46 protein-coding genes, 3 tRNA genes and 1 pseudogene (2 of these 50 running past the window's edge) are annotated in these 57289 nt (G+C 66.3%); 16 read left to right on the top strand and 34 right to left on the bottom strand.

Annotated elements, in window-relative coordinates; genetic code table 11:
* The 4 genes from leuB to ACO1BU_RS06535 form a co-directional block, all read left to right on the top strand.
* A protein-coding gene (gene leuB, locus ACO1BU_RS06550; RefSeq protein WP_424135110.1) for a 3-isopropylmalate dehydrogenase crosses the window boundary here: on the top strand, positions 1–527 show its 3' end. The gene continues 586 nt to the left of window position 1, outside the view; 527 of the gene's 1113 nt are visible here — the last part of the coding sequence; its start codon lies beyond the left edge, outside the window; the stop codon is at positions 525–527.
* A 48-nt stretch (positions 528–575) separates the two neighbouring features.
* A tRNA-Arg gene (locus tag ACO1BU_RS06545) sits at positions 576–649 on the top strand.
* 38 nt (positions 650–687) lie between these two features.
* Positions 688–764: transfer RNA gene (locus tag ACO1BU_RS06540), tRNA-Arg, on the top strand.
* Between the two features lie 799 nt (positions 765–1563).
* On the top strand, positions 1564–5841 hold the full coding sequence (locus ACO1BU_RS06535) for a sensor domain-containing protein (RefSeq protein WP_424135109.1): 4278 nt from the start codon (positions 1564–1566) through the stop codon (positions 5839–5841).
* A gap of 710 nt (positions 5842–6551) precedes the next feature.
* On the opposite strand, the gene ACO1BU_RS06530 is transcribed toward ACO1BU_RS06535, so the two are convergent.
* From ACO1BU_RS06530 to ACO1BU_RS06515, 4 genes are all read right to left on the bottom strand, one after another.
* A complete protein-coding gene (locus tag ACO1BU_RS06530) occupies positions 6552–6683 on the bottom strand; it encodes a hypothetical protein (RefSeq protein ID WP_424135108.1) in 132 nt (43 codons plus the stop codon).
* A gap of 841 nt (positions 6684–7524) precedes the next feature.
* Positions 7525–8835 carry a citrate synthase gene (gene gltA / locus ACO1BU_RS06525; RefSeq protein ID WP_424135107.1) on the bottom strand — a complete coding sequence of 437 codons (1311 nt, stop codon included), beginning with the start codon at positions 8833–8835 and terminating at the stop codon, positions 7525–7527.
* Between the two features lie 198 nt (positions 8836–9033).
* Positions 9034–9531 carry a thermonuclease family protein gene (locus tag ACO1BU_RS06520; protein ID WP_424135106.1) on the bottom strand — a complete coding sequence of 166 codons (498 nt, stop codon included), beginning with the start codon at positions 9529–9531 and terminating at the stop codon, positions 9034–9036.
* A 736-nt stretch (positions 9532–10267) separates the two neighbouring features.
* On the bottom strand, positions 10268–10840 hold the full coding sequence (locus ACO1BU_RS06515; RefSeq protein ID WP_424135105.1) for a SixA phosphatase family protein: 573 nt from the start codon (positions 10838–10840) through the stop codon (positions 10268–10270).
* Positions 10841–11282: 442 nt separating this feature from the next.
* On the opposite strand from ACO1BU_RS06515, the gene ACO1BU_RS06510 reads away from it, so the two are divergent.
* Positions 11283–12851: a pectate lyase family protein gene (locus ACO1BU_RS06510; protein WP_424135104.1), complete on the top strand. Its 1569-nt coding sequence runs from the start codon at positions 11283–11285 to the stop codon at positions 12849–12851.
* A 120-nt stretch (positions 12852–12971) separates the two neighbouring features.
* Here ACO1BU_RS06510 and ACO1BU_RS06505 read toward each other — a convergent pair whose 3' ends face one another.
* Together ACO1BU_RS06505 and ACO1BU_RS06500 are read right to left on the bottom strand one after the other, a co-directional pair.
* Positions 12972–14408, bottom strand: a complete 1437-nt coding sequence (locus tag ACO1BU_RS06505) for a M20 family metallopeptidase (protein ID WP_424135103.1) — start codon at positions 14406–14408, stop codon at positions 12972–12974.
* 26 nt (positions 14409–14434) lie between these two features.
* Entirely contained in the window at positions 14435–15436 is a 1002-nt protein-coding gene (locus tag ACO1BU_RS06500) for an NADP-dependent oxidoreductase (protein WP_424135102.1), read from the bottom strand.
* 168 nt (positions 15437–15604) lie between these two features.
* Between ACO1BU_RS06500 and mobB the strand changes: the two genes are divergently transcribed.
* Complete coding sequence (gene mobB, locus ACO1BU_RS06495) at positions 15605–16105, top strand: molybdopterin-guanine dinucleotide biosynthesis protein B (protein WP_424135101.1); 501 nt, start codon at positions 15605–15607, stop codon at positions 16103–16105.
* 682 nt (positions 16106–16787) lie between these two features.
* On the opposite strand, the gene mobA is transcribed toward mobB, so the two are convergent.
* Genes mobA through gabT form a run of 3 tightly spaced genes read right to left on the bottom strand, consistent with a single transcriptional unit; the run spans position 16788 to position 19145 of the window.
* On the bottom strand, positions 16788–17414 hold the full coding sequence (gene mobA, locus ACO1BU_RS06490; protein WP_424135100.1) for a molybdenum cofactor guanylyltransferase MobA: 627 nt from the start codon (positions 17412–17414) through the stop codon (positions 16788–16790).
* Positions 17401–17799 carry a hypothetical protein gene (locus tag ACO1BU_RS06485; RefSeq protein WP_424135099.1) on the bottom strand — a complete coding sequence of 133 codons (399 nt, stop codon included), beginning with the start codon at positions 17797–17799 and terminating at the stop codon, positions 17401–17403. The genes mobA and ACO1BU_RS06485 overlap by 14 nt, the downstream gene beginning before the upstream one ends.
* Positions 17796–19145 carry a 4-aminobutyrate--2-oxoglutarate transaminase gene (gene gabT / locus ACO1BU_RS06480; RefSeq protein WP_424135098.1) on the bottom strand — a complete coding sequence of 450 codons (1350 nt, stop codon included), beginning with the start codon at positions 19143–19145 and terminating at the stop codon, positions 17796–17798. The genes ACO1BU_RS06485 and gabT overlap by 4 nt, the downstream gene beginning before the upstream one ends.
* A gap of 212 nt (positions 19146–19357) precedes the next feature.
* On the opposite strand from gabT, the gene ACO1BU_RS06475 reads away from it, so the two are divergent.
* Positions 19358–20905, top strand: coding sequence for an acetolactate synthase large subunit (locus ACO1BU_RS06475; protein ID WP_481133213.1), 1548 nt, complete (start codon positions 19358–19360; stop codon positions 20903–20905).
* Between the two features lie 14 nt (positions 20906–20919).
* Positions 20920–22359, top strand: a complete 1440-nt coding sequence (locus ACO1BU_RS06470) for an NAD-dependent succinate-semialdehyde dehydrogenase (RefSeq protein ID WP_424135097.1) — start codon at positions 20920–20922, stop codon at positions 22357–22359.
* 57 nt (positions 22360–22416) lie between these two features.
* On the opposite strand, the gene ACO1BU_RS06465 is transcribed toward ACO1BU_RS06470, so the two are convergent.
* Positions 22417–23898 (bottom strand): glycosyltransferase family 4 protein, encoded by a 1482-nt coding sequence (locus ACO1BU_RS06465; protein ID WP_424135096.1) that lies wholly within the window; start codon positions 23896–23898, stop codon positions 22417–22419.
* Positions 23899–24433: 535 nt separating this feature from the next.
* Here ACO1BU_RS06465 and ACO1BU_RS06460 point away from each other — a divergent pair.
* Both ACO1BU_RS06460 and ACO1BU_RS06455 read left to right on the top strand, forming a co-directional pair.
* Positions 24434–24607: a hypothetical protein gene (locus tag ACO1BU_RS06460; protein WP_424135095.1), complete on the top strand. Its 174-nt coding sequence runs from the start codon at positions 24434–24436 to the stop codon at positions 24605–24607.
* A gap of 291 nt (positions 24608–24898) precedes the next feature.
* A complete protein-coding gene (locus ACO1BU_RS06455; protein ID WP_424135122.1) occupies positions 24899–25033 on the top strand; it encodes a hypothetical protein in 135 nt (44 codons plus the stop codon).
* Here ACO1BU_RS06455 and ACO1BU_RS06450 read toward each other — a convergent pair.
* From ACO1BU_RS06450 to cpaB, 11 genes are all read right to left on the bottom strand, one after another.
* Positions 25013–25468, bottom strand: coding sequence for a prepilin peptidase (locus ACO1BU_RS06450; RefSeq protein WP_424135094.1), 456 nt, complete (start codon positions 25466–25468; stop codon positions 25013–25015). The two genes, ACO1BU_RS06455 and ACO1BU_RS06450, sit on opposite strands and share 21 nt — an antisense overlap.
* Positions 25452–25832 (bottom strand): TadE/TadG family type IV pilus assembly protein, encoded by a 381-nt coding sequence (locus ACO1BU_RS06445; protein ID WP_424135093.1) that lies wholly within the window; start codon positions 25830–25832, stop codon positions 25452–25454. Before ACO1BU_RS06445 ends, ACO1BU_RS06450 begins: the two co-directional genes overlap by 17 nt.
* A 52-nt stretch (positions 25833–25884) precedes the next feature.
* Positions 25885–26103 carry a Flp family type IVb pilin gene (locus ACO1BU_RS06440; protein ID WP_424135092.1) on the bottom strand — a complete coding sequence of 73 codons (219 nt, stop codon included), beginning with the start codon at positions 26101–26103 and terminating at the stop codon, positions 25885–25887.
* A gap of 69 nt (positions 26104–26172) precedes the next feature.
* Positions 26173–27861, bottom strand: coding sequence for a TadG family pilus assembly protein (locus tag ACO1BU_RS06435; protein ID WP_424135091.1), 1689 nt, complete (start codon positions 27859–27861; stop codon positions 26173–26175).
* A 256-nt stretch (positions 27862–28117) separates the two neighbouring features.
* On the bottom strand, positions 28118–28846 hold the full coding sequence (locus tag ACO1BU_RS06430; protein ID WP_424135090.1) for a tetratricopeptide repeat protein: 729 nt from the start codon (positions 28844–28846) through the stop codon (positions 28118–28120).
* Complete coding sequence (locus ACO1BU_RS06425; protein ID WP_424135089.1) at positions 28843–29763, bottom strand: type II secretion system F family protein; 921 nt, start codon at positions 29761–29763, stop codon at positions 28843–28845. The genes ACO1BU_RS06430 and ACO1BU_RS06425 overlap by 4 nt, the downstream gene beginning before the upstream one ends.
* Before the next feature lie 2 nt (positions 29764–29765).
* Positions 29766–30653 carry a type II secretion system F family protein gene (locus tag ACO1BU_RS06420; RefSeq protein WP_424135088.1) on the bottom strand — a complete coding sequence of 296 codons (888 nt, stop codon included), beginning with the start codon at positions 30651–30653 and terminating at the stop codon, positions 29766–29768.
* On the bottom strand, positions 30650–31975 hold the full coding sequence (locus tag ACO1BU_RS06415; RefSeq protein ID WP_424135087.1) for a TadA family conjugal transfer-associated ATPase: 1326 nt from the start codon (positions 31973–31975) through the stop codon (positions 30650–30652). The genes ACO1BU_RS06420 and ACO1BU_RS06415 overlap by 4 nt, the downstream gene beginning before the upstream one ends.
* On the bottom strand, positions 31972–33183 hold the full coding sequence (locus tag ACO1BU_RS06410; protein ID WP_424135086.1) for a P-loop NTPase family protein: 1212 nt from the start codon (positions 33181–33183) through the stop codon (positions 31972–31974). The genes ACO1BU_RS06415 and ACO1BU_RS06410 overlap by 4 nt, the downstream gene beginning before the upstream one ends.
* Positions 33184–33191: 8 nt before the next feature.
* Positions 33192–34595, bottom strand: coding sequence for a type II and III secretion system protein family protein (locus ACO1BU_RS06405; RefSeq protein ID WP_424135085.1), 1404 nt, complete (start codon positions 34593–34595; stop codon positions 33192–33194).
* Entirely contained in the window at positions 34595–35467 is an 873-nt protein-coding gene (gene cpaB / locus ACO1BU_RS06400) for a Flp pilus assembly protein CpaB (protein ID WP_424135084.1), read from the bottom strand. The genes ACO1BU_RS06405 and cpaB overlap by 1 nt, the downstream gene beginning before the upstream one ends.
* 176 nt (positions 35468–35643) lie before the next feature.
* Between cpaB and ACO1BU_RS06395 the strand changes: the two genes are divergently transcribed.
* Positions 35644–36075 (top strand): prepilin peptidase, encoded by a 432-nt coding sequence (locus tag ACO1BU_RS06395; RefSeq protein ID WP_424135120.1) that lies wholly within the window; start codon positions 35644–35646, stop codon positions 36073–36075.
* 105 nt (positions 36076–36180) lie between these two features.
* Here ACO1BU_RS06395 and ACO1BU_RS06390 read toward each other — a convergent pair.
* The 10 genes and pseudogenes from ACO1BU_RS06390 to ACO1BU_RS06345 form a co-directional block, all read right to left on the bottom strand.
* Positions 36181–37686: pseudogene (locus ACO1BU_RS06390) on the bottom strand (EAL domain-containing protein); the annotation flags it as partial.
* Between the two features lie 462 nt (positions 37687–38148).
* Complete coding sequence (locus ACO1BU_RS06385) at positions 38149–38925, bottom strand: response regulator transcription factor (RefSeq protein WP_424135083.1); 777 nt, start codon at positions 38923–38925, stop codon at positions 38149–38151.
* A gap of 3 nt (positions 38926–38928) precedes the next feature.
* The gene (locus ACO1BU_RS06380; protein ID WP_424135082.1) at positions 38929–40770 is read right to left on the bottom strand and encodes a sensor histidine kinase; all 1842 of its coding nucleotides are present in this window, start codon (positions 40768–40770) and stop codon (positions 38929–38931) included.
* A gap of 203 nt (positions 40771–40973) precedes the next feature.
* On the bottom strand, positions 40974–42773 hold the full coding sequence (locus tag ACO1BU_RS06375) for a ShlB/FhaC/HecB family hemolysin secretion/activation protein (protein ID WP_424135081.1): 1800 nt from the start codon (positions 42771–42773) through the stop codon (positions 40974–40976).
* A gap of 231 nt (positions 42774–43004) precedes the next feature.
* The gene (locus ACO1BU_RS06370) at positions 43005–43715 is read right to left on the bottom strand and encodes a hypothetical protein (RefSeq protein WP_424135080.1); all 711 of its coding nucleotides are present in this window, start codon (positions 43713–43715) and stop codon (positions 43005–43007) included.
* Positions 43712–44107 carry a hypothetical protein gene (locus ACO1BU_RS06365; RefSeq protein WP_424135079.1) on the bottom strand — a complete coding sequence of 132 codons (396 nt, stop codon included), beginning with the start codon at positions 44105–44107 and terminating at the stop codon, positions 43712–43714. The genes ACO1BU_RS06370 and ACO1BU_RS06365 overlap by 4 nt, the downstream gene beginning before the upstream one ends.
* A 940-nt stretch (positions 44108–45047) precedes the next feature.
* A tRNA-Ser gene (locus tag ACO1BU_RS06360) sits at positions 45048–45138 on the bottom strand.
* Positions 45139–45185: 47 nt separating this feature from the next.
* Complete coding sequence (locus tag ACO1BU_RS06355) at positions 45186–45749, bottom strand: nucleoside 2-deoxyribosyltransferase (RefSeq protein WP_424135078.1); 564 nt, start codon at positions 45747–45749, stop codon at positions 45186–45188.
* 50 nt (positions 45750–45799) lie between these two features.
* Complete coding sequence (locus ACO1BU_RS06350; protein WP_424135077.1) at positions 45800–46450, bottom strand: flavin reductase family protein; 651 nt, start codon at positions 46448–46450, stop codon at positions 45800–45802.
* Positions 46451–46459: 9 nt separating this feature from the next.
* On the bottom strand, positions 46460–47428 hold the full coding sequence (locus tag ACO1BU_RS06345) for a 2-hydroxyacid dehydrogenase (RefSeq protein WP_424135076.1): 969 nt from the start codon (positions 47426–47428) through the stop codon (positions 46460–46462).
* 165 nt (positions 47429–47593) lie between these two features.
* Here ACO1BU_RS06345 and ACO1BU_RS06340 point away from each other — a divergent pair, with 165 nt between their 5' ends.
* Genes ACO1BU_RS06340 through ACO1BU_RS06325 form a run of 4 tightly spaced genes read left to right on the top strand, consistent with a single transcriptional unit; the run spans position 47594 to position 52577 of the window.
* A complete protein-coding gene (locus ACO1BU_RS06340; RefSeq protein WP_424135075.1) occupies positions 47594–48382 on the top strand; it encodes an SDR family oxidoreductase in 789 nt (262 codons plus the stop codon).
* A gap of 3 nt (positions 48383–48385) precedes the next feature.
* Positions 48386–50470 (top strand): hydantoinase/oxoprolinase family protein, encoded by a 2085-nt coding sequence (locus ACO1BU_RS06335; RefSeq protein ID WP_424135074.1) that lies wholly within the window; start codon positions 48386–48388, stop codon positions 50468–50470.
* The gene (locus ACO1BU_RS06330; protein WP_424135073.1) at positions 50467–52086 is read left to right on the top strand and encodes a hydantoinase B/oxoprolinase family protein; all 1620 of its coding nucleotides are present in this window, start codon (positions 50467–50469) and stop codon (positions 52084–52086) included. The genes ACO1BU_RS06335 and ACO1BU_RS06330 overlap by 4 nt, the downstream gene beginning before the upstream one ends.
* Positions 52087–52103: 17 nt before the next feature.
* The gene (locus ACO1BU_RS06325) at positions 52104–52577 is read left to right on the top strand and encodes a YaiI/YqxD family protein (RefSeq protein WP_424135072.1); all 474 of its coding nucleotides are present in this window, start codon (positions 52104–52106) and stop codon (positions 52575–52577) included.
* A gap of 78 nt (positions 52578–52655) precedes the next feature.
* Here the strand turns inward: ACO1BU_RS06325 and ACO1BU_RS06320 are convergent, their stop codons facing one another.
* Entirely contained in the window at positions 52656–54602 is a 1947-nt protein-coding gene (locus tag ACO1BU_RS06320; protein WP_424135071.1) for an elongation factor G, read from the bottom strand.
* Positions 54603–54972: 370 nt separating this feature from the next.
* Positions 54973–55548, bottom strand: coding sequence for an FUSC family protein (locus tag ACO1BU_RS06315; protein ID WP_424135070.1), 576 nt, complete (start codon positions 55546–55548; stop codon positions 54973–54975).
* Positions 55549–55669: 121 nt separating this feature from the next.
* Between ACO1BU_RS06315 and ACO1BU_RS06310 the strand changes: the two genes are divergently transcribed.
* Positions 55670–57124, top strand: coding sequence for an N-acyl-D-amino-acid deacylase family protein (locus ACO1BU_RS06310; RefSeq protein WP_424135069.1), 1455 nt, complete (start codon positions 55670–55672; stop codon positions 57122–57124).
* Between the two features lie 10 nt (positions 57125–57134).
* On the opposite strand, the gene ACO1BU_RS06305 is transcribed toward ACO1BU_RS06310, so the two are convergent.
* Positions 57135–57289, bottom strand: the end of a protein-coding gene (locus ACO1BU_RS06305; protein WP_424135068.1) for a cytochrome P450. 1177 nt of this gene lie beyond the right edge of the window; the window shows 155 of its 1332 coding nt (coding positions 1178–1332); its start codon lies off the right edge, out of view; it ends in the stop codon at positions 57135–57137.

The raw sequence follows: 57289 nt of genomic DNA, 5'->3' as shown, positions 1-57289 counted from the left end.
ATGTCATGCAGTCCGGCCGATTCTGGCGTGAGATCGTCACGCAGGTCGGCAAGACCGAGTTCGCCGATGTCGAGCTGTCGCACATGTATGCCGACAATTGTGCGATGCAGTTGGCATCCCGGCCCAAGCAGTTCGATGTCGTCCTCGCGAGCAATCTCTTTGGCGATCTGCTCTCGGACCTGGCCGCGGCGGTGACGGGCAGCCTGGGCATGCTGCCTTCCGCCACGCTCGGCGCCCCGGATTCGAGCGGACGCCGCAACGCGCTCTACGAGCCGATCCATGGGTCGGCGCCTGACATCGCAGGGAGGGGCATCGCCAACCCCTGCGCGCAGATCCTCTCCTTCGCCATGCTGCTGCGCTGGTCCTTCGGCATGGAGGAAGACGCAAGGCTGCTGGAGAGTGCAGTGGAGAAGGTGCTCGCTGGCGGCCTGCGCACGGCCGACATCATGGTGCCCGGTGCTGCTCGCGTCGGCACCTCGGTGATGGGCGAGGCCGTTGTGCGCGAACTCGATAAAATGGCAGCCTGAGGGGCTTGCGCGCCTTCGGCCTTAGGGCTATTTCGCGGCCCAAGGCGAGCGCTCGTAGCTCAACTGGATAGAGCACTAGACTACGGATCTGGGGGTTAGGGGTTCGAATCCTCTCGAGCGCGCTAAGCTCCAGGCCGATTGTTCTTTGATCTTTGGTGATGCGCCCGTAGCTCAGCTGGATAGAGCACCAGACTACGAATCTGGGGGTCAGAGGTTCGAATCCTTTCGGGCGCGCCAAAGCTTTCAAAGAATTAGCTCAGTTTCTTGCACAAGTATCGGCTGCCAGCACAGGGCGGCAGGACAGTGCCTCCTCTCCCATACTGAATCCGGTAGTTGCTCACAGGCTAGTGCCTCCAGGGCGATTGGGTTGCCTAGCGCCACTGCGTCGCTCTTCGGGATAGAGTGGCGTCAGGAACTGCTTCACGAAGGCTAGGATGTCCCAGTTGGTCTCGGGTCCGGCTCGGGCTGGCAGGGCGATTATGCCGGACGCGCTTACGAGCTGTGGGTTGGGAGCAGTCCTTCATCATCTTGCTCCCGGCTGGGTATGCTCGTTGCAGGCGCCGAGCCTCCCGCTTGGGCTTAACCGGCATTGCAGCGACATTCCTTGAGTCCCGGCCAGCAGCCTTGGAGGGCGGCCGACCGGTAATCGGGCAGGGCGTCGGTTGTTCTGGCGGGCTGTGTCTGCCCGCCGTACAGCCGAGTCCTGGGAGCTTGATCGCCATCAAGGCTGTCCTCCACCGCATCTGTCGAACGCTGGGTCCTCTCCAGTTTCGGAAGCCGCTAGCGCCGCCTGGGGCATCGAACCCACTCGGCCCTGCTCAAGCGGACTCAATACCGCTGGAGCGATGAATCTCCTGAGCTGACCTGGTTTGGCGATGCAGCAGCCGTCCGGCGCTTGGTCGAACCGGATCTCGACCGCGCAGCACCTCAGGGCTCCTTCCGAACCTCCTTACTCATGAGGTGCAACTGGCTTCTCTCTACAGCCTACAGCGTCTGGCGCGATCCAGGATGCGTTTGAGGCGTGAGAGCTTAGCAAATGCGCACTCTGGCGCTCCAGATGCAGCATGCGCCCAAGCCTGGGCCACCTGCAGTCCACCATATTCTAGGTCCCGCTACTGCCCTCTCCGAGAGGAGTCAGTCGCTCCGAAGATTGCGGAGAAGGAACAAGTATTCTCTTCCTCAGAATTGTATTGATAACTCACAGAATCGTGATTACATTGCTGTTAACCAGCCAGCGATGGGGAAGCTTGCCCCCTTCAGCTCTGATGAGGAACGGCCCAGGATGGACGGCTTTATCTCCCAGGCTCTGCTGCGGGTCGCAGACGCTCAGAAGCGGCCGTTTTCCGCAATTGCTCCTGGCTTCAACCCGGTGCAGTCGCTTGAACGGCTACTCGACGGGGTGCCTTATCCAGTCCTGGTCAAGGATCGAGCGCATCGGTGGTTGCTGATGAATGACGCGTGGTGTGCGCTCATGCGCCGCCCGCGTGAGGAATTGCTGGGCCAGACGGATCATGATCTGGTCCCCGCCGACCAGGCGGACGGGTACACTGCCCTCGATGACGAGGTCTTCACGACCGGGGAGGAGCGGCAGGTTGAGGAAAGCCTCACCCTGCACGATGGCGTTGTTCATATCCTGCAGACGCGCAAGCGCCTGGTGATGCTGGCCGGCCCCGCTGGGGAGGAGCCCTTCATCATCGTCTCCTGCGCCGACATCACAGAGACGAAGAGGACCGAAGCGGCTCTGCGCGAAAGCAAGGAGCGCTATCAGGCGACGGTGGAACTGAGCCCCCTCATCGCCTGGTCGGCCGACCCGCAAGGCATGATCATCGACGTGGCGGAGCGCTGGTACGGGCGAACCGGCCGCACGCCCGAGCAGACCCTGGGAGGCGCCTGGGCCTCGGCGGTCCACCCCGAAGATTTGCCTGAGACCAGCCAGAACTGGGCCTTCTCCGTGCAGACGGGCGAGGCATTCTCGATGGAGTATCGCTACCGTCTGAAGGACGGCACCTTTCGCTGGGTTCATGCCCGCGCGACCGCGCTCCGGGACGATGGGGGGCGGATCCTCCGCTGGTACGGCACGCTCGAGGAGATCCACGACCGCAAGCTCGCCGAGATCACTCTCCGCGAGCGTGAGGAGCGTTACCGCTATACTCTGGATCTGAGTCCCCTGATCCCTTGGACGGCCGATCCGACGGGAGCGGTCCTCGATATCGGCGCGCGCTGGTGCGAGCGCACGGGGATGACGGTGGAGGAGACGCTCGGAACCGGTTTTGCTGCTGCCCTACACTCAGAAGACTTAGCGGCCACGATGGCGGAATGGCAGCGCGCGGTTGAGCGCGGCGAGAGCTTCTCAAAGGAGTGCCGCTACAGGCAGGCCGGTGGCGGCTATCGCTGGGTTCACGTGCGCGCAACCCCCCGACGGGACGCCGGCGGCCGTGTGCTCCGCTGGTACGGAACGCTCGAAGACATCAACGAGCGCAAGCTGGCCGAGCAGGCCCTGCGTGAGAGTGAGCTGCGCTTCCGCGCCATGGCGGACGAAGCCCCGGTCATGATCTGGGTGAGCGACGAGACGGGTGCCTGCACCTTCTCGAACCGCCTCTGGCACGAGACGACCGGACAGAGTGATGCCGATGTTCAGGGCCTTGGCTGGATCGAGGCCATCCACCCCGACGACCGCGGTGCTGTCGAGCAGGCATTCACGGCGGCCAATGCACGGCACGAGTGCTTCCGGACGGAGTATCGTCTGCGCCGCGCCGAGGGAGGCTATGCCTGGGTGATCGATACTGCCGACCCACGCTTCGCGCCGGACGGAACCTTCCTTGGCTATATCGGGTCCGTCCTGGACATTTCAGAGCGGCGAGCCATGGAACTGGCGCTGCGCGAGAGCGAGGATCACTATCGCCACTTCGTCGAACTCAACCCGCAATTTCCCTTCACCACCGATCCGGACGGTATGCTGCTGGAGATCTCTCCCCGTTTTCGGGAGCTCTTTGGGCTGAGTCATGATGCTAGCGTCGGCACCGGCTGGATGCGCCTGATCCATCCGGACGATCTCGCTGACACGCAGCGAAACTGGATGAATGCCCTCGCGACCGGCACGCGCGTCGATCACGAGAAGCGCCTGCGCCTGCCCGATGGAAGCTACCGCTGGTTCCGCGGGCGCGCTGCCGCACGCCGAGACGCAGAGGGCCGGATTGTACGCTGGTATGGCTCCACCGAGGATGTTCATGACCGCAGGGCGGCCGAAGAGGCGTTGCGGGCCAGCGAGGTTTTCAGCCGCAGCATTCTGGAGGCCAATCCGGAATGCATGAAGGTGCTCGACCTGCAGGGCAGGGTGCTCTTCATGAGTAGCCCCGGGCAGCGCCTTCTGGGGGTCGAGGACCTCTCCGCCATCGAAGGTAAGCCGTGGGCCGATGTCTGGCCTGCGGAAAGCAGGGGCTTGGTGGAGAACGCGGTTGAGCGGGCGCAGCGCGGGGAAGCCGTTGAGTTCAGCGCGTCCTGTCTGACGTTCAAGGGTGAGCGTCGCTGCTTCCACAACGTATTGCGTGCCATTCCCGGGCCGGACGACCTTCCCGCGCAACTGCTGGCGATCTCCCGTGACGTCACGGAAATCGAGCATGCACGCATGAGGGCTGAGGCCGCTGCGGCGCGCCTCTCCTCCGTGCTGGAAAGCACGATGGACAGCGTGGTCGTGCTCGATCGAGATTGGCGGGTGACCTACCTCAACGGCAATGCGGAGCGAACGCTGGGTGACCGGAAGCCCCGCCTTGGGCTGAGCTTGTGGGAGATATTCCCGGACGAGGCGGAGGGGATCTTCGCACGTAACTACCAGCGCGCCATGGACCAGCAGATGCCGGTGGCCTTCGAGGAATACCTGCACGCGCTTGGCTGCTGGCTGGAGGTGCATGCCTATTCGAGTGCTGAGGGAATCTCCATCTTCTTTCGCGACGTGACGGAGCGGCGGAAGGCTGAGCAGGAGCGCCTGATCGCGCAGGAACGGATCGCCCATATGGCGCGCCACGACGGGCTGACCAGCCTGCCGAACCGGATCTTCTTCCGCGAGCAACTGGAGCGGGCGTTGCTCGACAGCCGCCATGGCGCCCGGGCCGCGGTCCATTACCTCGACCTGGATGGCTTCAAGGCGGTCAACGACACCCTCGGGCACCCGGCGGGCGACGCCCTGCTGCGGCAAGTGGCCGACCGCCTGCAGCAATGCGTGCGGGGTTCCGACACGGTGGCCCGCTTCGGCGGTGACGAGTTCGCCATCATCCAGACCGCCATCCGGTCCAACGAGGATGCCGACGAGCTCGCCCGGCGCATCGTGGCTGCCCTGTCTGCGCCCTTCGAGTTGGATGGGCAGCAGGTTGCCATCGGCACCAGCATCGGCGTGGCCTTCGTGCCCGAGGATGGCGGCAATCCTGATGAGCTGCTGAAGGCCGCCGACATGGCCCTTTACAGGGCCAAGGGGGATGGCCGCGGCGTTCACCGCTTCTTCGAACCGGGTATGGATGAAAGCATTCGCGCGCGACAGGTGATCAAGCTGGCGCTTCGCGAAGCCCTGGCCAGGGACGAGTTCGAGCTGCACTACCAGCCGCTAATCAATCTCGGCACCGGCGCGATCAGCTGCTTCGAGGCGCTGCTACGCTGGCGCCACCCCGAGCGCGGCATGATCTCCCCCGCCGACTTCATCCCGGTCGCCGAGGAAACCGGCCTCATCATCCAGATCGGTGAATGGGCGCTGCGTGAAGCCTGTCGGCAGGCTGCGACCTGGCCGTCCGATATCAGTGTCGCGGTTAACCTCTCGCCGGTGCAGTTCCGCAGCAGGGTCCTGGTCGATACCGTCCGCGCGGCGCTTACTGCCGCCGGGTTGGAGCCCTGCCGGCTGCAGTTGGAGATCACGGAATCCGTGCTGCTGCAGGACGACAACGGCAACCTGGCTGTGCTTCAGGATCTGCGGCGCCTGGGGATCCGGATTGCGATGGACGACTTCGGAACGGGCTATTCCTCTCTCGGCTATCTGCGCAGCTTCCCCTTCGACAAGATCAAGCTGGACCGCTCCTTCGTCGGCGATCTTCCGCACGGGGCCGAGGCCCGGGCCATCGTGCGTGCGGTTGCTGGCCTTGGTGCCGGGCTTTGCATCACAACCACGGCCGAAGGAATCGAGACGGCGCATCAGCTCGCGGCCTTGCGCAAGGATGGCTACAATGAGGGACAGGGCTTCCTGTTCAGCAGACCCGTCCAAGCCGCGGAAGCTCTGCGGCTGGTCCAGGCTGCGACGCAGGCCGAACGGTTCAGCCCTATTTCAGAAAGCTGAGCGCGAGAAGGGGCTGTTGATCGCCCCATCACGACCTTTCTAGGGAGGAAACAGGCCGCTGGCACCATGTCGCCCGGCGTTGCTTTTGGGGAAACGTTTCCACAGCCACCGAGCGGTATGGAAGCTGCCTCCATTCCGAAGGAGGTTTGAGAAGCCTGCGAATGGTGCGCCCGGTTGCTTGACGTAACAGTCGTCCTGGAGGTCCGCTTGATGGCCAGTCGTGCCGCTCCTCAGCGGGCAGATGCGCAACCCGCATTCATTTGGATGCGGTGAGGTGAGTGCCTGGCTACTGTTAGGCATCCTCATTCCAGACCAAACTCCCCCGGCAGGTCCTCCCGCTGGGTTTTTGGTGCTCTGAGCAATAGAACGCAGAGTATGGGCATTTGCGCGAAGCCCAGACGTGCCTGGTGGCCGGGCTTCCTCGGCTCGCATTGATTGCTGCCACGCGGCGGGCGCTGCAGACGGGCTGTCCGAAAGGGGCAGAAAGGCGGGAGAGAGGCGGCCCGGGATCCAGGGGGGGGGCGGAGCCGTGGCCTCAAGAGGCGCAGCAATGTACCGGTGCCTGTTCCTGGTAGAAGTTCTGGGCTCGTCGGACCTGTCGATCTGATTGGCCGGCCGGCTGATTTGGGCAGGCGCCTTTGATGTATTGGTCCCAGTGCCAGAGCCCATGGGCCGGCCCGGCACCGCCGCACCGACACGTCTGGTTTTCATCAGCCCGGCAGGTGCATGAAGTTCGCTGTGGCACTGGCGCGGGCGAGAAGAGCGCGCATCGCCGGGTTCTCGTCGCCCCGTTCGGCGATCAGCGCCTCCATCGGGCAGAAATACTCGTGGGCCTGCGGCATCTGAGTGCGGGCGAATCCATCGTACTGGCGAGACTTCAACCCGTAGAGCACCCGTACGTCCCGGACCGGCAGCGAGAGAGCTTCGGCCGGTTCCGCCCGAATGAGGCGGATAAGCTTCCAACGTGGAGTTGGGTCATGCGGCTGGCACGGGGCTAGCAGCCAAGCCAGAGGGCAGACCGCCAGGAGTGAGGTGGTGGAGGGGGCGAAACGCGACCGCTTGTCCAAGAGATTCTGCAGGCTCGAGCAGGCCTCGATGCAGAGAATGTCCGCGTAGGGGTCAGCAGGGTCCGGCGAGAAGTGAAGCCAGAGCCCGTCTGGCAGCGTACGGAGGCGGTTGGTGCCCGGGAGCCGTAGAAAGGGCTGACTTGCGGCTTTTGGGTCGCCTGGGCGGGCACGGAGCCAAGTGCCGGGCTGCTTGGCATTCACGGGTGCACCGGGCGGGTGCTGGGGCCAGCGACGCAGCTGTCGGCGGACAAGTTCATCCAGCGACGGGGCACACGCATCCAGTTGGGGTGATGCAATCTTCACGTGAAGAAGACCTTTGGCCTGCAACTGAAAGTAGAAAAGATCAGTCACTATGTCGTTATCAAGAGAACATTAATAGAACATTAAGACATTGTATGGTGGAAGGTTACATTTCTAAGACCTTTTTCGCCCGATGTTCTCAATATTGCGGAAAGACGATCGGAATTTTTCTAGGCGAATACATAAAGGTGGGGGGAAATTTTCGAGCGGATTGTGAAGTTTGTTCCAGCTCAACTCTAGGTACTATAAAACGAAAGAACCCGCCCCCTATCGGAGCGGGTCCCTTCAACTTTGTGGGCAGCGCCGGCTGCAGAGATTAGCTGCGGCTGTCGACGGGAACGTAATCGCGGGTTGTCGCCCCCGTATAGACCTGACGCGGGCGGCCGATGCGCTGCGCCGGGTCCTCGATCATCTCCTTCCACTGGCTCACCCAGCCGACGGTACGCGCCACCGCGAAGAGCACGGTGAACATGCTCGTCGGAATGCCCATCGCCTTCAGGATAATGCCTGAATAGAAGTCCACGTTCGGGTAGAGCTTGCGGGAGACGAAATACTCATCCTCCAGCGCAATCCGCTCCATCTCCATCGCCATGTCGAGCAGCGGCTCGTCCTTGATGCCGAGCTCGGCCAGCACTTCGTGGCAGGTCTCTTTCATGATCTTCGCGCGCGGGTCGAAGTTCTTATAGACCCGGTGGCCGAAGCCCATGAGCTTCACGTGGGAGTTCTTGTCCTTCACCTTGCTGATGAAGTCCGGGATGTTCTCCGGGCGGCCGATCTCGGTCAGCATCTTCAGAACCGCCTCGTTCGCGCCGCCATGTGCGGGGCCCCAAAGCGCCGCGATTCCCGCCGCGATGCAGGCGTAGGGATTCGCGCCGGTGGAGCCGGCGAGGCGTACGGTAGAGGTCGAGGCGTTCTGCTCATGATCCGCATGCAGGACCAGAATGCGGTCCATGGCGCGGGAGAGGATCGGGTTGACCTTGTACTCCTCCGCCGGAACGGCATTGAGCATATACAGGAAGTTCTCCGCGTAGTTCAGGTCATTGCGCGGATACACGAAGGGCTGCCCGATCGAGTACTTGTAGGCCATCGCTGCGATCGTCGGGAGCTTCGCGATCAGGCGGAAGGCCGAGATCTCGCGCTGACGCGGATCATTGATATCGAGAGCGTCGTGGTAGAAGGCCGAGAGGGCGCCGACCACACCGCAGAGGATCGCCATCGGATGGGCGTCGCGGCGGAAGCCGTCGAAGAAGCGGCGGATCTGCTCATGCACCATGGTGTGCATGGTGACGTTGTGGGTGAACTCCTTCAGCTGCTGCTTGCTCGGCAGCTCACCATTCAGCAGCAGGTAGGAGACTTCGGTGAAGTCGGAGTTCTCGGCGAGCTGCTCGATCGGGTAGCCGCGATAGAGCAGGACGCCCTTGTCGCCATCAATATAGGTGATCTTGCTCTCGCAAGCCGCGGTCATGCCGAAGCCGGGATCGAAGGTGAAGATGCCGAGGTCGGCATAGAGCTTCTTGATGTCCGCAACAGCCGGGCCGATGCTCGCCTGCACCAGCGGAGCTCGGCTCGACTTGTTCGTGCCGTCGAGGGTGAGGGTGACGGACCCCTGCGGGGACGTGTCGCTCATGCGTTGATCCTCCAGCCGGTACGACCGGCCGTCTTGGTGGACACCTTATTCCGGGGGCGCGGCGCGCGGGGCGGCCTGGGCCGGTCCGTCACCGATCCTTCGGGATGGTGCGGCGCAAGATAGGCCAGAGCGCGGGCTTGTCCATCCGCGGCACCGGATACGCCGCGGCGCGTCAGCCGCATGTCAGGCCCGAAGGCCCTAGCGGCGGCCCTGCCAGGCCTCGGGCGCCCGTGCCCCGGCGCCCCAAAGGCCGCGGCCCGCCGAACGTGCCGCCTGCTCCAGGGAGGCCAGCGCACTCTCCTCCCCCAGTGCCCAGCCAGAGGAGACGAGGGCGCCGTTCAATTCCACGCCGCCGGCCTCGCACCGGGCCAGACCTCGGCCGTAGCGGTCCCGCCCGCGGACACGGCATTCCACGGCACGCCCAGCCACCAGCCGCGATAGCGCCTCGGCCGATCCCGCGCCGCAATCGAATTCCCGGCCGCCGGGATCACGACAGGTTTCGCCGCGCGCCGGAGCCTTAAGGCCCGAAAGCCGCACGACCCGGTCGGAAAGGCGAAGCGTGTCGCCATCCACCACCCGGACCTCGGAGGGCGTGGCGGTCCAGTCCTGCTCGCGCGGCGAGTCCCCGAAAAGCTGTGTGGGGCCACCCAGCCCGATCAGCATCGCCGCACCGGCTGCCAAGCCGAGCAACAGCAAGGGCCCGCGCCAGGCACGAGGGGATGGGGCAGGACGGAAGATTCGGCGACGGGGAAGCACTGTGGCCTGCCTAGCAAGCCCCGCCGGCCCGGCACAAGCCGGGCCAACTTCGTTCAGCAGCCTGGGGCCGAGCCGATTTCGCTGTCGAGCCTGGCCAGGCTTCGGAATTCCCGCAGCGATCTGAAGAAATCTTCATCAGACAGCTCGTCAGGGATGATTTCGGGAAACTCGCCATCACGCGTCTCCGTAGGCGGGCGGTGTTCAGTGCTGAAGCCAGATCTCTCGCGACGGGCCCCGCGAAGCAGGTGCGCCGCGCGTAGCCAAGCGTTGCACAGCCCGATCCTCAGAAGCTGGCTGGATGACGCCTAGTCGTCAAACGAGCCGGAGGTCATCTGGCTGCCGGATCCGGCGCAAATCTCCTGGCTAAGGATCCGCCGCAAGTAACGTGGCGGCGGTCTTCCCTTGACCGTGCCTCGCCCCGAGGCTGGTCAGGTTAGGCCGGGAACAAAGGTCCTGCCCCAGGTAACGGTCGAGGGCAGCGAATTCGAAAGCCCCGAGTGGAGGAATCGGCCTCTGCGACCCTGTCCTTACCCTGCTTCGGGGGCGGGGCGGTGATCCCGGCCATGTGCAGGGAGGAGGGGCGGCAGCACTCTTTTTCGAAAAGCAGATGCGCTCCAGAGAGACTCGGAAGCTTCATTCATCCAGGATCGCTCGTCTTGGTGCCTCTGTGCCGATGTCAGGCGGCCAGTTCCGGCAGGTCGCGCGGTTGTAGGAAGCGTATGAGTTGCGCCCGTTCGGGCCCGAGCGCACACCAAGGCCCTTCCACTGCGAACTCGGCGAGGGAGGCGGTGGGATAGGCTTCGGCAAGCGCTTGCCCGGAGGGGGCGGAGACCTCGCCGGCCAAATTGAGCGCCAGGTCATGCAGGCCCGGGTTATGGGCTATGAGCAGAACGCTCCGCACAGTGTCTGGCACCTCCCGTACCGCCTCCAGCAGTCGGGGCCAGGGAGCGAGGTAAAGATCGTCCATCGGCTCCACACGCGGCGGACCGTCAAGCGTGCCCAGCACCTCCAGCGTCTGAAGGGTGCGGCGGGAGGAAGAGACCAGAACCAGATCGGGCCGGAGCCCCAGATTCCGCATGGCCCCCGCCATGGCCGCGGCGGCACGGCGGCCCCGGGCGTTCAGCGGGCGGGCATGGTCCGGTAGGGCGGGATCATCCCAGGCCGACTTGGCGTGACGCAGCAGCAGCAACTGACCCATGCGGGCATTCTCGCATATCTGCCGCGTGCTGTCGCGGGAGGGGCCGTTCAACGAAGCGCGGGCTCGTGCCGCGCGGCCGGTTTATCATGCGGCCGGCCGGGGGCGTTCCGGGATTCGAAGTCAGCGGAGGGAGTTGCGCGCCGGCGGCGGGGGAGGAGTTGGTGGAGGTGCCGGGGTGACCACGCCACCCTCCTTTTGGCAAGTCGTTCCAGACCTCGGCACCTACTTTTTTACTTTACGTACATCTCGTGCGTGCAGAAGTGAGGTATCATTCCCGCACACGCCAAAGCACCGGGATAAAGAACATCAGTTGTTGCCTACATGCTGCAACAGCGTGATCTTGAATTGCTTCCTTGTTCCTGGAAGGAATATATCCGTCATGAAAAGGATCTAACGAACTTCATTGCAGAAAATTCAACGTTCCTTCGGTTTGACTCAAACGCACGGATTGCCCCCGTTTCATCTTGGCCGGTAACAAAGCGGCGGCCACCAAATGGCCAATCATAACTTAAGATATTCCGGGGGATGTAGCATGGCTTCCAGTCTAGCGCACGGCTTCGCGTCCCTTAATGGCGGAACTTCTGGTGGAAGTGGCGGAAGCACCGTCACGGTTTCCACCGGCCGGGAGTTGCTCGAGGCCATCAAGGCGGCCGGTTCGGCTCCGCTGACCGTCCGCGTTGATGGGGAGATCACCACCGGCAACACGGGGGCCGAGGTGATCGACATCGCCGACGTCCACAACTTATCGATCATCGGCACAGGTGACGGTGCGGAGTTCGACGGAATCGGCATCCGGATCAAGGACGGCTCGTCGAACATCACCATCCAAAATCTCTCGATCCATGATGTGGGGAGCGGGCCCAAGGACGCGATCGGGATGGAGGGCGGCGCCCATAACATCTGGATCGACCACAACGAGTTCTACAGCTCCATGTCCGTTGGCAAGGACGAGTATGACGGCCTGCTCGATATGAAGCGCGGCGTGGAGTACGTTACTGTCTCCAACAACAACTTCCACGACCACCACAAGGTGTCATTGAACGGCTACAGCGACAGCGATGAGGGTGCCCGCTACGTCACCTACAGTGGCAATATCTTCGAGAATATCGGATCCCGCGCTCCAAGCATCCGCGACGGATATGTCCATGTCTACAACAACTACTATTCTGAGGTGGAGACCTCCGCGATCAACCTGCGCATGGGGGCGGAAGGCCTGATCGAGAACAACGTGTTTGAGAATGTGCGGGATCCGATCGTCAGCCTCGACAGCAAGGAGATCGGATACTGGAACCTGCGGGGAAACGAGCTCGATAATGTCAGCTGGGGCAATGTCGGCGGCGACGAGGCCAGCGCAGCGGATGGAAAATCCACCACACATTACGATGTACCCTATGACTATGAGCTGGCTTCAGCATCCGAGGTAAAGGCGGAAATTCTAAGCCACGCCGGCGTGGGCCGGCTCGGCTCAGGGGCGGGGGCTGGCAAGCCCGCGACCGCCGAAGGCGATATGGATGGCAATGATGGCTCCAGCGATGGCGAGACATCCTCGGAGCCGAGTGACGGCGAGGATCTGAAGGGAGCCGGCAATGCTGATCCTTCGAAGGAAAGCGCGGCAGACGAGGTCCTGAGCACAGTGGGCAGTGCTGGAACGCCGGGCAAGGGGGATGGCAACGGCACGCTATCGCTCGGCACCAGTAGCGATGCCCTGTCCGGCGGAAATAGGGACGACACGCTGGATCGCGAAGCCGGACGCGGCGAATTGGTGTTCACAAGCATCGAGGAGAGCCCAGCCGGAGACGGCCGATCCGTCATTACTGACTTCAACCCGTCGGCCGACCAGATCGACCTGAGCAGGATCGATGCGCGAACTGACCGGAGCGGTGACCAGGACTTTGCCTTCATCGGCGCCGACGACTTTGCCGGAAAAGCCGGCGAGTTGCGCATCGACGAGCAGGAGGCTCTCACGCTGGTGGAGGCCGATGTGGACGGCGATGGGAAGGCGGATTTCCAGATCGCCCTGCCGGTTGATATGGCCCTGAAGGCCGACGACTTCGTGCTGTGATTCCGGTCTGGTCCGGAGGCTGCCTGTGAATGAGAAGGCCGGGGAAAGGCATTTTCCCCGGCCACCTCACGGCTTTCGCGACCCGGAGCGCGCTGGTGATGCTGGCGCGCCCGGTACTTCCTACCGTCCCTGCCGCAGCGGCGGCGCTACCACGTCCGGCGGGATGGGGCAGCTATAGGGCTGCCCGCCCCGGCGCTTCACCAACTCCGCCTTGGCCCGTGCAAGCAGCTCGGGATCGCGGAACCCATCAAGCGCCGTTGCGGCCATGACTTTGGCCGCCTGCACCATGCCCTTGTGGGCGTGGGGTGATTGGCCTTGCGCCACCGCCTGCCAAGTGTGGAACGGCGTGCCCACGGCCCAGCAGGCGCCCCAGGCCTGCACGGTCGGCACGATCTGGGAGACGTCACCCACATCGGTGGAACCGGCCTGGGTGATCGGATTGCCGTCGAAGGGCAGCACGTCCTCATGCAGCGCGACATGGGCGAAGCCAGGATCGGCGCCGAAGCTTGCCACTTCGGAGGCGATGTCCTCCTCCGTGAGGCTGCGCCGGATCTCGCTGGCGAAGCGCTGGTCCGCCTCGTCATAGTGTGGCGCACCCAGGGCCTGGAAGTTGCCGTGCAGCGCCATGTCCAGCGTGCGGTTCTGCAGGGTTTCCGAGCAGGCCTTGTCGATCTCGAACGACCAGCTCGTGCCGGTCATGATCGCGGCGCCCTCCGCGCAGGCCTTCACGCGCTCGAACAGCGCGCGCGCCTCGGCCACACGGGGCGCGCGGATGAGATAGAGCACCTCGGCATTCGCCTGCACGACATTGGGAGAAATGCCGCCGGAATTGGTGATGGCGTAATGAACCCGAGCCTCCTGCGGCATGTGCTCGCGCAGGTAGTTCACGCCGACATTCATCAGCTCCACCGCATCCAGCGCGGAACGGCCGAGATGCGGGGAACCCGCGGCATGGGCCGCCTTGCCCTTGAAGCGGAAATAGACCTGGTAGTTCGCGAGATTGCGGATGGACATGACGCCGTTGAAGGCGCCGGGATGCCAGGTGATGGCGGCGTCCAACTCATCGAACACGCCTTCCCGCGCCATGAAGGTCTTGCCCGATCCGCCTTCCTCGCCGGGGCAGCCATAGTAGCGGACGCGGCCCTTCATCCCGGACTCGCGCAGCGCGTCGCGCGCCGAGACGGCGGCGAGCATGGCGCCGGCGCCGAGCAGGTTATGGCCGCAGCCATGGCCATTGCCCCCGGCCTCCAGCGGCCGCGGCTCGGCGATGCCAGCTTCCTGGGAAAGCCCGGCCAGGGCATCGAACTCCCCGAGGAAGCCGATCAGCGGGCCGTCCTCCCCGTACTCCGCCATGAAAGCGGTAGGGATGCCCGCGACGTTGCGGGTAATGCGGAAGCCCTCGGCCTCCAGTTGCGCGATCTGCGCCTCCACCGAGCGATGCTCGGCGAAGCGCAGTTCGGGCATGGCCCAGATGCGATCGGAAAGCTCAGTATAAGCAGGCGCCTTCGCCTCCACGGCATCGGAGAGGCGGTCGAGCGCGATGGGGTCGTTCTTCATGGCGCCCCTCTACGCCCGGAAGGGCCTCAGGTCACCTCGATGATAAGCTTGCCAAAGTTCTTTCCGGCCAGCAGGCCTATGAAGGCCTGGGGCGCGTTCTCCAGCCCCTTCACGATGTCCTCCCGGTATTTCAGCCTGCCCTCCTTCAGCCAGGCGCCACCGATCCGCTGCCAGTCGGCGAAGGCGCGGGGATGGTCGCGCACGATGAAGCCCTGGAGCTTGAGGCGCTTCCGGACGACGGCGCCGAGATTCGGGCCGGGCAGGGGATGCTCGTCATTGTACTCCGCCACCATCCCGCAGAAGGCGATACGGCCGAACTCATTCATCAGCGGCCAGACGGCCTTCTGCACGACCCCGCCGACATTCTCGAAGTAGCTGTCGATCCCATTGGGGCAGGCCGCCATGAGACGGGCCGGGAAGTCCGGGGCGCGATGATCCACGCATTCCGGAAAGCCCAGCTCGTCCCGGACGAAGGAGCATTTCTCCGGGCCTCCGGCGATGCCCACCACCTTGGCGCCCATCCGCATGGCGATCTGCCCGGCCACGCTGCCCACCGCGCCGGAGGCAGCCGAGACCACGAAGGTTTCCCCGGGGCGGGGAGGGGCGATTTCGGTCGTTCCGACCCAGGCGGTGGTGCCGGGCATGCCGAGCACCCCGAGCGCGGTGGTCACCGGGGCCGCCTCGGGATCGAGTGGGCGGAGGGTGGCGGCCGGCACGGCGGAGAAGCGTTGCCAGCCCATCCCGCCCAACACCCAAGTGCCGGGCTGGAAGCGCCCGGTCGGATCCTCGACCACCTGGGCGACGGACTGGCCTTCCATCACGCCGCCGATCTCCACCGGGGCGGAGTAGGACTTCGCCGCGCTCATCCGGCCGCGCATATAGGGGTCCAGCGAGAGAAAGCGGTTGCGGAGCAAGGCCTCCCCCGAGCGGGGGGTGGGTGGCGCCTCCTCCTTCACCTCGAAATGCTCGGGGCCGACGCGGCCCTCGGGGCGAGCGCGGAGGAGGATGCGAAGGTTGCTTTCGGCCATGCGGAGGCTCCTCTATTCGGCGTGGCTCTAGTTACGCCGAGCCGCCGCGGGAACAAGCCGCGGGGCCGGTGGAGCGTCGCGTCTGGTGCGGGAGCCGAGGCGGCGCTACAGGCCGGGAATGACCAACGGCCGAAGCCGCGCGATGCGCCATTTCCGCACGGATGCCCGATGAGGGTCATCGGGCTGGCGGGCTGGAGCGGGGCGGGGAAGACCACCCTGCTGGCGGCACTCATCCCCTGGCTGAAGGGGCGGGGCCTGTCGGTCTCCACCATCAAGCACGCGCATCATGTCTTCGATGTGGACCGACCGGGCAAGGACAGCCACACCCATCGTCAGGCCGGGGCATCTCAGGTGCTCGTCTCTTCCTCCGTGCGCTGGGCGCTGATGACGGAGCTGCGCGGGGCGCCGGAGCCGGGCCTGCCGGAGCTGTTGGCCCATCTCGACCCCGTGGACCTGGTCATCGTCGAGGGTTTCAAGCGCGACGCCCACCCTAAGATCGAGGTGCACCGCGCGGCCAACGGCAAACCCTGGCTGCATCCGGAGGATCCAGCGATTCGTGCCGTGGCTGCCGATGTGCCGCCGCCCGGGGCGCTGCCATTTGCGGGGCTGGACGACATCCCGGCCGTTGCCGCCCTGGTGCTGGATCTCGCGGCGCCCTGGCCGGGCTGATCGGTCCGGAAATCGCGAACCCGGTGGTGGTATTTCCCTTGGTAGAGAACCCGATCCGGAACCGTCGAGACGGCGTGCCTTTCCGCCGGACCGTCCATCGGTCGAGATGAGCGGGAAACGCCAGAGATGGATGCCCCGGTTGCCTCTGAAGCCGGACCTCGCGCCGCTCAGGGCTTCGGTTCAGGTCGGCCGAGTCAGGAAGGGCTGATCACCGCTTCCTCCTATCCGGCCCAACACTCTGTGGTGTTGCCTCTGGGGCAGGCGGGGCGGCACCGGCGGGCCTGGTTTCCTTGCCCGGATGCCTGTTCTCAGCCAAGGCCCCGCCCTGACAGCCGCCCGGCGTCCGGTTCGCCGTTGCAGGTGTCAGGCCAGCAAAGACCGGATCCAACTCGTGGAGGAAGCAGGCAGGCGAAGCATATTCGCCCTGCTCTTCGTCTTCACGTCCGGCCATCGCCTTTTTCCTCCCTTGGGGCAGTCATGATGGCGGGCACTTGGGCAAGGAAGAGGGTCCCAGAAGCCTGCTGCATGGCGTTCTCCTCGGCCCATAAAGGCCAAGCTAGGCCGGCAGTTTCAGAGCGTGGCCTGGCCGGGCGGTTCGGTCCCATCAGGGGCAGCCCCGGCCGAGGAGGCTGCGGCTGCCCTACTTGTCCGATCCGATGCCGCTTTCGATCCGCTTCTCACCCTAGACCGGCTTGTTCCGACTTGAAGCGAGAGAGTCCGCCAGAGCGACCAGATCCTCAGGCGTGTTCACATTCAAGTAGGGATCGCCTGGCCATTCCACGCGGGCGCAGCCGTGCCGCGCCGCCCAGCGGCTGACCTTGCCTTCCCCGGCGGCTATGGCGGCCCGCAGATCGTCGCGCAGCGCGACTGCCCAGACGGCCACCGGCGGGTGCGCACGCCCCTGGGAGGCCGCGCAGGCGACCGGGGCCCGCGCCGCGTGCAGGCGCACAGCCAGGTCGGGCGGGATCAACGGCGTGTCGCCAGGCACGGAGAGCACCCAGTCCAGCCCCAGCGCAGCCGCGTGATCCATCCCGGCCAGGATGCCGGCCAGCGGGCCAGGATGGCCGGGGATGGTGTCGGGCAACACAGGCAGGCCCGGCGCGACGGAGGTGAAGCGGGCCGGGTCGCCATTTGCGCTCAGCGCCAGTGCCGCCACCTGAGGCGCGAGGCGTTCGAGCAGATGCGCCAGCATCGGGCGCCCCTGCAGCGGCAGCAGGGTCTTGTCGCCACCCCCCATACGCCGCGCCAGCCCGCCGGCCAGCACGACGCCCAGGGTGGGTGGCTCGGTCGGCGGCTTAGCTCCGGCCACGCAGGGCCAGGGGCCGCATCAGGAAAACGGAGCCCCAGCCCCAGCCAGCCCCGATCAGGGGCAGGACCCAGGGCGGCGTTCTCGCCGGCAGGTGCTGCGGCAGCAGATAGGCGGCCACCAGACCCATCACCGCGCCGGTGATGAGGTCCGGCACCGGCAGGAAACGAAGCGCAAGGCCGATGATGAGGCCGCCCAACGCGCCCCATAGGCAGAACCAGGCGAGCCAGGGCAGGCCGTGCGGCCCGGTCGTCTGGATATAGGCCGCCAGCGGCATGACCTTCGCGACGTGGTGCAGCAGGAACAGCGTCGAATCCCGGAACACGATCACCGAAAGAGCTCCGCAGGGCGCGCCGTAGAAGAGCGCCCTGCGGAAATTCTCGATCATGCGCCGGTGCGCTCCGCCACGCATTCGCGCAGCGCCTCGCCCAGCTTGTCCATGCCCTCGTTGACCAGCGCCTCGGAGGTGGTCAGCGGGCAGAGGAAGCGGATGACATTCGCGCGCACGCCGCAGGAGAGCAGGATCAAGCCCTTCTCGGCCGCACGGGCCACCAGGGCGCGCGTCAGGTCTGGATCGGGCTTGTCGGCATCGCCATTGGCCACGAGTTCCATCGCCACCATGCCGCCAACCTGGCGGATATCGCCGATGATGCCGGTCAGCGTGTTGCTGGCCTGCAACTCCTTGATGCGGCTGACGATCAGGTCACCAATGACATTGGCGCGCTCGATCAGGCCCTCCTCCTCAATCACGTCCAGCACCGCGTTCGCCGCCGCGCAGCCGAGAGGGGAGCCCCCATAGGTGCCGCCCAGGCCGCCCACGCCCGGGGCGTCCATGATGGTCGCGGTGCCGGAAACGGCGGAGAGCGGGAAGCCGCCAGCGAGGGACTTCGCCATGGTCACGAGGTCGGCCTTCACCCCCGTATGCTCCATCGCGAACATCTTGCCGGTCCGCGCGAAGCCGGTCTGCACCTCGTCGGCGATCAGCAGGATGCCGTACTTGTCACAGATGGCGCGCAGCCCCTGCATCAGCTCCGGCTGCGCCTGGTAGAAGCCACCCTCGCCCTGGACGGGCTCGATGATGATGGCGGCGATGCGGTTCGGGTCGATGTCGGACTTGAACAGCGTCTCGATCGCGTCGAGCGTGTCCGCCACCTCCTTGCCGTGATAGGCCACGGGGAAGGGCAGGTGGTAGATATCGGCCGGCATCGGGCCGAAGCCGACCTTGTAGGGCACGACTTTGCCGGTCAGCGCCATGCCGAGCAGCGTGCGGCCATGGAAGGCGCCGGAGAAGGCGATCACGCCCGGCCGGCCCGTATGGGCGCGGGCGATCTTCACTGCATTCTCCACCGCTTCGGCGCCGGTGGTCAGGAAGATCGTCTTGGCCGGGCCGCGGACCGGCGCGATGGCGTTCAGGCGCTCGGCGAGGCGGATATAGCTCTCATAGGGGGTCACCTGGATGCAGGTGTGGGAGAAGTTCTCCAACTGCGCCTGCACGGCCGCCTTCACCTTGGGGTGCAGGTGGCCGGTGTTGAGCACGGCGATGCCGCCGCCGAAGTCGATATAGCGCTTGCCCTCGACATCCGTGACCTCGGAGCCCTGGGCCTTGGCGGCGAAGACGGGCAGGGAGATGCCCAGGCCGCGCGGCACCGCCGCCTCGCGGCGCGCCTGCAGGGCGGCATTGGTCGGGCCCTCCTGGATCGGTGCGGTGGTTTCGCCTGAAATGGTGGTGCCCATGGATCCCGATATCCCTCGCGCGGTGAGTGGAAACTGCCCTTGGCGGGCGGGCGGGGCAAGGCTCAAACGAGCGAAACAACACAAGCCAGGGAAAGTCCGCCCGAGGAGGCCTTCCGGCCGCCGCCCGACCCTGTCGCGGCCGCGTGAGGCAGGGGCCGCCTTGCAGGGGGCGCCCCGCGGGCGCAACTTGCGCGCCCTTCAGAAGGGAGTCGATGCCGGTGAACGGTGCGCATAGTCTCGTCCACACGCTGCTGAAATCCGGCGTGGATACCTGCTTCGCCAATCCCGGCACCAGCGAGATGCATTTCGTCGCGGCGCTGGATCAGATCCCGGGCATGCGCTGCGTGCTGGGGCTGCAGGAAAACGTCGTAACCGGCATGGCGGACGGGTATTACCGTCTGGCCGGTAAGCCAGCCTGCACCCTGCTGCATTGCGGCCCCGGCCTGGCGAACGGGTTGGGCAACCTGCACAATGCCCGCCGGGCACGCAGCGGCATCGTCAATATCGTGGGCGACCAGGCCACCTATCACCGGCCCTTCGACGCGCAGCTCACGGCGGACACCGAGGGCTGGGCACGGCCGGTCTCGGCCTGGGTACGGACCTGCGCTTCCTCGGCCGATGTCGGGCGGGACGCGGCAGTGGCGGTGCAGGCGGCCCGCACCTCGCCCGGCCAGATCGCGACGCTGGTGCTGCCTTCCGATACCTCCTGGGACGAAGGTGGGGTGGTGGCAGAGCCGCTCCCGGTACCGACTCCTGCCAGCGTGGACCCTTCCCTGATCCGCAACGCCGCGCGGGTGCTGCGGGAGAAGAAGAACGTCCTGATTCTGGTGGGTGGCCTGGCCCTTCGGGAAGGGGCGCAGGCCCTGGCCTGGCGCATCGCCCAGGCAACGGGGGCGAAGCTGTTGGCTGAGATGTCCAATGCGCGCGTTCCACGGGGCCGTGGGCGGCCGCAGTTGGAGCGGGTTCCCTACGTGACGGACCTGGCGATCAAAACGCTCGCCCAGTACGAGCATTTGATCCTCGTGAATTCCAAGGCACCGGTCGGCTTCTTCGCCTACCCCGGCAAGCCCTCCCGCCATTATGCGCCTGACGCCCAGGTGCATGTGCTGACGCGCTACGACCAGGATGCCGAGGCGGCGCTGGCTGCGCTGGCCGATGAGCTGGGTGCGCCGCAGGTGGCCATCGCTGATCCCGGCCCGCGGCCTGAGCCGGCCCGCGGCGCGCCCACACCTGAGGGGCTGGCACGCACCATCGCCGCGCTGATGCCTGAAAACGCCATCATCTCGGACGAGAGCGTCTCCTACGGCCGAGGCTTTTTCGCCGAGACCCACGCGGCGCCCCCGCATGACTGGCTCCAGCTTACTGGCGGCGCGATCGGCGATGGCATGCCCGTTGCGACTGGCGCGGCGATCGGTTCGGGCGGGCAGCGGCGGGTCATCAACATCCAGGCCGACGGGTCGGCGATGTACACGGTGCAGTCACTCTGGACCCAGGCGCGGGAGAAACTGCCGGTTACGACCATCATCCTGTCGAACCGCAAATATCAGATCCTGATCGGCGAATATGCGGGGGTCGGCGCCAATCCCGGGCCGACGGCAATGAACATGCTCGACCTCGGGAATCCTGACCTCGACTGGGTGAAGATCGCGCAGGGCATGGGGGTGGAGGCCGCGCAGGCGACCACGCTCGAGGCGTGCGGCGACCTTCTCTCGCAAAGTGTGAGCCGGGACGGCCCATTCCTCATCGAACTCGTTATCTGACAAGGGCAACCAGCATGGCCAGTTATCCAAACGTCCAGCTTCATATTGATGGCGAGTGGCGCGATGCACGCTCCGGCAAGGTGCTGGAGGTGATCAACCCCGCGACCGAGGAGGTAATCGGCACCGTCGCCCATGCCGAGAAGGCCGATCTGGACGAGGCGCTTGAGGCCGCGCAGCGCGGCTTCGAACTGTGGCGCAAGACCTCGGTCTTCGACCGGTACAAGCTCATGCGGAAGGCGGCGGACATCCTGCGCAGCCGCGCCGACGCCATCGCCGCCATGATGACGGCCGAGCAGGGCAAGCCGCTGGTCGAGGCGAAGCTGGAAACCCTGGCCGCCGGTGACACGATCGAGTGGATGGCGGAGGAAGGGCGCCGCGCCTATGGCCGCATCGTGCCGGCCCGCGCCGAAGGTGTGTACCAGCTGGTGATCCGCGAGCCTGTTGGCCCCGTCGCGGCCTTCACGCCCTGGAACTTTCCGATCAACCAGGTTGTGCGCAAGCTGTCCGCCGCTTTGGCGACTGGCTGTTCGATCATTGTCAAGGCACCGGAAGAGACGCCGGCATCCCCGGCCGAGCTGATCCGGGCCTTCGTGGATGCCGGTGTGCCGAAGGGCGTGATCGGGTTGGTCTATGGCGTGCCGGCGGAGATCTCCTCCTATCTCATCGCGCATCCCGTGATCCGGAAGGTCACTTTCACCGGCTCTACCCCGGTCGGGAAGATGCTGGCGGGGCTGGCCGGGCAGCATATGAAGCGTGCCACTATGGAACTGGGCGGCCACGCGCCGGCGATTGTCTTCGACGATGCCGATGTGCAGAAGGCAGCGAAGCTGCTGGCGGCTTCCAAGTTCCGCAATGCCGGCCAGGTCTGCATCTCGCCCACGCGCTTCCTGATCCAGGAGCGCTCCTTCGACGAGTTCCTGGAAAGCTTCACCAGCTATGCGAAGGCGCTCAAGGTCGGCAACGGCATGGAGCAGGGCGTGACCATGGGCCCGCTGGCCAATGAGCGCCGCATTCCCGCCATCGAGGGAATGGTTCAGGACGCGGTAACGCGCGGCGCCAAGCTGCAGACTGGCGGCAAGCGGATCGGCAACAAGGGCTACTTCTATGAGCCGACCGTGATTTCCGACGTGCCGCGGGATGCGCGTGCCATGAATGAGGAGCCCTTCGGTCCGCTGGCTCTGGTGAACCGCTTCTCCGATCTGGACGAGGTTGTCGAGGAGGCGAACCGGCTGCCCTTCGGCCTCGCCTCCTACGCCTTCACCAGCTCCACCGCCACGGCACAGGCCCTGGGCGCCCGTGTGGAGACGGGCATGATGACCATCAACCACATCGGCCTTGCCCTGCCGGAGCTTCCGTTCGGCGGCGTAAAGGACAGCGGCTACGGCTCCGAGGGCGGAGCGGAGGCGATCGAGCCCTATCTGGTGACGAAGCTCGTCACCCAGGCCGGGCTGTAGCACGCTTCTCGCAGGGTGGGCCGGGCTTCGCGCCCGGCCCCCTTGGTCCGAGGCCCCTCAGGCCTCGGCGGGGACCTTGTGTTCCAGGGCGCGCAATACAGCCTGCGCGGCCTCGTCCCAGGATACCGGCTTGAACTCACGCGCGACCCGCGCCTGCCAGTTCCGCAGCCCCTCCGGGTCCTCCACCACCTCGCGAATGACCTTGTAGGCCTCGGTGGTGTTCTCAGGGTCGAAGTAGCGCGCAAGCGTTCCGCCGGCCTCGGGCAGGGAGGTGGTGCTGGAGATGATGCAGGGCTTGCCGAAGGCGAGGCTCTCCGTCACCGGCAGTCCCCAGCCCTCGTAGAAGGAGGGAAAGAGTGTGAACTGCGCGCCCTGATAGAGCGTGGTCAGTTCCCCATCTGTCGGGTCCTGGAAGACGATGAGCTTGCCGTCCAGGTAGTTCGCATTCTTGATCTGCTGCATCAGGTCCGCGACCATCCAGCCGACGCGGCCGGCGAAGACGAGAGTGGGCACGCGGTCCCGCGGCATCTCTGCCAACATCCGGCGCCAGACGCGGAAAAGGAGGAGGTGGTTCTTGCGGGCCTCGATGGTGGAAACAATCAGGGCGTAGGTGCCGGGCTCCGGATATTCGCGGCCGGGCAGGCGGGCAGCAGGGGCGGGGGTGCCGAAGCCGGTTCCCATAGGGATCGCGACCGGCGTCATCCGCAGTCTCCAGCCCTTCTCCCTGCCGAAGGCGTCGATATCCTTCGCGCTGGCTTCGGAGATGGCCATCAGAACATCGGCGTGCGGCAGCACCGTGCTAAGCCAGTGATCGAAGATCCCGACTAGGCCAGCATCGCAGAATTCGGGGCGCCGCAGCGGAATGATATCATAGAGCAGTACGCCGAAACGCAAGCCCCTCTCTGCCTTCACCGTCTCGATCAACTCGGCATAGTCTCTGTGGAACCAGGGGGAGCCAAGCACGAGGAGGATGTCGCCCCGCTGGGTGTCGTCGAAGGCGTTCGCGGCGGGCGCGGCCTCTTCCTCCGAAGTTGCGATGGCGGGGGGAAGCGCTTCAGGGGCTGGGAGGGCGGGTGCGGGCCTGCGGGGAAAGAGGCTGTCCCAAGCAATGTGCCCGGCATGCAGCACACTCCGGACCGCACCGATCTGCTGCAGCAAGGCATCGCCTAGGGGCGTCCGGAGATGGGGGGGGAAGCGGCGGGCCACCCAGCTTAGCATGCGCCGGCGAAGGCGGCGTGGCGGCACAATCATGGATTCCGGCACCGCGGGTGTCAGCGTCCCCGCGGCGGGCGTGAAAGCAGCCGCGGCCGCGCTCGCCTTCGGGGCCGTCAGCCCGGCGAAGAGGGCCTCCACCGCCGACCAGGGTACGTCCGAGAAGCCCCTGCCGTCGGCAGTATGCCGGAGGAAGCGCACCTTCTGCCCCGCCACGGCCACCAAGCACCGGCAGATCTCATATTCGACACGCTGAATCCCGCTCGGCCGGGGATTGACCCGGGCATAGTCGAACAGATCCTCCACATCGATCCAGATCGTCGTCATCGTCGTAGGCTCCGGCGAAGGGAGGAGCGGGGTGACGGACCGTAACGAAACCCCGTCTTCCATGTCATGAAGTGGCTGGTCGCCGAAAATCAGCAGAGAGGCAAGCCTCTGGTTTCCGTCTTCGGGTCGGCGGAGCCGCTTCAGCTCACCCGCGCTTGGCTCGATCCTTCCGGTGCGATGCTAGATCGTCGCGGCCGGCACGACCGCGATTTAGGCCATAGCTATGAGCCCGGCCAGGGAAACCGATAACACGATCGTTGACGATCATTCCTGCCGGCCCCGGTGCGTCCGGACCGTGAGAGTCCCCCGGAAGTCATCTGGTCCGGCGGACAGGGAGGGATGGCGCGGCGGGGCAGGTCCGTCGCCGCGGATTCAGAAGCTCGGGCGGTGCCGCCACACCTGTTGCACGGAAGGCACAATGCGTCGGCGGTTCCCGCTCTGACCGCTGCATCCCCGCAAGTTTCCTTGCAGTCCGGCGCATGGCGGGCAAGCTAGGTGGAATAGAGACCCTGAATCCCCTGAGGGAAAAGGAAGCATGTCGCAGTCGATCTCGTCGCCGCTGTCGGATGTGACCATCGAGATCATTCGAAGCCTCGCGAAACATGCGCAGGAGAATGGGCTCGAGATGGCCGACGAGGCGCTCATGGCAATGCTTGAGGTATTGCACGGCGCGCAGGTCGCCGACGCGCCGGAGGGGGCCGGCGCCTGACCCGACGCGCCAGGACACTCGCTGGGCGGAGTTTCGGATGACTGACCATGCTGTGCTTCGGCCCTTGGAGAATTGGCGCGCCCCGCAAGGCGAAGCACTGGCCGAGCCTCGGTGCCGAGCTGGCTACTGCTGAAAGTTTTGGTCGAGAGTGCCCGGGTCCCCGCCGGGCGGACCGGCCGCATCGGATACGCGCGGGTTGCAACGGCGTGCACCACCGGCCACGGCTCGCCATGGAGCGGCATTCGCAGGAGCGTCGCGCGAGCGACGCCGTGCCAGGAGCCCGTGGCGGGAATGGCCGCGTGGAAGATGCCGCGCTTCTGTCTCAGCTGGCGCATCTCACCAGAGCGGAGCAACCTCAATGCAAAGGGGGGCCTGAAGCTGCCGCTCCGCTACCTGGGCGGCAATTCAGTGTGGCAGCAGGTGTAGGAGCATTACCCCGAGAGCACAGCAGGTGCCGAAGGGCAGCGCAGCCCGGCCTGGCCCGCGCAGGAGCAGGCCAGCCACCACCGCGAGCGCACAGCCTAGTGCCAGCGCTGACCAGGCCGAGGACAGACCGAGCCAAGCTCCAAGCCCCGCAGCCAGTCGAACATCTCCCCCGCCCAAGGTCCAAGCGGGCCTGGAGGGCAGCAGGTGCTGCAACGCCAGAAAGGGAAGAGCGGCCAGCAAGGCTGCGCAACCAGCCCAACCCAGGGCGGCCCATCCGCCGTTAACCGCGGCCGACGCCAAGCCTAAGCCGATCAGCGCACGGGTCAGCGGCAGGGGAAGGCGGCGTTCGCGTAGGTCGGTTGCCGCGAGAGTGAGAAGGACACCCCAGGCAGCAAGGCCGAGCGCCGTGCCGAGGGCGTCAGAAGCCGCCGACACGTACGCCCACTGTCGCCTGAGGCTGACTCGAGGGCAGTGGGAGCAGCGAGGCGAGCCCGTCAAACCCGAATGCCGAAAGATCGACACGGACCGTCACCTCCACCCGCTCATCCGTGACAACAGGAGGAAGGACGGTGACCGTTCCAAGAGGGAAGATGGCGCCGTAGCGATTGATGACGGCCCGAGCGGCACTATCCGCCAGATCGCTGCGTTCCTCAGGAGTCAGTCCGGCGACGGCCGCTCGCGCACCCTCGCTCGCCGCCTGGGTGGCGGCGATGCGAGCACCGAACTGCACACCGTAGACGACGATTCCAAACAGCAGCACAAAGAAGAGCAGGGCAACGAGCGCGAACTCGACCGCCACCGCTCCTCCTTCCCGCTGATCCTGTGCGCATGCCACCGGATTTGGCTCAGCTCTAATCGGCGGCGCCACCCCCAGCGCCGGCTGCGGCCTGCAGCGCGGTGCTAATATTCGAGAAGATCGATCCCACACTCGTGCTGATGCTGGTTAGGCTCGTAGCGATCACCAGGGCAACGGCAGCCGCTATGAGTCCGTACTCAATTGCCGATGCGCCACGCTCGTCGTCGCGCAGCTTCTTGATCATTTTGATGCAAAGCTTGATCGCTGAAGGCATGACTCTCTCCTATGTACTATACCGGCGGTAAAACTCCACGGCCTCCGGCGCGGCCGATGGAGGAACGGGTTAGGTCACCAGCCCTGGCGCACCGCAGCGCGCTCCGGTTGGGGTGACCTGAAGGGTTCCGAGCTTGACGCCCACTGCGGCGAGTAGAGCGTCGAGCGCGGTGTCGAGACGCTCCAGCACAGGAGTCAGTCCTTTCACGAGGGCGCTGGTCACTAGGCTGGTCAGGGGAGTCACCGGAACTTCCGCACCGAGCAGCACGGGCGTAACGGTAAGCGACTTAGCCAGCGTCGTGCCTAGGGTGCTGATGATCCCGCTGGCCTGAATGGTCTGCGGCTCTCGTCTGCCGATCTGCTGGGCGGAGAAGGCAAGGTCCTGCGTGACGGAACCGACCTGCGCATCGGCGCGCAGGTGGAAGTCGAAAATCTGGCCAAGAACAGGAACACCGTTGACCTCGGCCGGTGGCAGGGTGGCCGGAACGGTCGGCGCGCCGAGCGTTCCCATTGTCGCTGCACCGATCTGCGCGCGGGCGAGACCTGTTGTGGCTGTTATGGCGACCTCGGTGTCCGTCGCGGGATTGTTGCCGCAGGTGATGCTCTGCAACATGCCTGCACCCTCGGCGACGGTGACCAGAAGCGGCACGGTCACGCCGCTCAGGCCAATGCCGGTATCGAGGAGCGTGATCTCAATCAGTACCCGGACCTGCGCGGTCGAGGCTCGGATCCCGACCGGGCCGAGAACGGCTCGCCCCTCCGCCGGAGGAGCTGGTGCGGCGACTGGTGGTTCCGCCAGTTTGACATAGGCGGTGACGGATCCGACGACCGGAATGTTAAGGCTGACCGGCACCGCTGCTGCGGTGGTGCCGCCGAGTGACGCCACGGCTGAGACAAGATCAAAGGCGTTCGCTGAGAGCGTCGCATAGGGCCCAGTCGCCATGCTGCCGATCGTGCGGTCCCTCGCAAAGCCGAGGTCAAGCAGCTTTCCGAGGCCGATCGAGCCACTGGGCGAAGCCGCAGCGGCGATTTGAATAAGGGCGGAGGAAGCGGCAGCATCACTCCCCGATCCCAGAGCCGACACTGCTGCGTCCAGGATAGCCCGGGCCGAGAGGGTGGTTTCGAGAAGCTGGTCGTAGGTGCCGGCCGAAAGGCCTGTGCTGACCGCGAGCGCATCGAGGAACTTCAACGCGTCGATCTGCGCATGGGCAAGTCCGGTGTAGTCCGCGGCCGTCAGGCTGAGATTGCCGCCGAGGAGGCCGCCCAAAAGGCTATTCACGCCCCCAGGCCCGAGCGAAGCCGTACCACTGCCTAGGGTGAAGCCCGCCACTGGCTGGTACACGGCCGTTGCGCGCGCGCCAACCCGTATTGTGGACACTCCAAAAATGCGCGCGAGACCGAGGGGAACATCGGTTTCCGCCGTCACAAGCACAGCGGGAGCACCGTCCGAACTCGATCCAGGCTGAAAGCGTTCCGAGGAAATCAGGTCCGTCCGCTCCTGATAATGCCCGATGGAAGCGGTTGCGGTCGCCGCCTCGATGCCCTGCGATTCCAGCGCAGAGGCGATAAACTCATTCGCCCGGTCCGGCGCGCGGGCTGCGGCGAGAGCAGCCATGTCCACAGCGGCCTGAAGTGCCCGCTGCCGGTAGTAGACCAGCCCCAGATCGGCGGAGAACGCGCCCAGCCCAATGATCAGGGCAAGCGCCAGGGCCGCCAGAATCCCAAGGGCGCCATCTTCCGAACCGGCTCGCCTGCTCATCGGGTTGATGAGCCCCATGGCGTTGCCGGCTCACCGCTGTGGCCCGTCTCCAGGCCGCGTGCGCCGTTCTCGAGCCGCGCACTGCCGTCCAGGCGCTGCGCTTCTGCACCCGGGATGCCTGGGCCGGCTGGCATGGTCGCGCGGCTGCGGAGTTGCATCTCAAGAACGCTGCGCGGCGTGGCCACGGGCACCTGCTCCTCGGCCCTCGGTGCACAGGCAGCGGTGAGCAAAAGCGTGATCCCGGCAAGCCAACGGTTCACAGGTGGTTCTCCGATTCTGGGCTGTCTGCCGGAACAGAGCGCCGTGCAGGTGGCAGGGCCGCAGCCACCCGTACCGCATCGCGGCGGAGGTTCGCGCGCGCTCCCGCATCGGCGATGCGTGCGAGCCGCGCATCTGCCTCCGTGGACTTGCCATTGGCGAGAAGGACGAGAATGACGTTGCTCCGGATCTCGGCGTTGTCGCGATCCAGTTCCTCCGCCTGAAGCAGGCGGAACTCCGCCTGTTCCCGGTTACCGGCCCGGAGCAGGGCAAAGCCATAGTTGTTCACGTAGCGTGCATTGGTCGGCTCCTTCGCCACGGCCGACCTGAAAGCGTCCGAAGCATCGTCCCACTGCCCGGCTCCGGCATAGATGCGCCCCAGGCCGTTATATGCAGCCGCCTCATCCGCCGTACCGATGAGTTGTTTCCAAGTTGCAACCGCCAGGGAGTCAGGACCGACCACCGTGTAGGCCTCTGCACGCAGGCGCAACGACCGTGCTGTCGGGCGGAAGCGCTTGTCGTATTCGTCGAGATGCGCGAGCGAGGCGCGGTGCAGATCCTTCTCCTGTAACCCGGCAATTAGGTCGAGATAGAGATCACGCTCCTGCGGCCCGGTTGGCCCATCGTTCCGCCCCTCCGAGGAGAGGGACATAGTATCCAGAGACGCAGCCAGTTCGGCGCAACCGCCGAGCAGCGGCAGGATGAGAAGGGAAAGAAAACACTTCATCGGGTGGCATCACCCAGAACGCGCAGAAGCCCGCTGACCGAGGGCGCGCAGATGAGGACGAGGAGGGTTGGAATGAAGCAGACGACCAGCACCACGGTCATCGCCGCTGTCGCACGCCCCACGGCGCCCCGGGCATCCGCCAGCCTCCGTTCCGACAAGTCGTTTGCCAGCGCTCGCAGCGGCGGGATGATCTCGGTGCCATGCCGCAGCGACTGCCGCATCACCTCGACCATCGCGTTCGCCTCATCAGAGGCAAGCCGCTCGCCGATGCGTGCCAGAACCTCGTCATGCGGCATACCGCGCTCGAGATCGGCTACGGCCGCAACCAGAGCCCGCTGGAAGAGGCGTGACGGATGGGCCTGCTGCTCGGCAGAAAAGCGCAGCGCCTGCTCAATTCCTGCGCCGCCCTCCAATGCTACCGTCAGCGTATGGATGGAAGCCGGCATCTCCGCACGCAGGCGGACGGAGCGGGACCGAGCCCGCATGAAGAGGGCGCGTCCGATCAGCACCGCCGTCAGCAGGGCGGCGATGGTCGCATGGCCCATGGCCTGCCCTGGCGTCCCCGCACTCAGGGGATTCATCAGCCAGGCCAGCAGCCCGACAGCGAGCGAGGCGAAGAGCCGCCCGCCAGCGAAGGCGTAGGCCACATCGCCAGATAGACCGGCGAGGCGGAGCTGTTGCGCGAGGTCGGCGCGCGCTGCTTCGGTGCGGATGAGCAGGCGCCCGGTCGCGCTGAGCAGCCGAAGCAGTACCACACCCCGCTCGTCCGGAAGGCCTGCCGATCCGTACCAGGCCAGGGCCGCGTGCAGCCGACGGTCCACCGATCGGGCGGCAACGATGCGGTTCAATGTTGGAACGATCAGCAGCGTGATCCCGGCCAGGATCGCGACGATCTCGAGAAGGAGGGCCGCATCCATGGTCAGAACTTCGGCCGCGCGATGCGGCGCATGAGCAGTGCACCTGTGATATAGGCCCCGAGAAGCCAGGGCACGAGCGGCTGGCCCTCTCCCCCCGGGCCGAAATAGGTCCGGAAAATCGGGGAGATGGCGAACATGGCGAAGGTCACGCCGATCGGCAGAAGTCCGAGGACGAAGGCACTCGCGCGCACCTCCGAGGTGGCGGCCTTCATTTCCTGCTCGATGCGCTGGCGGTCACGAAGGGTGCGCGCCAGATTGCCCACCGCCTCGCTCAGCCGGCCGCCGAAGCGCATGGAGGCAGCCACTGCGGCGGCGAGGGAGCCCAACTCAGCGCTGCGCTCGCGTTCGGCGAGCCAGACCAGGGCGTCATTCAACGTCGTTCCATGGCGCAGCCGCCAGAGGACGGGGGCGAAGACGTCGCGCAGTGCTGCCGGGCTGCCAGCAGTGGCGCGCTCCAACGCCTGGGAGGCTGAGGCCCCGATCGTAAGTTGCTGCCGTAGCCGGTCTAGAAAGCCGGGCAATGCCTGACTGAGCTGCCGCCGCCGGCGCTCCACGCGCACATGCAGCACTCCGAAAAGGAGGGTGAGGGTGACTGCCGGGCCCAGGAACACCCCGTAACCCGGCACGATCAGCACCGCGAAACTGGCACCAAATAGAGCCACCCCTCCCGCGAGCAACGGTAACCGCGCCGGTTGCATGCCTGCGCGTTCCGCCCAAGCCGCCAAAGCAGGCGGAAGACGCCAGCTGCTGCGGGATCCGGTTTCGGTGATGCCCGGCCTTGTCGTCAAGCGCTGCAGGCGGCGGTTTACCTGAAGATACTCCAGCAGTTCACCGCGCGCCGCGTAGGCGATGAGCACCAAGCCGTGCAGGATAAGCAGCAGCGAGATCATCGCGCCACCCCCGGGGTGATGCCTGCCAGGCCTGGAGCCAGCGGGACGGAGCTCCTTGCGCTGGTCGCCACGAAACTGGGCTGGTCCTGCAACCGGTCCGCGAAGAGCGAACTGAGCATCTTTTGCCCGGGGCGTGGAACCTGACCGACGGCCCACACGTCGTGCAGCCGGTATGCCTCGCCCTCCACCCCCGTGATCTCGGAGATCTGCATCACCTGGCGCTGGCCGCTCGGCCCGCGCTGCACCTCAACGATGATGTTGACCGAAGAGGCGATGAAGTGCCGCAACGCGCGCGGCTCCAGCGGCAGACCGCTGAAGGCGAGCAGCATCTCCAGCCGCGCCAGTGCATCGCGCGGCGAATTGGCGTGCAAGGTGCTCATCGAGCCGTCATGGCCGGTGCTCATGGCCTGCAGCATCTCCACCGCCTCCGCACCGCGCACCTCACCCAGAACGATACGATCCGGCCGCATTCGCAACGCGTTTCGCATCAGCTCGCGCGCAGTGACAGCCGCGCGGCCGTCGGGGCTCTCGGGCCGCGTTTCAAGTCGCACCACGTGCTCCTGGCGGAGTTGCAACTCGGCCGCATCCTCGATGCTCACGAGGCGCTCTGATCCGTCGATAAAACCGGACATGACGTTCAGCAGCGTCGTCTTGCCCGATCCAGTGCCGCCAACGACCAGAATGTTCAAGCGCGCCCGCACGGCTCGGGAGAGATAATCCATCGCTTCCGTCGTGATGGCGTTGCGCCGGATCAGATCCTGGGCGGTCAGCGCCACGCGGCGGTTCTTGCGGATGGAGATGGCCGCGCCGTCGATCGCCACAGGCGGTACGACGATGTTGACGCGCGAGCCGTCCGCGAGCCGAGCGTCGCAGTAGGGCAAGGCTTCGTCCACCCTACGGCCGATCGCGCCGACAATACGCTGAATGATCGCCATCAGATGGGCGTCGTCGCGGAAACGGGCCACCACGCGCTGCAACTTGCCGCCGCGCTCGACATATATTCTGCGCGGGCCGTTTACGATGATATCATCCACTGTCGGGTCGGCCAGCAGCGGTTCCAGCGGGCCCAGGCCGGTAACTTCGTCGAGCAGGTCATCGATCAGGCGGGCGCGCTCGGCCCCGTTGAGCGCGGCGCCCACCGTCTCCAAGGCTTCAGCGGCGGCCATCGCTACCGTGTCGCGCAACTCGGGGCGGCCGAGGCTTTCAGCACTCAGTCCACTTGCTTCCAGCCTTTCCAGAACGCGCCGGAAGGCCGCGGCCTGTGCGGCTTGGTAGGTGTCGGAGAGCAGGATCGCCCCGCGGCCGGTACCGACATCGTTCATGCGCGTCTCCGCAGCAGTCTGGCCAGCGGTCCTGCGGGCTTTGCGGCAGTCTCGGTCGCCGGGTCCAGCTGCCGGCCCAGTGCCTCCAGCGCACGCAGATAAGGCCGGCGTGCCGTCACTGCCTCAGGAAATCGGCCACGGTTGGCACCGTTGCGCAGCACCGTGCGGGCTTCGGGCAAGGTGACAATGTTGACCAGCCCGAGCGCGCCGAGAAGCGAACGAGGCGACGGTAGAATGCGTGAATCCGTGTTGGCGACGGCGAGCACGACCCGGCCTTTCGGATCGCCCCCCGCCCCCTCGATCAGCGCAAGGGAACGGCCCGCGGCCTGCGCGCTGGCAAGGGACTGTTCTGTCACCAGGGCGCAGCGGCGCTGTTCTGCCAATAACGGAACCACCGCGGCCGGAACCGGATCGGCGCCCGCATGCAGAACGACCTCATCATAGATGCTGCGTAGCACCGCCAGCAGTGTGCGTAGATCGGCGGCCTCGACGCCTTGCAGGCCGCGATAATCCAGCAGTGGCAGCAGGGAAAGCCCGGTCGCAGCATGGCGGGTCGCGGCCGAACTGAGCAAGGCGGCGTCGAGCCGGTCGAGATCGTTGATCGCTTCGAGCACGCCAAAGCTGCAACGCAGATCCAGCGAGACCTCGATCTCATCTGCTCCGGGCGCGAGATCCATCAGCAGGACGCGGCGCTTCGTCTTGCCACAGCGGGAAATAGCCAGGGCAAGGGCCACCTCGCGCGACGGATCACTGGCCCGGGCACCCAAGAGCGTAAGGCAGGCGGCCTGGCCCTCATTGCCCGAAGCTGGGCCGCCGCGCGCCAAGCGCGGCCGCAGGGCCCGGCGCAGTGTCGTCTCTGCCGCATCACGCCCGATCACGTCCTGCGCCCCGGCACGCATGAGGGCCAGCACCTGGTCTGCGGCGCCTTCATCGCCGAGAACCACCAGGGCAGCCGCGGGAGCGCCGCGGCGGGCGGCGGCCACGATCGCCGCCAGATCAATGCCCGCATCCTCCGCGTCGATGAGAATCAGGGCAGGGCGCTCGACCAGGAGCGTGCTCCCCAGCAAGATCGTATCGGCAGGGCAGCGGTGAAGGGTAGCCAGCCCGGCCAGCGCTGTAAGGCAGCGCTCCACCAGGATCGCGTCCTCACTGGCAATAAGCGCCATCGGTAGAGCCGCGACGGCACGCTGCGGGATGGGATGGTCCACGGTGCCTCCTACCGGATCAAACCAAAGCGCCCTGCGGCGTCGCTCGCGGTGTTGCGCTGCAGGATGATGTCGCCGACATTCGGCAGCTGTGTCTGGTTGTCGCGGCTGCCAGGCAGCGGCGGCACGGCTGAAGCCTGCATTGGCCGCACCAGGCGCGGAGTGGCGATGATCACCAGTTCCTGCGCATCCCGCTGTGCCCGGCTGCGTCCAAACAGCGCGCCGATGACCGGCAACTCACCGATGGCCGGGATGCGCTCGTCCAGCTGACTTGTTGTGGAGAGGGACAGGCCAGCCAGCACGATCGACTGCCCGTCCGCCAGCTCCACCGCCGTACTGGTGGAACGCTTGCGGAAGGCCGGGACACTGAATCCCTGCAGGGTGACGGCGTTGCTATAATCGAGTTCACTGACTTCCGGCGAGACGCGCAGCAGGATGCGGCCGGGGGACATCACAGTAGGGGACACGTCCAGCCGCACGCCGAAGGGCTTGTAATCGATCGTGACCGTGGTGACTCCGAGGGATCCCTGTGGGACCGGCACGGGAATTTCGCCGCCCGCAAGGAAAGAGGCATGCTCGCCCGAGCGGACGATTAAGGTCGGTTCCGCCAGCACTTGCGCGTAGTCCGTCGATGTCAGGACCGAAAGGGCACCGAGAACGCGCCCGCCATCGGTACTGAACAGAAGGTTGAAGGCACCGGCAATTGGGCTTGCGAGCGTGCCGACACCAATGGTGGAGGCGGAGAGGGACGGAACAGCGGTACTCGGCGGAGCGCCGGCAGCGGAGAAATTGCTTCCAAGCGCACGGAAGTTCACACCCAGGGACCGCAGGCGGCTTGCCGAGACGGCGGCGAACTTCACCTCGACGGCCACGACCAGATCGCCGGTGATGCGGGTAAGATCGGTGACCGGGCTATTGCTGCCCGCAGGCCGCGCGATCCCCATCAGCCTACGATGAGCCTCCAGGTCCGGCACCGTGCCGGAAACGACAACACGCCCGTTCTCGCTGCCGATGCGCGCGCCGGCGAGGCTCGGATCGGCGGCGGACATGGCCCGCACGCCGTCCAGATCCGCAGCGACGGAGACGCGGACACGCTGCTGCGTGTTGCCGCGCCAGATCACGATGTCCGTGGCGCCAGGCGCGAGGCCGAGAATGCGGAGCTGGTGCCCGCCGACGAGCGAGACATCCGCCACTCGCGGGTCGCCGATGGCAACGCGGGTGACATTGCCCACCTCCAGGATATTCTGCGCGCCCACACCCAGCCCGATCGCGGGTGGCAGGCTCGAAGGTGTACTAACAGCCCCCGCCGGGCCTGATTGTGCGAATGCCGGGGAAGCCTGCACCTCGGACAGGCAGATCGCCGCCGCTGTGTACAGCAGAAGTTGGAGCGCTCGAGGTCGGAACGAAAACTGCATCAGCGATTGGCTCCGACGGCTCCGCGAATAATCTCGGGACCCGTCCTGACAGAAGCAGGGCGGGGGCTGGGGGCGGTCCGTTCCACAAAGGGCGCGGGTGCAGGAACGGCATCGGGCGCATTGCCGAGCAAGGTGCTGCGTAGCGTCGGTGGCAGCTCGAGCCCCTCCCGATCCTCCGGGTTACGCAGCGCAAACATGTAGCCACCGTCGGCGCGGCTGAGGCCGAGAAGCAGCAGTTCCTCGGGCGAGGCGGCGACGGTCACCGTCCGTTGCGGTTCGCGGCGCGCCCCGGCAGGCGCGTTCGCATCGGCCTCGAGTCCGTCACCTACCGCAAGCACTTGAAGGTCCTGCACGACGAGGCGGGACAAGTCAGGCAGTTGCTGTGACCCTTCGGTGCCGCTGCGGGTGGTTACCATAACGTCCACCCTGTCACCCGGGCGGATAAGGTAGCCGATGCCGGTGTCGTCCGCGACGCGCAGGGTCACAGCGCGCGTACCGGCCGGCACCAAAGGCGCCAGTCCCGCACCGGCTTTGGTCGGCGTCAGCATCCCCGGGAGAAGAATCTGTCCAGCCGCGATCCGTTCCTTCGCCACGCGGCCAAGGAGCGGGGCGGCCGTCGAACTAGTTCCCTCGGCGGGCACTCGTTCCATGGTAACAAAGCTGATCACGCCTGCATCGAGCGAGGTGCCGCGTGGAATGTCGCGGGCAGCCACGGCCACACGTTGTCCCGCAGGACGCTCCGGCACGGCCGGTGCCACAGCCATGATGGGCGCTGCTGGCGCAGGCACGGGGGCGGGGCGCAGGGCGAGCGTGGCGCCTGCGACCAGAAGCGCCGTTCCAAGAATATAGCTGACTTGGCGGACATCCATCATGGATGGGCCTCCTTCGCCGCTTCGGGGCCGCGTGCCGTGCTCGCGGAATGAGCGAGGCTCGTCGCGCGCGCCAGACTTGCGGCCCGACGGAGGCCAGATGATGCTTTCGCGGTGCTGACGCGGAGAAAGGCAGGATCTTGGGGGAGTTCGACCTGACGGGCAGCATCGGACGGGTCATGCCTTGGATCGAGGCGCTCTGGGCGCTCTGTATCGCGCTCGCCGACCTTCGCAACCGGCGTATCAGCAACCGTGCCTTGCTCCTGGGCTGCGCTATGGCGGTTGTGCAGAGCGCGACGCGATCGGGTCACGACCCGGGCGCGATGATCACCAGTGGACTGGCCGGCGGTCTCTCGCTGCTGCCGGCTTGGCGCCTGCGGCTTCTGGGGGGCGGTGACGTCAAGCTTGCGGCCGTTGCCGGCTTGCTGGAGCCGGCCGCCTTCCTCCCCGCCCTCGTCATTGCCCTGCTGAGCGCCGTGCTGATCGGCACCGTGCGCAGACTTCGCAGCACCGGCGAGGGCAAGGCTGTTGGCCCCGATCTCGGGCGCGGCATTCCGTTTGCGCCGCTGCTTCTCGGGCCGCTGCTCGCGGTGGCCATCTTTGCCTCCTGAGCTTCCGGTGAGCGCTGGTCCGATCTCGCTACTCACCGCCGCCCAGGGTGGGGAGCCGCCCGCGGTGAGCTCCGCCCAGGAGCCCACCGGCATCGGGCGGCCGAGCAGATAGCCCTGCAGGATGAAATCACCGACTTCACGCAGATGCTTTACTTGGGCGGTGTTCTCGACTCCCTCCGCGTCCACCTCGATGCCGAGAAGTTGGGCAAGGCCGGCGATCATTTTGACGACGGCAAGCGACTCGTCTGAGTCTCTCCCGCCGGCCGCAATGCTCATGACAAAGGATTTGTCGATCTTGATGCGATCGAAGCGGAAGGTGCGCAGGGTCGAGAGCGAGGCGAAGCCTGTCCCGAAATCGTCCAGCGCCAGCCGGACGCCCAGGGCGCGCACGCGGGCAAGCTTCTGCTGCGTATCCGCGGCATCGCGTAGCAGGGCGCCTTCCGTCAGCTCCAGCTCCAGTCGGCCAGGCGGCAAGCCCGTTTCAGCGAGAACCTGCTCGACCAGTTCAACAAAGTCGGGCTGCTCCACCTGCCGGGCGGAAACATTGACGGAGATCGGGATCGGCGCAGCCCAGCGCACGGCGTTACGGCAGGCCTCCCGCAGCACCCAGTGCCCTAAATCCACGATCGCGCCCCCAGCCTCAGCCACCGGGATGAACTGGTCCGGCGAGATCAGGCCACGAGTAGGATGCTGCCAACGGACCAGTGCTTCGAAGCCACAGGGCGAGAGATCCGAGGCGCGGGCCTGTGGTTGGAAGTACAGGCGCAGCTCGCCCAGCGCCGCGGCGACCTTCACATCATGCTCCAGCGCGCGGAACTGAAGGATGCCAGCCTGCTGTTCATCCCTGGCGACGGCGGAGCCCGAGCGCTCCTGTTCCGCAAGGCGCTTCGCGGCACTCGCGGCCGCGGTGAGCGGCCCCACCGCCGAAGCATCGGCTGGGAAGCGGGCGCCGCCGACGGAGGCAGTGACGCGGATCTCCTGCCCGGGCAATGAATAGGGTTGGGCAAGGGCGGCAGCCGCCTGTGCGGCGACACCGGCGAGATCCATCACTGCGGGAACCCGAATAAAAAACTCGTCGGCACCGGCCCGCCCGACCTGAGCCTCCGGACCTGCCAGTTCCACCAGCCGCTGAGCGGCCTGCCGCAGCACGGCATTCCCTGCTGCTTCACCGAACAGCTCGTTCACCACGCCGAACCTGTCGAGTCCGGCTACCAGAAGTCCGAAGGGGCGATTAGCCCGAATCTCGGCATCGAGCGCCTCCAACATGGCGCTGCGGTTGACGTGCCCACTTACGGGATCATGGGTAAGAGCATGACGTAGCTGAGCGTTAGCCGCGTGGATCTCCGACAAATCACGGCAGGAAAGAGCGAACTGGCCATTGGGCAGGGTCTTGCAGGTAACCTCCACTGGAATCGAACTATCGGGCCTCGCGAGGCGCGTCTCCGACGGAGTGGCAAGACGCCCCGTATGCAGCGCGACGTTCCACGCCATGCTTCCCTCGGGAAAGAGCTGCGACAGCGGCAGGCCAGGAAGCTGCGCCGGGTCGCGCCCTGCTAGTTCGCTGAACTTCGAATTGGCCTGGAGAACAAGGTCGCCATTTGTCAGAAGCATCCCGGAGAGAGAGGCCTCCAGCAGCGACGCAACGGCGCTGCTTTCCTGATGCCTCGTCCGGCGCCGTCGGAACTCCCCAAGTAAAAGGGCTCCGCTGGCTACAACAAAAACCCCCACTGCAAGACCGCCTTGCGTTGTGTTCGATGGCCAGCTTCCGGCTGCACCAGCGGGTCCGGGGTTCAAGCCGAGCGTAAAAGAGAGGACAGGCCACCTAAATCTTCCAAACGTCAGATACGGCGCCGATATTCTGCGTAAAAACAATATTATGATCACGCGTCTGTCGCTGTGTGGAGGTCTCCCTGGTGGATACGCTAACGTGCATGACGCTTGGCGATCCGCAACTCCTGGTCGAGGACGGTACTGCTCCAAACCGAGAGCATCAACACATTTTCGCGATGGCTGAGCATTGCAAAACGGTAATAAGAAATTTGTGCTCGTTAGGACCCAGTGACTCGGGTCTGGTCAGCTCGCGTCGTCCTCTGCGGGCTTGGTGTCCTGCGGAAACCCGACAAACACATAGCCGACATTGCGGACCGTCCGCAGAATCGCTTCCGGATCGGGGTGGCCCAGCTTTCGCCGAATTGCAAGGACGGCATTGTCAACGGAGCGGTCACCGAAACGCCAGTCCCGGCCGAAGGCAGCGCGTGACAGAGCATCGCGCGATACCGGCTGAGCAGGGGACGCGGCGAGGGCCGCAAAGAGCATGAACTCGGCGCTGGTCAGGGGAACGCGACGCCCGTCAGGGCGGGTCAGCGACATGCTCTGCTCGCTGAACTTCCAGCCGCCCTGCTTCGGCGCAGGAGCAGGTGCAGCCGTGCGGCGCATAATTGCGCGGATTCGCGCAACCAGCTCCCGGCCCGAAACCGGTTTTACCACAAAGTCGTCTGCCCCGGTTTCCAGACCCAGCACACGGTCCATCGCTTCGCCATTGCCGGTCACGATCAGGATCGGAACACTGGTCTCGGCGCGCAACTCGCCTAGCCGGGTGAGGGCGTCCACCGGACCAAGGTGCTGGTCGAGCAGAATCACGTCCGGTGATGACGTTCGGATCTGCTCGACGGCGCTGTCCCAGTTCGTCGCGATCACCGGGCGAAAGCCATAGCGCCCTAGTGTAGCGGCGACCTCGTGGGCGAGCGGAGCATCATCGTCGACGACGAGGACACAGAGCGAGGTTGCATCGGTCATCTTCGGTGGCAGAGGATGCGCAGAGGACGTTCGGTCAGCCATATAACGCGTCATATTCTACTGGTCCTTGTGTTGCACCTGCGACTCGAGCTTTGCGGCCTGGAAGTGCAGCGTGAGTTCAGCGCCGGGTTCCGCATTGTGGGCCGTGATCCAGCCGCCGATGGAACGCATGATCCCGTGGCAGATCGACAGGCCAAGACCTGTGCCCTGTCCCGCGGGCCGGGTTGTGAAGAATGGCTCGAAGATGCGTTCAAGCACGCCTGGTGCGAAGCCATGGCCCCAATCGCGTACACGCAGCACCACCAGATCCGGGCTCGGGCCCGCCGCGCCCTCGATATGCAGGCGACGTTGGGCCTCCGGCTGGCGTAGCATGGCATCGCGCGCATTCATGATGAGATTGAGCAGCACCTGCTCGATCAGCACCTTCTGCCCGCGCACGAGTGGCAGCTCCGGCGGTAGATCAACCTTCAATTGCACGCCGGCCATGCGTAGCGGCGCCTCCGCCAGGATCATCGCGCCGTCCAGCGCCGCCTGAAGGGATACGGGCTCCACCTCACCACTGTTGCTGCGGCTGAAAACGCGGAGATGCTGCACGATGGAGCGCGCCCGTTCGGCCTGCCGCCGGATACGCTCCAGGCGGGCCATGACTTCGCTCGACTCCGCGCCGGTCTCAATCGCGACCTCAGCGCCCTCCGCCGCGAGGATGATCGTGGCGAGTGGCTGCGACATCTCATGTGCGAGGCCGGAGGCCATCTCCCCGAGGGTGGCGAGCTTACCGGCGGCGATGGCCTGCTCTGCCATTGAGCGCTCCTCGGAGATGTCCGTCAGGAAGCCGGTCACTTCGGCGAAGCCGGTATCCGCACGTCCGGAGACCCGCGCGCGGTCACGAAGCCATACATGCGTGCCGTCCTTGCGGTCGAAACGGTACTCGGCGACGGCTTCGCCTTCCGCCAGCAACTGTTGGCGGAAGCGGGCGATCCCAGCTCGCTCATGCTCCGGCACTTGGCGCTGCCAGGCACCCACCACCGCCAGCTCGTGCCAGGTGAAGCCGGTCAGGCGTTCCACATTCGCACTCATGTAGGAGAGCAGGAGACTGCCGTCCGGGAAGAGCTCGCCCCGGTAGGCCGTTGCGGGCAGGCCGCTGATAAGCCGCCCGACATCTCGCTGCACCTGGGACGTTGTTCGAGTGAACTCGGCCTCGACGTTCCACAGGTGCTGCTTGGCGCGCCGGGCGGCGAGGGCGGTCCAGATGGCCAGCAGTACGAGGGAAGCCGCCAGTCCGATCGAGAGGAAACGCGGGGTCCAGTGTGCCTGTCTGATGGCCCGGGCCGACATCTCGGAGGGAGCATAGGTCACGGCCAAGCTCAAGCGTGGCAGCAGGAGCTGGGCATCGCCCGGGAGGGAAGCGCCGGCTAGTGGCCGTGTGGGATCTGCGGCAGCCAGTAGCCCCAGCCGGACCGCCTCCTGAGGCGGAAGGAGGGCTGAGGCGCCCAGCACGCCAACCACCAGCGCGGCACCGGCCCGCTGGACCAGCGCAATGTGCCCGTCACGCCGCGACAGGCCCGGCGCTAACTCGGCGATGCCGGACAGCGCCGGAGTGGTGCTTCCGCGCGTACTCCGCACCCTGCCGCCGAGGACAAGGAGGGCCGCCTCCACCTGTGGCGCGCGGGCGGCATAGGCCTCGTCAAAGGCGACGCTGGCCGCACGTGCATCGCCGGGCTGGCGGGCCTGGGCGGCGGCCGCGGCTTCGGCCAGTGCCGAGATGTCAGCCTGCGCGGCCTCTATTCGTCGGGCGAGTTGGGTCGCCTCCAACTCCGCGCGAAGCTCAACGGCCTGAGCGAGGTGGGAGGTTGCGAAGCTTGAGGCCCATTCACCAGCGCTCGCCGTTAGTGCGGCCAAGCCCAGCAAGCATGCGATGCGACCGATACCGGAGGGAAGGGACCGGAAAGGCGCGCTTGCAGGATGAATCCTGCGCTCGGCGCTCGTGGATTCGCGCCTAGCGGACCAGGGTATCGCCAAGTTCAGGGCCTTGATCCTCACCACAATCGCCTATGACGGAATACTTCCCGCTCCTGCGCCGCCGCTACAACACCGGTGCAGCCTCATATGTCGCGGCGGATGGAGAAGACAAAACGCCAGGAGTCCTCCTGCAAGCCGAAGCGCGGGATGACGATTGGCTTCGCTGCTTCGAAGGATGCTGTTGTATCGTCCACGAAGGGAACAGGAATGGACACGCCCACGCCTGCGGAGGCCGCGCGGTCATTGCGGCCGATGATCAGCCGTGCGGTGTAGAGATTTTCAACACGGGTTCCATCAACAAAGCCGTAGAGCTCTGTCTTGTCGAAGCGCTCCCCCAAGGCCCCCTGCAATACCGTGCGTAGCGGGAAGGCAACGGTTAGGGAGCCCGCCATAGCGCGGTCGCCGGTCAGTGCGCCGGGCGAGAATCCATGCCCGAAATCGACTCCGCCATAGGTGAACAGTTCGGAAGCAGGCAGGCGCCGGCCACTGTATTGCAGCGTGGTGCGCAGCCGCAGAATAAGCTTCTCGTCCAGGATGGGCAGCACGCCGACGCCGAGCAGACTAAACTTGGTGAAATCCGGCTCTCCGTAGAACAGGTTCCGGTCCGGGTCTCCAGGTATGACGATTCCCTGTCGGGCGCCCAGGACGTCCAGGCCCTGGCTCGCGATGAAATAGAGCCCCAAACCCGCTTTCCGCTCATTATCCGTGTAGCTGTAGGAGGTTCCCGCGCGAAGCACGCGCGTCGCCTCGTCCGACACCTGGGAGGCGAGCAAGGCCGTATCGGAGTCGAAGGTATCAAAACGGCCGAAGAGCTGCAGTGTCTCCGAGGCGGAGCGAATCAGTGGGTGGCTGATCTGAACCGACCCGGTGATTGCCTCGCCATCAAGCCGCGAGCGGTCATCGGGGCGGGTGCGGAGCCAGCCGACTGAACCGGTGATGGTGGTACCATTCGTGCCGATAGGCTGGGTATGGCTGCCGGCCAAATAGGTGAAACGGTGGAAGTCGGTCGGGAAGGCATATTGCAGCCGCGTGCTGTCGCCCTCCTGCAGCAAGCCGTTGACCGTGGCGGTCAGATTGCCCTGCACTCGGCCAAGTTCGTGCACGCCGAGATTGTCCAGGCTATAGCCGAAGCGGACGTCGGTGCGCTTCACTGAAAGTACCAGCCGCACTGCATCTGCCCGGCCTTCGATCGGTTCGAGATTAGCCTCCACCTTCCGGCCGGGGATGTCGTTCATCAGGAGCAATGCACGCTCCAGCGTGGCCTGGCGTAGCGGGTGCTCCGCCCGGACCCGGTCAGCATGGGCACGAATCAGCGAGGTGTCGGCGCCCTCGAGATCGCCGGTAATCCGGACTTCTTCAATATGCCCCTCGACAACAGTCAGGCGGACGACGCCGCCTGCGAAATCCTGCTGCGGTAGTTGCACGCCGTAGAGGGCAAAGCCCTTGGCCTTATAAACATCGCCGATTGCTGCCGCGATCGCGCGAAGGATGTCAGCCGTGAGTGGACGCCCGGCGAAAGGCCGCACACTGGACACCAAGTCCGGCACGGGGACGGAGGTACTCCCGAGCAGCACGATATCAGTGATGGTCACATCGGGGCGGCTCGCGCCCTCTACCTGGACCGGGGCCGGGGGGACGGCTGGCGCCGCCTGTGGAACCGCCGGCCGGACGTCCGGACGGCCGGAGTCAATGATGCGCGGACCAAGAGCAGGGGAGCCAGCCGGGGTGGCCTGCGCCACGGAAACCGAACCGGCCATCTGCGCTGCAGCGGGACTCGCGTGAAAGGAGACGGGCAGGGCCCCGATGCTCGCCAGCGCGCCGATCATGGCAAAGGAGGAAAGAAGGCTGTGATGATGGCTGCGCGCTTCAGCCAGATGGATCAACGGGCCCTGAAAAATGGCCCGGTGAGCCGTCCGATGAACTGCCGGCTGTCCAGTGTTGTCGAAATTGGTCCTAACCGGCATTCCTTGGCACTCTCAGATCTTCACAGCACCGCGATCGCAATAGCACTGATGCGGTGCAGGAGCCAAAAAAAGCGGGAAGAGGCCCCCACCTCTTCCCGCAAAAGTAGCAGACCCGCGCGGAGCGGTAACCTGCTACCGGTCCCTTCAGGCTTAACGGCGGAGAAGGCCACCAACGGCGCCGGTCACGCCACCCAGGGTGTTTCCAACCAGATTGCCCAGCCCCGCTGTTGTGCCGGTGCTCGTTCCAGTGCCCGCGGCCGGGGCTGTGGCGGGAGCCGTGGCCCCGGTCACACCGCCAACGACATTGCCCACAGTGGCCAGCACTGGTTGCACAACACCGGTCAGGCCAGCCACCGGCGTCGTACCCGTCCCACCTGCCAGCGGGGCAGTCACGCCGGACACGATCGGCCCGACAGCTGGGACGGCGGAGACCGTGTTCGTGACGGTGGCCAGTACCCCGCCGCCCGCGGCGCCGCCCCCGCCAGCCGCGCCGCCGAGCAGTCCGCCAGTCAGGCCACCCAGATTGGCCAGGCCCGTCGAGCTACCGGAGAGCACGTTGGCGGTGACCGGGGCGTTGGCGGCGGCGGTGGGGGCGAGCACGTTCGCGTTGATCAAGGGTGTCTGACCGGTCGAGGTGCCGAGAACCTGCAGCCCGCCAAGGTTGAGCGAGGCCAGGTTGCCCAGAGAGCTGCCGAGCAGGCTCGGAGTGTTCGTCGTCGCGGTGGTCGGCGTGCCGGAGACAAGAGAGACAGCGACAGGGTTCGTCGTGGTCGGATTGTTCGGTGATGCAGCATTGATACCTACCAGCGACGGGGTGCCCGTCGTGGAGCCCGGCACCACGCTGGTGCTTCCCACATTCACCGAGGTGGCGGTGCCGACGGTGCCCAGGAGGTCGCCAACGCTGCTGCTGGCACTGCCGCCAGGACCGCCGGCCCCACCAGCTCCGCCCGCGCCACCGGTACCGCCCGTGCCGCCAGTTCCACCCGTGCCGCCGGCACCGCCCGTGCCACCGCCGCCGGCCAGACCACCGTTTCCGCCAGTTCCACCCGTGCCGCCAGTTCCTCCGGTGCCGCCATTCCCACCGTCGCCAGCGACACCAGTTCCGCCGGTACCGCCAGTGCCACCGGTGCCACTTCCGCCAGTGCCACCCGTGCCCCCCGCACCATTCCCGCCGGCGCCGCCCGAGCTACCGGAGCCGCCGGCGGTGTTGGTGCCAGAGCCGTCACCAGTGTTCGTGCCAGAGCCGTCGCCATTCCCGCCGCTGCCCGATCCGGCCACTGCGGTGCCGGGGTCAACGATGCTTTCGACATACTTGGTCTTTCCGCACGCCGCGACGGATGCGCAAAGGGCGACAGCCAGACTGATCCGGGTGACCCGTGAGGATAAGATGATGGCCGACATAAATTGTACCTTCCTCTGTTATTCGTCACGGGTTTTGACCCGTCACGTCGTGTGCTGGCCGGGCGCTGTGGTCCTGCTGCGTGTTGCCGATCTCGGCAGTTCGTTCGGCGCCCGTGCGTTTAAGGTGCACGTAGAATTCAACACGTGGCTGTGATGAGAGAAGCCCTGCACGTGTCGGTTGTTGTGACCGAGGATGGCCGACATTGTCGGGTTTTGTCGGAAATGTCCGGGCGGTGAATAGCGTGTCGGGAAACGCCAGATGAATTCCTCGAGGAACCGTTTATTTTGCGGAGCTGGCCGTTCCGGGACTATCAATCTGTACGAACACGCACCATTCTGTCATTGAATAGAGAAGAGTTTTACTGGGGCTCGTGAGAAGAAGATGTGGGATGAGGATCTGTTGGGTGGTCGAGCGATCAACAGAAAGCGGACTGTGTAAGGAGCTCCATTCCGAATTCCTGCGCGGGCTGCCCCTTAACCAGTAGCAGCCTTGCAGCAGGAACCAGCGGCTGGAGTGATGTCGCGGCTGTCATCGCGCAGGGTGAGACCGGAGCACGGATGCCGAGTTCGCGGCAGCGATTGCAACGCTGCTCGGCAGTACGCCGTTTTCGGCGGAAGCCTTTCGAAGCCGGGCCGGCGCACCGAACGCGGCCACCCCGATCGAACTCCAGATCAACGCGACCTTGCGGCGCCTAAGCAGGTCTGGAACTGGCGGCTTAGTAGACCAAGCCCCTCTTCAACAGAAGGTGGGGGCGAAAGGCCAGAGAAGCTCAGGCCGATACTCGGCGAAGATGGCGGACAGGGTGGGATTCGAACCCACGATAGGCTTTTGACCTATACGCACTTTCCAGGCGCGCGCCTTCGACCGCTCGGCCACCTGTCCAACGGCGGCGGGGTATAGGGGGCCAGCGGCGGTCCGGCAAGCCACCCTCAGCGTGATTCCATGAGGACGCGCAGCGCGGCCTCGAAGGCGGTCAGGTCACGCCAGCGTTCCGTCGGGGGCACGTCGCGCGTCACCAACACGCCGCCGGCGGCCCGGAGGCCGCCATCGATCATGAGATTGTCGTGCAGGCCGAAGGATTCGAGGTGAAGACCCTCCGCATCCTCCCAGGCCCCATCTGGCCGCCGGCGCGCGGCATCGCCCAGAAAGGCAAGGGTGCGGTCGGTGAAGGGGGCGGCCGTGTTGGCATAGGCGGCGATAGGGCGGCCGAGCGCCCGCATGAAGCCGAGCTCATAGACCGTGCCCGCATCGGCCGAAGGGCCGCGGAAGGGGGTGAGATTCGCGATCAGCGCATCCGCGCCGCGGATATGCGCTTCGTTGCGCAGATAGATCGCCAGCCAGTCCTCGGCGGCTGCGTCGGCCGCCGGGCAATGCACGGCATCGAGCGGGAAAACGCCGGTCGCGCCATACCGCGAGCACAGCGCGCGCTTGGCGTCCCCAAGCGCCGACGCGTCCGGCAGAAAGACTTCCGGTCCGGCCAGATAGATCCGCATGAGAACAAATTTAACACGCAGGCCCTGGCGCGGCCAGCGCCGGAGAAGCCTCAGGCCTTGCGGCGCGCCTCCACCTGCTCGGGCGTCACGCGCGGCATGTCGAAGCGGTCGGTCGTCCGGGCATACCAGCCACCGCCATGCATGCGTCCGACCAGGTTGAGCTTCGGCGTGTCCACATAGAGGCGCGAGGTATCCAGCATGCAGTCGTCCCGAACATGGACAGCCAGGACCTCGCCCAGCACCAGGTGGTGGGTGCCGATGGGAACGGCCTGCCAAAGGCGGCACTCAAGCGCGACGGGGCTCTCCACGATCCGCGGCACGCCGATCTTCGCGCCAGGGGCGGTAGTCAGCCCGGCCATCTGCAATTCGTCCACACCCGGCGGATAGTCGGCGCCGGTGATGTTCATGGCCTCCGCCGTTTCCTCGCTCACCATGCAAACCGTGAACTCGCCAGTGGCCTTGATGTTGGCCATGGTGTCCTTGAAGTCCACCGTCTCCTCGCCGCCCATCCCACGGGCACCAACGCCGATCCCGACCACCACCGGGTCGTTGCTGAAAACATTGAAGAAGGAAAAGGGCGCGGCGTTGACCCGGCCCTGCGCGTCCTGCGTGACCATCCAGGCGATCGGCCGTGGCACGATGGTGGAGACAACGAGCTTGTACCGGTCCTTCTTCTGAAGGGCCTCGAAGTCGAAGAGCATGGGTGTTCCTCAGGCGACGCGGTGAGGCGGCTCGGTGCCGTGAATCAGCACGGCGTCCAGATTGTCGAGGCAGCGGAAGCCCATGGCGTCGCGCGTCTCGATGGTGGCGCTGCCGAGATGCGGTAGGAGGGTGACGTTGGGGGCGGAGTAGTAGCCCTCGAAAATAGCGGGTTCGCCGGTGAAAACGTCGAGCCCGGCGGCGCGGAGCCGGCCACTGCGCAGAGCCTCGCAAAGGGCGGCGTCATCCACGGTGGTGCCCCGGCCGGTGTTCACCACGATGGCGCCAGGCGGCAGCATCGCCAGGCGGGTAGCGTCCAGCCAGTTCTTCGTCGCCGCGCCGCCGGGAATGTGCATCGACAGCACGTCGCAGGCTGCGAGGAAAGCGGCGTCATCCCCGTGGAAAATGGCGCCCTCTTCCTCCTGCGGGGGAAGCCGGGTGCGGTTGCGGTAATGGATCTGCATGCCGAAGCCGCGGGCCATTCGCGCCAGCTCCCGCCCGATCCGGCCCATGCCAAGGATGCCCAGGCGCTTGCCCTCCAGCGTCACGCCCATGAGTTGGGTGGGCGCCCAGCCCGTCCATTCGCGGGCGCGCAGCATCTGCTCCGCCTCGCTGGCACGGCGGGCGCACATGAGGATGAGCAGCATGGCGATCTCGGCTGTCGCCACGCTCAGCACATCCGGGGTGTTGGTAACCGCGATGCCACGCGCCTTCGCGGCGTCCAACGCGATATGATCGGTGCCGACGCTGAAGGTGGCGATGACGCGCACGCTGTCCGGCAGGGCGCCGATTGTGGCGGCATCCAGCGCGTCGCCGGCGGCACAGAGGATGCCGTCGCAGCCCTGCGCGGCCTGCAGCAGGGCGCCGGGATCGAGGGTGCGGTCGGGGCCGTCCGGCCGGCGGATCGCATAATCGCGCGCAGCGCGGGCTTCCACCGCGTCGGGAAGGGTGCGGGTCTGAAGCAGGATCGGGCGTGCCATGGAGCTAGGATGCCTGGACAGAGCAGGCTTGCCAAACCCGTGGGCGCCGGGGCCGGGGAGAAGCTGCCCGGGGCACCGATCTTGCGAGGATCATGCGCGCCCGTCTTGCCAGGGCGGGAGGGCCGGTCCAGGGTCCGGCCCTTATTGATTCGAGGGAGGTTTTCGATGGATCTCGGTCTGAAGGGGCGTCGTGCGCTCGTCATGGGCGCGTCCAAGGGTCTGGGCCGGGCCATCGCCGAGGCCCTGGCGGCCGAGGGTGTCGCCCTGGCCATCTCGGGCCGCGAGGCCGCTCGGCTGGCCCCGGTCTGTGAGGCGCTGAAGAAGCTGGGTGCCCCGGCCGCGCATGCCTTCTCGGCCGACGTGGCCAATGGGGCCGATATGGACGCGCTGGCGGACGGCGCGGTGAAGGCCCTGGGCGGGGTGGACATCCTGGTGCTGAACCATGGCGGCCCGCCCGCCGGCTCGGCTTCCGACCTGACGGAGGAGGCGCTGGAAACCTGGTTCCGGCGCATCGTGCTCTCGCCCATCCGGGTCGCGAACAAGCTGCTGCCGGCCATGCGGGCCCAGAAGTTCGGGCGCATCATCGCGGTGGGCAGCTCCGGCATGGTGCAGCCGCTGCCGAACCTGGCGCTCTCCAACGTGCTCCGAGCGAATATCGTCGGCTGGGCCAAGACCCTGTCGGATGAGGTGGGACCGGATGGCGTGACGGTGAACATCATTGCCCCGGGCGCGATCCGCACGGACCGTACCTATGAGCTGGCCCAGGCGGCGGGCTCCAAGCAGGGCAAGACGCCGGAGCAGGTAATCGAGGAGCGCGAGAAGACCATCCCCATCCGCCGCTACGGCACGCCGGAGGAGTTCGGGAAGTCGGCGGCCTTCCTGGCATCCGAAGGGGCGTCCTACATCACCGGCTCCATCCTGCGTGTGGATGGCGGCGTGGTGCGGGGCTTCTGAGGCATGGGGGGGGTGAGCGCTCGGCTGGCGGCGGATATCGGCGGCACTTTCACGGACCTGGCTCTGGAGCAGGCCGACGAGGGCGGCGGGGTCCGCCGCTGGACGGCCAAGGTGCTCACCACCCCGGCAGCCCCTGAGAAGGGCGTGCTGGAGGGCATCCGCACGGTGCTCGCCAAGGCCGGGATGGGACCGGCGGACATCGCTATCTTCATCCATGGCACGACGCTGGCGACCAACGCCGTCATCGAGCGTAAGGGCGCGAAAACGGCGCTGCTGACCACCGAGGGCTTCCGCGACGTCCTCGCCCTGGGCAATGAGAGCCGCTACGACCAGTACGACCTGAACATCACCCTGCCGCAGCCCCTGGTGCCACGCCGCTGGCGCCTGCCCGTGCCGGAGCGGCTGGACAATGAGGGCAAGGTCCTGCTGCCACTCGACGAGGGCGCGGTGCGTGAGGCGGTGGCCTTCATGCGGGGGGAGGCGATCGAGAGCCTCGCGATCGGCTTCCTCCACGCCTTCGTGAACCCGGCCCATGAGCGGCGCGCGGCGGCGATCGTGCGGGATCTGTGGCCGGAATTGCCCATCTCCCTCTCCTCCGAGGTGAGCCCGGAGATGCGGGAGTGGGAGCGTTTCTCCACCACCGCCGCGAATGCCTATGTGCAGCCGCTGATGGCGAGCTACCTGCATCGCCTGAAGACCGGGATGGCGGAGGCCGGCTTCGCCTGTCCGCTCTTCCTCATGCTCTCCGGCGGCGGCCTGACGACGCTGGAGACGGCGGCGCGCTTCCCGATCCGGCTGGTGGAGAGCGGACCGGCAGGTGGCGCGATCTTTTCCGCCTTCGTGGCTCGGCAGAAGGGCTGGGACCGCGTGCTGTCCTTCGACATGGGGGGCACCACGGCGAAGGTCTGCCTGATCGACGACTACGCGCCGCAGACTGCCCGCACCTTTGAGGTGGCGCGGATCGGCCGGTTCAAGAAGGGATCAGGCCTGCCGCTGCGGATTCCCGTTATCGAGATGGTGGAGATCGGGGCCGGGGGTGGCTCCATCGCCTCCGTCGACGCGCTGGGACGCATTCAGGTGGGGCCGGAAAGCGCGGGCGCCGATCCGGGGCCGGCCTGCTACGGGCGCGGCGGCACGAAGCCGGCCGTGACCGACGCGAATTTGCTGCTGGGCCGCTACGACCCAGCCAGCTTCGCGGGCGGCAATCTCTCGCTGCATCCGGAAGCCTCCAAGGCTGCGATGAACTCCGCGCTCGGCGCGCTCGGGTTGGCGCCAGAAATGTCGGCGCTGGGCGTGGTGGAGGTGGTGGACGAGAACATGGCCAATGCCGCGCGCGTCCACGCCATCGAGAGCGGCAAGGGCTATGACGGCCGTGCCGTGATCGCCTTCGGTGGCGGCGGGCCGGTGCATGGCTACCGCGTGGCGGAGAAGATCGGCGTGACGCGGCTTCTGGTGCCATCCGGCGCGGGCGTGGGATCGGCCATTGGCTTCCTGCGCGCGCCGGTGGGCTATGAGGTGGTGCGCAGCCTCTATCAGCGTTTCCGCAGCTTCGACGTGGCCGCGGTAAACGGGCTGTTGGACGAGATGTCGGCCGAGGCACGGCGCGTGGTGGCGGAGGGTGCCTTCGGGGCCGCGCTGGTCGAGCGCCGCATTGCTTATATGCGCTATGTCGGCCAGGGCCACGAGATCGCGGTCGAACTGCCCGTGAAGGCGATGGAGGCCGCGGATGTCGAGGCGGTTCGTGCCGCCTATGACCGCGAATATGCCAGCTTCTACGATCGTCCGGTGCCGGGCAGCGATGTGGAGATCCTCTCCTTCGCCGTAACAGTGGTGACGGAAGTAGAGACGCCGCCGCCCGTGGCAGAGGCGGCGGAAGCGCCCGCGCCCATGCCGATCCGGCACCAGGCGGTGCGGGACACCGCGAAGGGCGAGGTGTCGGACTGGCCGGTCTATGACCGCGACGGCTTCGCGCCGGGCGCGGAGGTGGCCGGTCCTTGCATCGTGGCCGAGGCGGAGACGAGCACGCTGGTCGGACCGGGCTGGACCTGCCGGATGGACGGCCTCGGATATCTGGAGCTGACGCGATGAGTGACGCTCTCGCCGCTATTCAGCGGCAGATTCAATGGAACCGCCTGATCGCCGTCGTGGAGGAGCAGGCCCAGATCATGATCCGCACCGCCTTTAGCACCACGGTGCGTGAGGCGGGCGATCTTTCGGCCGGCATCTTCGACCTGAAGGGCCGCATGCTGGCCCAGGCCGTGACGGGCACACCGGGCCATGTGAACTCCATGATGGAATCCGTTGGCCACTTCCTCGCGAAGTTTCCGGCCCACACCATGAAGGCCGGTGACCACTACATCACCAACGACCCTTGGCTTGGCACCGGCCATCTGCATGACCTGACGGTCGTCACGCCCGCCTTCCGGAACGGCCAGATCGTCGGACTCTTCGCCAACACCGCACATGTCATCGATGTGGGCGGGTTGGGGATGGGGCCGGAAGGGCGCTCGGTCTTCGAGGAAGGCCTCTACATCCCTATCGTCAAGTGCTTCGACCAGGGGCGCGCGAACGAGACGTTCTTCGACATCCTGCGGGCCGGCACGCGCACGCCGGCGGAGTTGGAGGGCGATGTCTACTCGCTCTGCGCCTGCAACGATGCGGGCGCGCGGCGGCTGGTGGAGATGATGGACGAGTTCGCGATGGACTCGCTCGATGATCTCGCGGAATCGATCTTCGATGCCTCCCGCCGCGCGACGCTGGCCGAAATCGCGAAGCTGCCGCGGGGCGAATATGCCGCGCAGATCAACTCGGACGGCTATGAGGCGCCGGTCACGCTCAAGGCGCGGATGACGGTGGCCGAGGACCACATCGCCGTGGACTACGCAGGCACCTCGGGTCTTTCGGGTCGCGGTATTAACGTGCCGGCAGCTTATACCCGCGCCTATGCCTGCTTCGGCATCAAATGCGTCGTGGCGCCAGAAGTGCCGAATAACTGGGCCTCGCTGCTGCCTTTCCGCATGGATATCCCGGAGGGCTGCATCCTGAACGCGCCGCGGCCCTATCCGGTGGCGGTGCGGCATGTTGTCGGCCAGCTCCTGCCCGATCTGATGATGGGCTGCCTGCATCAGGCCGTGCCGGACCGCGTAACCGCCGAGGGCTCCTCCTGCCTCTGGAATCCGCCGCTCCGCGGGGGTGGGCAGGTGAGCGGCGCCCAGGCTGAGCTGCCGGATTTCGAGGTCATCACCTTCAACTCCGGCGGCACCGGCGCCCGGCCCACCCAGGACGGGCTGGACGGCACCGCCTTCCCCTCGGGCGTGCGCACCATGCCGGTGGAGGCAACCGAAAACGTCGCGCCCGTGATCTTCTGGAAGAAGGAGCTCCGTCCGGGCTCCGGCGGTCCCGGGCGCACGCGCGGCGGTCTGGGCCAAGTGATGGAGATCGGTGCCAAGAACGACGCGGAGTTCGCCGTGAACGCCATTTTCGACCGGGTGGCGAACCCGCCCAAGGGACGCGATGGCGGTGGCAACGGCGCTCCGGGCTGGGTCGGCTTTACAGACGGCACGCTGATCCGCACCAAGGGCTATCAGGTGATACCGAAGGGTAAGCGCCTGCGCCTGCTGCTGCCTGGCGGCGGTGGCATGGGCCCTCCGGACGAGCGTGATCCGGCCCTGGTCGCACGCGACATCGCGGACGGCCTCGTCTGAGCGCGCCCCATATCTACGTGGACGGCGATGCCTGCCCCGTCCGCGACGAGGTGTTCCGTGTCGCCGCACGGCACGGGCTGCCTGTCACGGTCGTCTCGAATGGCTCGCGTGGCATGCGCCTTCCGGACGGCATCCGCCGCGTGGTCGTGGCGGAAGGACCGGACGCTGCGGATGACTGGATTGCCGAGGCCGTCCAGCCCCGCGATATCTGCGTCACCGCCGACATCCCGCTTGCCTCGCGCTGCCTGGCCGCAGGCGGCCATGCCGTGGCGCCCTCCGGCCGGATCTGGGACGCGGAGAATATCGGCTCCGCCCTGGCCGGGCGGGAGATCTCGCGACACCTGCGGGAAATGGGGCAGGAAACCCGCCACGCCGCCTTCAGCGGCCAGAACCGGTCGCGCTTCCTGGAAGTGCTGGAAGCGGTGGTGCAGAAGGCGATGCGGCCCGCTGAGCCGAAGCCACGGGCGATGCCGGACTTCTTTTCAGAATAAGGCGCATCAGCGCAGGCTGAATCGCGGCGCCGCACCGCTTTCCGGAAGAGGGGCGGTGCTCCAGGCGTGTAGGCTACCCTAGCGCGCTCGCACTTCCGCCAGGTGATCGAAGCGGTGCACGTAGCTCCCCAGGCCCTGGGTTTGGGACCGCAGATCGATGATCAGATCGCCGAGTTCGGGGGAGGGAACCAGCGCCCGCACCTCGTCCCAGCCTGCCCAGCCTTCCTTCGCGGAGTAGCCGAGGATCTGCCCTCGCCGTCCCGTCAGCAATCGCTGGATCGCAGAGGTGAAGTCGGCGGGCGCCGTAACGACAACCTCCTCAATGGGCTCCAGAAGAAACGGATTGGCCTTAGCCAGACCCTCCTGCATGGCCATACGGGTGGCCGTGGCAAAGGCCATGTCGCTGCTATCGACCGTATGGAACCCGCCATCCAGCAGGGTGACTGCGATATCCACGACGGGCTGACCCAGGGGACCCTTTCGCGTGGCCTCCTCGGATGCCTGTGCCACGGCTGGAATGAAGCGCTTCGGGACCGCGCCGCCCACGACCTTATCGTCGAAGTGAAAGCCCGCCCCGCGGGGCCGAGGTGCGATCTGCAGCTTCACATCCGCGAATTGGCCATGCCCGCCTGTCTGCCGTTTCAGCCGTGCGTGCTGGACGACGGCATGGCGGATCGTCTCCCGCAGCACGACCGGCGGGCGTGCCGTCCGCAGCTTGATCCCTGTCGATGCTGTCAGGCGGTCCAGCGCGGCGCGTAGGTGGATCTCGCCCTGGCCGGCGAGAATGGTCGTGCCGCTTCCCTCATCCTGAGTTACCTTCAGTGCCGGGTCTTCCTCGATCAGGCGCTGCAGGCCCGTGGAGAGACGCACCTCGTCGTTGCGCTCCTCAGGAGTGATACTCAGGGCGAAAACCGGCGGAGGCGGCTCTGGAAAAGGAAGAGGGGCGCCGCCGAGGGTAGCCCCGGTACGGAGGCCCTCCAGCCGCCCGAGGGCGACGATATCGCCAGCCTCGGCCTGCCGCACCTTCTCCGTCTCGCCACTCGGGAAGCGGTAGATGCCGCCGACGCGCTGCCCATCCAGCGCCGCTCCATCCTCCAACCTGCCCCGCCAGAGCCGCACGAGAGAGAGACGCCCGGCATGGCCTGCCTGCACCGTCCGGAACACCTGGGCAAGTGGTGCCCCGACCGCAGGGACGCCGCGCCGTTCCGCGGTCTCCGCGGCCGAGGGAACATCATGGCGGAGTGCCTTCCAGAGACGCTGGATGCCATTGCCATGCTCCGCTGCGCCGAGCAGCACGCTGGCCACGGTGCCGCTTCCCTCGCCGTGGTGGAGCGGCCTGTAGATCTCGGCCTGCTCGGGTGTCAGATCCTCCAGCACCTTCTCGAGCAGCGTGTCATCGTGATCGGCCAGCGTTTCGAGCAGCTCGCCGCGTGCCTCGCTTTTCCGGGCCTGCATGAAATCGGGCACATCGATGCGCTCTGACGGCGCGCCTCGGCGGTAGCGATAGGCGCGCTCACTCACAAGATCGACGTAGCCGGTTACTCTCTCGCCCTCGCGGATCGGCACCTGACGGAGAACCAGCTTGCGCCGTGTTTGCGCCTGCAGGGTGGCGAGGCATTCGCGGACCGTGCCAAGCAGTGTGTCGATCTTGTTGATGAAGACGAGCGCCGGCGTGCCTGTTTCCTCGATGCGCCGGAACAGCGGGGCGAGATTCGCGCTGCGTGCCGGAGCGGCGTCGCAGACGACCACGGCGAGATCGACGGCGGCGAGGGCGCATTCAACGTCGTAGGAGAACTCGACCGAGCCCGGGCAATCGAGAAGCGTCCAGGTCGTATCCGGCATGGACCGGTGCGCGAGCCGCAGTTCGGTACCCGTTCCCCGTACCGGGCCACGGCGGTTCGAAGTGGTGGCCGCAGAGGCGAGCAATGCCTCAAACAGGGTGGATTTCCCGCTCCCTTGTGGTCCGACCAGCGCGATCGAGCGGGGAGATGCGCGGCCGGGCATGTTGCCGGGTTGATCTGCCATCGAACTGTCCTCCCGATTCGTTTGTTGTTTCTGCTGGGCGGGTGGGGCCTTCGACTATGAAATGATTTGATTGGAGGGTGTTACGATTATTATCGCGCTTCTCTCGTCCGGTTGACGTCGCCATGCCGATCTGCGGCAAGTGGCCTCTGCGCTGCCCCATCTTGAACGGGCGCCCGGCGCTGCCTCATCGGCCTCGACGGATGGTCCGAAACCCTGGTTCGGCTGTGGGCACTGACCGAGGGATGGCGCGTCTCTCGTGGCACCCGTCGTCACAGGAAATCATGGCCGCACGGGGCTGGTAAGGAAGGCTGGTCGCCGCCTCTGTTGGGGCGGGGGGGCCGCCACGCCGGTTCGACCGGCGGAAGGCAGCTCAATTTTTCCTGCCGGCCGGAAGATAGCGCGCCCGCAGCCAGACCAGCGTCAGGGCCACCGTTACCCCCCAGGCTACCTCGCCGACACGGGACACCAGCATGTGCTGCGGCGTGCCAGTGTGCGGCACCAGCAGGATGATGGTGGCCGTGATCCCTGAGAGGCGGCTGGCCGTTGTCACATTCACCACCCAGCAGGCCGTGACAGAGAGCAGCACGGCCAGGGCGTAGCTCGGCAGTTGCTGGCCGGCTGTCAGCATCACCGCCACCCCAACCAGCCCGCCGATCGTCGCGCCAGTAATCTGGTCCCGCGCCAGGTTGCGCGTGGCGTCCAACTCCCCCTGCAGCACGGCGATGGCCGTAATGGCGCCCCAGAATCCCTCCCGCAGGCCGAGTATCTGGGTGGGCAGGAAGGCGATGATGGCCCCGGCTGCAGAGAGCAGCCCCTGCAAGAGCCCACGCCGGATCCGGTCGCGCAGCGGCATGGCCTTGCTGAGATCCGCCAGCCGGCCGCGAAGGCGGCCGATCCGGTCGGCCAGCCCGTCCGTTGGCCAGTTGCGTGGCTGGACCGGGTCCATCAGGCCGGGAGCCTTGAGCGGAAGTAGCGGTGTATCCAGCACCCGCAGAAGACCAGACGGGGACCCTGGATCAGCACGCGTCCTGGGGCCATCATGCCCCCCTACCCAGGAAGGCTGCACCATGGCCCTGCGCTGCGACACGATCATCCGAGACGCAACCATCTTCGACGGCACCGGTGCCCCGCGTCGCGTGGGCGATGTGGGGCTGCGGGGCGACCGGATCGTGGGCGTTGGCGACCTGGGTGGCGCGACGGCGGACCGGGAGGTGATCGCGACCGGCAAGGCCGTGGCCCCCGGCTTCATCGACAGCCACACCCATGACGACCGCGCCGTGCTCTGCGGGCCGGAATGCATGACCTGCAAGATGAGCCAGGGCGTGACCACGGTGGTCGTGGGCAATTGCGGTGTCAGCCTCTCGCCCTACCGCAATACGGGATCCCGCCCCATCCCGCCGCTGGACCTGCTGGGCGACGAGGCGTGGTGGACCTTCGACAGCTTCGGGGACTACGCGCACGCGCTGAAGACGAAAGGTTCGGAGGTCAATACCTACGCCTTCGTCGGCCATCAGACGCTCCGCGCGGAGTCGATGAAGGGCGACGTGTACCGCCCCGCGACGGATGCCGAGATCGCGCGCATGCATGACCGCGTGCGCCAGGCGATGGGGGAGGGGGCGAGCGGCTTCTCGACCGGCCTCTACTACCCGCCCAACGCCCAGGCGACGACGGAGGAGGTGATCGCGGTGGCCGAGGCCATCCGGCCCTTCGGCGGCCTCTACTGCACGCATATGCGCGATGAGGCGGATCGCATCCTTGCCTCGATCGAGGAGACGGCGAGGATCGGCAAGCGCGCCGGTGTTGCCGTGCATATCAGCCACCACAAATGCTCGCTGCCGCAGAATTATGGCCGTTCGACCCAGACCCTCCCGCTGATCGCGGAATACGCGCGCACGCAGGATGTGTCCTTCGATGTCTATCCCTATCCCGCCGGCTCCACCGTGCTGATGCCGGACAAGCTGCACCCGGATGTGGAGGTGATGATCACCTGGTCCGTCCCGCATCCGGAGATGGCGGGCAAGTACCTGAAGGAGATCGCGCGGGGCTGGAACACGGATGTCCACACCGCGGCCTCCCGCCTGCTGCCTGCCGGGCAGATCAGCTTCCAGATGGATGAGGAGGATGTCCGCCGTATCATGGCGCATCCCATGTCCATCATCGGCTCGGACGGCATCCCGCATGACGAGCACCCGCATCCGCGCCTCTGGGGCACCTTCCCCCGCGTGCTCGGCCACTATGTGCGCGATGTGAAGCTGTTCAGCCTGGAGACGGCTGTGCACAAGATGACCGGCAAGGCTGCCGAGACCTTCGGCATGGTCGATCGTGGCGTGCTGCGCGAGGGCGCCTATGCCGATATTGTTCTCTTCGATCCGCACACGGTTCGCGACCGCGCGACCTTCGAGAATCCGAAGCAGATTTCCGAGGGCATCGAGGAGGTCTGGTGCAACGGCGTGCCGACCTATGCCGTGGCGAAGGGCGCGACGGGAGAAAAGCCAGGGCGTCTGGTGACACGGAACCGCTGACCGCACCGCCTCAAACCGGGCGGAAGCGGAGTTCATAGGCGCTCAGCGTTGCGGGCAGGGGCTGGGCGGGGTCGAGCCGCGCTGGTCCCGCCGGCGCGAAGCCCCTCCGCAGCATTGCGGCCAGCATCATGCTGGACAGCATCAGCGTCAGGTTCCGCCCAGGGC

The organism is Roseomonas chloroacetimidivorans (assembly GCF_049629625.1).
GTDB classification, from domain to species: Bacteria; Pseudomonadota; Alphaproteobacteria; order Acetobacterales; family Acetobacteraceae; genus Roseomonas; species Roseomonas chloroacetimidivorans.
The sequence above is the reverse complement of the archived record's forward strand: the minus strand, read 5'-3'. Positions and strand labels throughout refer to the sequence as shown.

What these genes read in the sequence shown, in the direction of transcription:
- ACO1BU_RS06535 (WP_424135109.1), top strand. Translation starts at nt 1,564, where the DNA reads ATGCGCACTCTGGCGCTCCAGATGCAGCATGCGCCCAAGCCTGGGCCA.
- ACO1BU_RS06530 (WP_424135108.1), bottom strand. Translation starts at nt 6,683, where the DNA reads ATGCCGCAGGCCCACGAGTATTTCTGCCCGATGGAGGCGCTGATCGCC.
- gltA (WP_424135107.1), bottom strand. Translation starts at nt 8,835, where the DNA reads ATGAGCGACACGTCCCCGCAGGGGTCCGTCACCCTCACCCTCGACGGC.
- ACO1BU_RS06510 (WP_424135104.1), top strand. Translation starts at nt 11,283, where the DNA reads ATGGCCAATCATAACTTAAGATATTCCGGGGGATGTAGCATGGCTTCC.
- ACO1BU_RS06505 (WP_424135103.1), bottom strand. Translation starts at nt 14,408, where the DNA reads ATGAAGAACGACCCCATCGCGCTCGACCGCCTCTCCGATGCCGTGGAG.
- ACO1BU_RS06500 (WP_424135102.1), bottom strand. Translation starts at nt 15,436, where the DNA reads ATGGCCGAAAGCAACCTTCGCATCCTCCTCCGCGCTCGCCCCGAGGGC.
- mobB (WP_424135101.1), top strand. Translation starts at nt 15,605, where the DNA reads ATGAGGGTCATCGGGCTGGCGGGCTGGAGCGGGGCGGGGAAGACCACC.
- ACO1BU_RS06485 (WP_424135099.1), bottom strand. Translation starts at nt 17,799, where the DNA reads ATGATCGAGAATTTCCGCAGGGCGCTCTTCTACGGCGCGCCCTGCGGA.
- gabT (WP_424135098.1), bottom strand. Translation starts at nt 19,145, where the DNA reads ATGGGCACCACCATTTCAGGCGAAACCACCGCACCGATCCAGGAGGGC.
- ACO1BU_RS06475 (WP_481133213.1), top strand. Translation starts at nt 19,358, where the DNA reads ATGCCGGTGAACGGTGCGCATAGTCTCGTCCACACGCTGCTGAAATCC.
- ACO1BU_RS06470 (WP_424135097.1), top strand. Translation starts at nt 20,920, where the DNA reads ATGGCCAGTTATCCAAACGTCCAGCTTCATATTGATGGCGAGTGGCGC.
- ACO1BU_RS06465 (WP_424135096.1), bottom strand. Translation starts at nt 23,898, where the DNA reads ATGACGACGATCTGGATCGATGTGGAGGATCTGTTCGACTATGCCCGG.
- ACO1BU_RS06460 (WP_424135095.1), top strand. Translation starts at nt 24,434, where the DNA reads ATGTCGCAGTCGATCTCGTCGCCGCTGTCGGATGTGACCATCGAGATC.
- ACO1BU_RS06455 (WP_424135122.1), top strand. Translation starts at nt 24,899, where the DNA reads ATGGCCGCGTGGAAGATGCCGCGCTTCTGTCTCAGCTGGCGCATCTCA.
- ACO1BU_RS06440 (WP_424135092.1), bottom strand. Translation starts at nt 26,103, where the DNA reads ATGCCTTCAGCGATCAAGCTTTGCATCAAAATGATCAAGAAGCTGCGC.
- ACO1BU_RS06435 (WP_424135091.1), bottom strand. Translation starts at nt 27,861, where the DNA reads ATGAGCAGGCGAGCCGGTTCGGAAGATGGCGCCCTTGGGATTCTGGCG.
- ACO1BU_RS06430 (WP_424135090.1), bottom strand. Translation starts at nt 28,846, where the DNA reads ATGAAGTGTTTTCTTTCCCTTCTCATCCTGCCGCTGCTCGGCGGTTGC.
- ACO1BU_RS06425 (WP_424135089.1), bottom strand. Translation starts at nt 29,763, where the DNA reads ATGGATGCGGCCCTCCTTCTCGAGATCGTCGCGATCCTGGCCGGGATC.
- ACO1BU_RS06420 (WP_424135088.1), bottom strand. Translation starts at nt 30,653, where the DNA reads ATGATCTCGCTGCTGCTTATCCTGCACGGCTTGGTGCTCATCGCCTAC.
- ACO1BU_RS06415 (WP_424135087.1), bottom strand. Translation starts at nt 31,975, where the DNA reads ATGAACGATGTCGGTACCGGCCGCGGGGCGATCCTGCTCTCCGACACC.
- ACO1BU_RS06405 (WP_424135085.1), bottom strand. Translation starts at nt 34,595, where the DNA reads ATGCAGTTTTCGTTCCGACCTCGAGCGCTCCAACTTCTGCTGTACACA.
- cpaB (WP_424135084.1), bottom strand. Translation starts at nt 35,467, where the DNA reads ATGATGGATGTCCGCCAAGTCAGCTATATTCTTGGAACGGCGCTTCTG.
- ACO1BU_RS06395 (WP_424135120.1), top strand. Translation starts at nt 35,644, where the DNA reads ATGCCTTGGATCGAGGCGCTCTGGGCGCTCTGTATCGCGCTCGCCGAC.
- ACO1BU_RS06385 (WP_424135083.1), bottom strand. Translation starts at nt 38,925, where the DNA reads ATGACGCGTTATATGGCTGACCGAACGTCCTCTGCGCATCCTCTGCCA.
- ACO1BU_RS06365 (WP_424135079.1), bottom strand. Translation starts at nt 44,107, where the DNA reads ATGGCGACGGCTCTGGCACGAACACTGGTGACGGCTCTGGCACCAACA.
- ACO1BU_RS06355 (WP_424135078.1), bottom strand. Translation starts at nt 45,749, where the DNA reads ATGCGGATCTATCTGGCCGGACCGGAAGTCTTTCTGCCGGACGCGTCG.
- ACO1BU_RS06350 (WP_424135077.1), bottom strand. Translation starts at nt 46,450, where the DNA reads ATGCTCTTCGACTTCGAGGCCCTTCAGAAGAAGGACCGGTACAAGCTC.
- ACO1BU_RS06345 (WP_424135076.1), bottom strand. Translation starts at nt 47,428, where the DNA reads ATGGCACGCCCGATCCTGCTTCAGACCCGCACCCTTCCCGACGCGGTG.
- ACO1BU_RS06340 (WP_424135075.1), top strand. Translation starts at nt 47,594, where the DNA reads ATGGATCTCGGTCTGAAGGGGCGTCGTGCGCTCGTCATGGGCGCGTCC.
- ACO1BU_RS06335 (WP_424135074.1), top strand. Translation starts at nt 48,386, where the DNA reads ATGGGGGGGGTGAGCGCTCGGCTGGCGGCGGATATCGGCGGCACTTTC.
- ACO1BU_RS06330 (WP_424135073.1), top strand. Translation starts at nt 50,467, where the DNA reads ATGAGTGACGCTCTCGCCGCTATTCAGCGGCAGATTCAATGGAACCGC.
- ACO1BU_RS06320 (WP_424135071.1), bottom strand. Translation starts at nt 54,602, where the DNA reads ATGGCAGATCAACCCGGCAACATGCCCGGCCGCGCATCTCCCCGCTCG.
- ACO1BU_RS06315 (WP_424135070.1), bottom strand. Translation starts at nt 55,548, where the DNA reads ATGGACCCGGTCCAGCCACGCAACTGGCCAACGGACGGGCTGGCCGAC.
- ACO1BU_RS06310 (WP_424135069.1), top strand. Translation starts at nt 55,670, where the DNA reads ATGGCCCTGCGCTGCGACACGATCATCCGAGACGCAACCATCTTCGAC.